Source organism: Streptomyces sp. NPDC003379, assembly GCF_053589195.1.
The window spans coordinates 1-55237 of sequence record NZ_JBSFRK010000022.1; the positions used below are offsets into that span (position 1 = coordinate 1).

At 71.0% G+C, this 55237-nt stretch carries 54 protein-coding genes and 1 pseudogene; 14 read left to right on the forward strand and 41 right to left on the reverse strand.

Going from position 1 to position 55237, the window contains the following annotated elements:
- Positions 1-75 precede the first annotated feature (75 nt).
- Entirely contained in the window at positions 76-303 is a 228-nt protein-coding gene (locus ACWDVB_RS22285; protein ID WP_451516914.1) for a CarD family transcriptional regulator, read from the reverse strand.
- A 498-nt stretch (positions 304-801) separates the two neighbouring features.
- Here ACWDVB_RS22285 and ACWDVB_RS22290 point away from each other — a divergent pair, with 498 nt between their 5' ends.
- Positions 802-1665 (forward strand): serine/threonine-protein kinase, encoded by an 864-nt coding sequence (locus tag ACWDVB_RS22290; protein WP_451516913.1) that lies wholly within the window; start codon positions 802-804, stop codon positions 1663-1665.
- A gap of 27 nt (positions 1666-1692) precedes the next feature.
- Here the strand turns inward: ACWDVB_RS22290 and ACWDVB_RS22295 are convergent, their stop codons facing one another.
- Positions 1693-3198, reverse strand: a complete 1506-nt coding sequence (locus ACWDVB_RS22295; RefSeq protein WP_451516912.1) for an alkaline phosphatase PhoX — start codon at positions 3196-3198, stop codon at positions 1693-1695.
- Between the two features lie 174 nt (positions 3199-3372).
- Positions 3373-4851, reverse strand: a complete 1479-nt coding sequence (locus tag ACWDVB_RS22300; protein WP_451516911.1) for a hypothetical protein — start codon at positions 4849-4851, stop codon at positions 3373-3375.
- 262 nt (positions 4852-5113) lie between these two features.
- On the opposite strand from ACWDVB_RS22300, the gene ACWDVB_RS22305 reads away from it, so the two are divergent.
- Positions 5114-6967, forward strand: coding sequence for an endonuclease/exonuclease/phosphatase family protein (locus tag ACWDVB_RS22305; protein ID WP_451516910.1), 1854 nt, complete (start codon positions 5114-5116; stop codon positions 6965-6967).
- A gap of 47 nt (positions 6968-7014) precedes the next feature.
- Here ACWDVB_RS22305 and ACWDVB_RS22310 read toward each other — a convergent pair whose 3' ends face one another.
- From ACWDVB_RS22310 to ACWDVB_RS22320, 3 genes are all read right to left on the reverse strand, one after another.
- Positions 7015-7743: an SRPBCC family protein gene (locus tag ACWDVB_RS22310; protein WP_451516909.1), complete on the reverse strand. Its 729-nt coding sequence runs from the start codon at positions 7741-7743 to the stop codon at positions 7015-7017.
- A gap of 77 nt (positions 7744-7820) precedes the next feature.
- Positions 7821-8579, reverse strand: coding sequence for an antibiotic biosynthesis monooxygenase (locus ACWDVB_RS22315; RefSeq protein WP_451516908.1), 759 nt, complete (start codon positions 8577-8579; stop codon positions 7821-7823).
- A 118-nt stretch (positions 8580-8697) separates the two neighbouring features.
- On the reverse strand, positions 8698-9489 hold the full coding sequence (locus ACWDVB_RS22320) for an SGNH/GDSL hydrolase family protein (protein WP_451516923.1): 792 nt from the start codon (positions 9487-9489) through the stop codon (positions 8698-8700).
- Between the two features lie 127 nt (positions 9490-9616).
- Here ACWDVB_RS22320 and ACWDVB_RS22325 point away from each other — a divergent pair, with 127 nt between their 5' ends.
- Positions 9617-10066, forward strand: a complete 450-nt coding sequence (locus ACWDVB_RS22325) for an N-acetyltransferase family protein (protein WP_451516922.1) — start codon at positions 9617-9619, stop codon at positions 10064-10066.
- A 73-nt stretch (positions 10067-10139) separates the two neighbouring features.
- Here ACWDVB_RS22325 and ACWDVB_RS22330 read toward each other — a convergent pair whose 3' ends face one another.
- Genes ACWDVB_RS22330 through ACWDVB_RS22350 form a run of 5 tightly spaced genes read right to left on the reverse strand, consistent with a single transcriptional unit; the run spans position 10140 to position 12879 of the window.
- A complete protein-coding gene (locus ACWDVB_RS22330; RefSeq protein ID WP_451516907.1) occupies positions 10140-10406 on the reverse strand; it encodes a DUF4235 domain-containing protein in 267 nt (88 codons plus the stop codon).
- The gene (locus tag ACWDVB_RS22335) at positions 10403-11578 is read right to left on the reverse strand and encodes a DUF3618 domain-containing protein (protein ID WP_451516906.1); all 1176 of its coding nucleotides are present in this window, start codon (positions 11576-11578) and stop codon (positions 10403-10405) included. The genes ACWDVB_RS22330 and ACWDVB_RS22335 overlap by 4 nt, the downstream gene beginning before the upstream one ends.
- Positions 11575-11997, reverse strand: coding sequence for a phage holin family protein (locus ACWDVB_RS22340; protein WP_451516905.1), 423 nt, complete (start codon positions 11995-11997; stop codon positions 11575-11577). The genes ACWDVB_RS22335 and ACWDVB_RS22340 overlap by 4 nt, the downstream gene beginning before the upstream one ends.
- 52 nt (positions 11998-12049) lie before the next feature.
- A complete protein-coding gene (locus ACWDVB_RS22345; protein WP_451516904.1) occupies positions 12050-12724 on the reverse strand; it encodes a hypothetical protein in 675 nt (224 codons plus the stop codon).
- Positions 12721-12879 (reverse strand): hypothetical protein, encoded by a 159-nt coding sequence (locus tag ACWDVB_RS22350; protein WP_451516903.1) that lies wholly within the window; start codon positions 12877-12879, stop codon positions 12721-12723. The genes ACWDVB_RS22345 and ACWDVB_RS22350 overlap by 4 nt, the downstream gene beginning before the upstream one ends.
- Before the next feature lie 220 nt (positions 12880-13099).
- Between ACWDVB_RS22350 and ACWDVB_RS22355 the strand changes: the two are divergent.
- Positions 13100-13604, forward strand: a pseudogene (locus tag ACWDVB_RS22355) (dihydrodipicolinate synthase family protein); the annotation flags it as partial.
- Here the strand turns inward: ACWDVB_RS22355 and ACWDVB_RS22360 are convergent.
- From ACWDVB_RS22360 to ACWDVB_RS22380, 5 genes are all read right to left on the reverse strand, one after another.
- A complete protein-coding gene (locus ACWDVB_RS22360; RefSeq protein WP_451516902.1) occupies positions 13588-14820 on the reverse strand; it encodes a WD40 repeat domain-containing protein in 1233 nt (410 codons plus the stop codon). The pseudogene ACWDVB_RS22355 and the gene ACWDVB_RS22360 overlap by 17 nt on opposite strands.
- Positions 14817-15398, reverse strand: a complete 582-nt coding sequence (locus ACWDVB_RS22365; protein ID WP_451516921.1) for a SigE family RNA polymerase sigma factor — start codon at positions 15396-15398, stop codon at positions 14817-14819. The genes ACWDVB_RS22360 and ACWDVB_RS22365 overlap by 4 nt, the downstream gene beginning before the upstream one ends.
- Positions 15399-15640: 242 nt before the next feature.
- Positions 15641-16630: a 2,3,4,5-tetrahydropyridine-2,6-dicarboxylate N-succinyltransferase gene (gene dapD / locus ACWDVB_RS22370; protein ID WP_451516901.1), complete on the reverse strand. Its 990-nt coding sequence runs from the start codon at positions 16628-16630 to the stop codon at positions 15641-15643.
- 9 nt (positions 16631-16639) lie between these two features.
- A complete protein-coding gene (locus ACWDVB_RS22375) occupies positions 16640-17248 on the reverse strand; it encodes a TetR/AcrR family transcriptional regulator (RefSeq protein WP_451516900.1) in 609 nt (202 codons plus the stop codon).
- On the reverse strand, positions 17248-17568 hold the full coding sequence (locus ACWDVB_RS22380; RefSeq protein ID WP_451516899.1) for a DMT family transporter: 321 nt from the start codon (positions 17566-17568) through the stop codon (positions 17248-17250). Before ACWDVB_RS22380 ends, ACWDVB_RS22375 begins: the two co-directional genes overlap by 1 nt.
- A gap of 142 nt (positions 17569-17710) precedes the next feature.
- On the opposite strand from ACWDVB_RS22380, the gene ACWDVB_RS22385 reads away from it, so the two are divergent.
- Positions 17711-18766, forward strand: a complete 1056-nt coding sequence (locus tag ACWDVB_RS22385) for a DUF7847 domain-containing protein (protein WP_451516898.1) — start codon at positions 17711-17713, stop codon at positions 18764-18766.
- Between the two features lie 52 nt (positions 18767-18818).
- Here ACWDVB_RS22385 and ACWDVB_RS22390 read toward each other — a convergent pair whose 3' ends face one another.
- The 8 genes from ACWDVB_RS22390 to ACWDVB_RS22425 form a co-directional block, all read right to left on the reverse strand.
- Positions 18819-19157 (reverse strand): metal-sulfur cluster assembly factor, encoded by a 339-nt coding sequence (locus ACWDVB_RS22390; RefSeq protein ID WP_030687191.1) that lies wholly within the window; start codon positions 19155-19157, stop codon positions 18819-18821.
- The gene (sufU, locus tag ACWDVB_RS22395) at positions 19154-19633 is read right to left on the reverse strand and encodes a Fe-S cluster assembly sulfur transfer protein SufU (RefSeq protein ID WP_451516897.1); all 480 of its coding nucleotides are present in this window, start codon (positions 19631-19633) and stop codon (positions 19154-19156) included. Before sufU ends, ACWDVB_RS22390 begins: the two co-directional genes overlap by 4 nt.
- A gap of 16 nt (positions 19634-19649) precedes the next feature.
- Positions 19650-20918, reverse strand: a complete 1269-nt coding sequence (locus ACWDVB_RS22400; protein ID WP_451516896.1) for a cysteine desulfurase — start codon at positions 20916-20918, stop codon at positions 19650-19652.
- Positions 20915-21679: a Fe-S cluster assembly ATPase SufC gene (gene sufC, locus ACWDVB_RS22405; RefSeq protein ID WP_451516895.1), complete on the reverse strand. Its 765-nt coding sequence runs from the start codon at positions 21677-21679 to the stop codon at positions 20915-20917. Before sufC ends, ACWDVB_RS22400 begins: the two co-directional genes overlap by 4 nt.
- Positions 21680-21686: 7 nt before the next feature.
- Positions 21687-22019, reverse strand: a complete 333-nt coding sequence (locus ACWDVB_RS22410; RefSeq protein WP_451516894.1) for a bifunctional 3-phenylpropionate/cinnamic acid dioxygenase ferredoxin subunit — start codon at positions 22017-22019, stop codon at positions 21687-21689.
- On the reverse strand, positions 22016-23197 hold the full coding sequence (gene sufD / locus ACWDVB_RS22415) for a Fe-S cluster assembly protein SufD (protein ID WP_451516893.1): 1182 nt from the start codon (positions 23195-23197) through the stop codon (positions 22016-22018). Before sufD ends, ACWDVB_RS22410 begins: the two co-directional genes overlap by 4 nt.
- Before the next feature lie 62 nt (positions 23198-23259).
- The gene (gene sufB, locus ACWDVB_RS22420; RefSeq protein WP_451516892.1) at positions 23260-24681 is read right to left on the reverse strand and encodes a Fe-S cluster assembly protein SufB; all 1422 of its coding nucleotides are present in this window, start codon (positions 24679-24681) and stop codon (positions 23260-23262) included.
- Positions 24678-25418 (reverse strand): helix-turn-helix transcriptional regulator, encoded by a 741-nt coding sequence (locus ACWDVB_RS22425; protein ID WP_451516891.1) that lies wholly within the window; start codon positions 25416-25418, stop codon positions 24678-24680. Before ACWDVB_RS22425 ends, sufB begins: the two co-directional genes overlap by 4 nt.
- 161 nt (positions 25419-25579) lie before the next feature.
- On the opposite strand from ACWDVB_RS22425, the gene ACWDVB_RS22430 reads away from it, so the two are divergent.
- From ACWDVB_RS22430 to ACWDVB_RS22445, 4 genes are all read left to right on the forward strand, one after another.
- Positions 25580-26422 carry an aminoglycoside N(3)-acetyltransferase gene (locus ACWDVB_RS22430; protein WP_451516890.1) on the forward strand — a complete coding sequence of 281 codons (843 nt, stop codon included), beginning with the start codon at positions 25580-25582 and terminating at the stop codon, positions 26420-26422.
- 11 nt (positions 26423-26433) lie between these two features.
- On the forward strand, positions 26434-27357 hold the full coding sequence (locus ACWDVB_RS22435; protein ID WP_451516889.1) for an ABC transporter ATP-binding protein: 924 nt from the start codon (positions 26434-26436) through the stop codon (positions 27355-27357).
- Positions 27354-28124 carry an ABC transporter permease gene (locus ACWDVB_RS22440; RefSeq protein ID WP_451516888.1) on the forward strand — a complete coding sequence of 257 codons (771 nt, stop codon included), beginning with the start codon at positions 27354-27356 and terminating at the stop codon, positions 28122-28124. The genes ACWDVB_RS22435 and ACWDVB_RS22440 overlap by 4 nt, the downstream gene beginning before the upstream one ends.
- Positions 28125-28201: 77 nt before the next feature.
- Positions 28202-29224 carry a COX15/CtaA family protein gene (locus ACWDVB_RS22445; protein ID WP_451516887.1) on the forward strand — a complete coding sequence of 341 codons (1023 nt, stop codon included), beginning with the start codon at positions 28202-28204 and terminating at the stop codon, positions 29222-29224.
- Here the strand turns inward: ACWDVB_RS22445 and ACWDVB_RS22450 are convergent.
- The 3 genes from ACWDVB_RS22450 to ACWDVB_RS22460 form a co-directional block, all read right to left on the reverse strand.
- Complete coding sequence (locus tag ACWDVB_RS22450; protein ID WP_451516886.1) at positions 29204-30301, reverse strand: amidohydrolase family protein; 1098 nt, start codon at positions 30299-30301, stop codon at positions 29204-29206. The two genes, ACWDVB_RS22445 and ACWDVB_RS22450, sit on opposite strands and share 21 nt — an antisense overlap.
- 67 nt (positions 30302-30368) lie before the next feature.
- The gene (locus ACWDVB_RS22455; protein ID WP_451516885.1) at positions 30369-30731 is read right to left on the reverse strand and encodes a hypothetical protein; all 363 of its coding nucleotides are present in this window, start codon (positions 30729-30731) and stop codon (positions 30369-30371) included.
- A gap of 98 nt (positions 30732-30829) precedes the next feature.
- Positions 30830-31783 (reverse strand): heme o synthase, encoded by a 954-nt coding sequence (locus ACWDVB_RS22460; RefSeq protein WP_451516920.1) that lies wholly within the window; start codon positions 31781-31783, stop codon positions 30830-30832.
- A 419-nt stretch (positions 31784-32202) separates the two neighbouring features.
- On the opposite strand from ACWDVB_RS22460, the gene tkt reads away from it, so the two are divergent.
- From tkt to pgl, 5 genes are read left to right on the forward strand one after another with little or no spacing between them, the layout of a single operon-like run.
- Positions 32203-34290 (forward strand): transketolase, encoded by a 2088-nt coding sequence (tkt, locus tag ACWDVB_RS22465; protein ID WP_451516884.1) that lies wholly within the window; start codon positions 32203-32205, stop codon positions 34288-34290.
- A gap of 34 nt (positions 34291-34324) precedes the next feature.
- Positions 34325-35443 (forward strand): transaldolase, encoded by a 1119-nt coding sequence (tal, locus tag ACWDVB_RS22470; protein ID WP_451516883.1) that lies wholly within the window; start codon positions 34325-34327, stop codon positions 35441-35443.
- A gap of 5 nt (positions 35444-35448) precedes the next feature.
- Positions 35449-36972, forward strand: coding sequence for a glucose-6-phosphate dehydrogenase (zwf, locus tag ACWDVB_RS22475; RefSeq protein WP_451516882.1), 1524 nt, complete (start codon positions 35449-35451; stop codon positions 36970-36972).
- Positions 36969-38093: a glucose-6-phosphate dehydrogenase assembly protein OpcA gene (opcA, locus tag ACWDVB_RS22480; protein ID WP_451516881.1), complete on the forward strand. Its 1125-nt coding sequence runs from the start codon at positions 36969-36971 to the stop codon at positions 38091-38093. The genes zwf and opcA overlap by 4 nt, the downstream gene beginning before the upstream one ends.
- Entirely contained in the window at positions 38090-38869 is a 780-nt protein-coding gene (pgl, locus tag ACWDVB_RS22485; protein ID WP_451516880.1) for a 6-phosphogluconolactonase, read from the forward strand. The genes opcA and pgl overlap by 4 nt, the downstream gene beginning before the upstream one ends.
- A gap of 45 nt (positions 38870-38914) precedes the next feature.
- On the opposite strand, the gene ACWDVB_RS22490 is transcribed toward pgl, so the two are convergent.
- From ACWDVB_RS22490 to ACWDVB_RS22555, 14 genes are all read right to left on the reverse strand, one after another.
- On the reverse strand, positions 38915-39196 hold the full coding sequence (locus ACWDVB_RS22490) for a DUF2087 domain-containing protein (protein WP_451516919.1): 282 nt from the start codon (positions 39194-39196) through the stop codon (positions 38915-38917).
- A gap of 294 nt (positions 39197-39490) precedes the next feature.
- A complete protein-coding gene (gene pgi / locus ACWDVB_RS22495; RefSeq protein WP_451516879.1) occupies positions 39491-41143 on the reverse strand; it encodes a glucose-6-phosphate isomerase in 1653 nt (550 codons plus the stop codon).
- Between the two features lie 171 nt (positions 41144-41314).
- On the reverse strand, positions 41315-41650 hold the full coding sequence (locus ACWDVB_RS22500) for an RNA polymerase-binding protein RbpA (protein WP_003957010.1): 336 nt from the start codon (positions 41648-41650) through the stop codon (positions 41315-41317).
- A 158-nt stretch (positions 41651-41808) separates the two neighbouring features.
- Entirely contained in the window at positions 41809-42039 is a 231-nt protein-coding gene (secG, locus tag ACWDVB_RS22505) for a preprotein translocase subunit SecG (RefSeq protein ID WP_030784160.1), read from the reverse strand.
- Positions 42040-42163: 124 nt separating this feature from the next.
- Positions 42164-42940 carry a triose-phosphate isomerase gene (gene tpiA / locus ACWDVB_RS22510; RefSeq protein ID WP_451516878.1) on the reverse strand — a complete coding sequence of 259 codons (777 nt, stop codon included), beginning with the start codon at positions 42938-42940 and terminating at the stop codon, positions 42164-42166.
- 6 nt (positions 42941-42946) lie between these two features.
- Positions 42947-44158 (reverse strand): phosphoglycerate kinase, encoded by a 1212-nt coding sequence (locus ACWDVB_RS22515; protein ID WP_451516877.1) that lies wholly within the window; start codon positions 44156-44158, stop codon positions 42947-42949.
- A gap of 102 nt (positions 44159-44260) precedes the next feature.
- The gene (gene gap, locus ACWDVB_RS22520; protein WP_451516876.1) at positions 44261-45271 is read right to left on the reverse strand and encodes a type I glyceraldehyde-3-phosphate dehydrogenase; all 1011 of its coding nucleotides are present in this window, start codon (positions 45269-45271) and stop codon (positions 44261-44263) included.
- A 190-nt stretch (positions 45272-45461) separates the two neighbouring features.
- The gene (locus ACWDVB_RS22525; protein WP_451516875.1) at positions 45462-48422 is read right to left on the reverse strand and encodes a M14 family zinc carboxypeptidase; all 2961 of its coding nucleotides are present in this window, start codon (positions 48420-48422) and stop codon (positions 45462-45464) included.
- Between the two features lie 203 nt (positions 48423-48625).
- The gene (gene whiA / locus ACWDVB_RS22530) at positions 48626-49615 is read right to left on the reverse strand and encodes a DNA-binding protein WhiA (protein WP_451516874.1); all 990 of its coding nucleotides are present in this window, start codon (positions 49613-49615) and stop codon (positions 48626-48628) included.
- A complete protein-coding gene (locus tag ACWDVB_RS22535; protein WP_451516873.1) occupies positions 49606-50628 on the reverse strand; it encodes a gluconeogenesis factor YvcK family protein in 1023 nt (340 codons plus the stop codon). Before ACWDVB_RS22535 ends, whiA begins: the two co-directional genes overlap by 10 nt.
- The gene (rapZ, locus tag ACWDVB_RS22540; protein ID WP_451516872.1) at positions 50625-51560 is read right to left on the reverse strand and encodes an RNase adapter RapZ; all 936 of its coding nucleotides are present in this window, start codon (positions 51558-51560) and stop codon (positions 50625-50627) included. Before rapZ ends, ACWDVB_RS22535 begins: the two co-directional genes overlap by 4 nt.
- On the reverse strand, positions 51557-53602 hold the full coding sequence (uvrC, locus tag ACWDVB_RS22545) for an excinuclease ABC subunit UvrC (RefSeq protein ID WP_451516871.1): 2046 nt from the start codon (positions 53600-53602) through the stop codon (positions 51557-51559). Before uvrC ends, rapZ begins: the two co-directional genes overlap by 4 nt.
- A gap of 140 nt (positions 53603-53742) precedes the next feature.
- Complete coding sequence (locus tag ACWDVB_RS22550) at positions 53743-54540, reverse strand: hypothetical protein (RefSeq protein WP_451516870.1); 798 nt, start codon at positions 54538-54540, stop codon at positions 53743-53745.
- A gap of 5 nt (positions 54541-54545) precedes the next feature.
- Positions 54546-55214: a papain-like cysteine protease family protein gene (locus ACWDVB_RS22555; protein WP_451516869.1), complete on the reverse strand. Its 669-nt coding sequence runs from the start codon at positions 55212-55214 to the stop codon at positions 54546-54548.
- Positions 55215-55237 lie beyond the last annotated feature (23 nt).

The window sequence follows — 55237 nt, forward strand, 5'->3', positions numbered from 1 at the left end:
CGACCGTGTCTCCCACGACCAGTACGGAGTCGGGAGGATAATCGGTGTCGAGGGAGAGGACGCGGTCGTCGGATGTCAGAGCTTGGCCAGCTTGGCGTAGGGACTCAGGAACCGTCCCTGACGGCCCGCGAAGTCGATGACGACCGCGTCCTCTCCCTCGACACCGATGATCCTCCCGAGTCCGTACTGGTCGTGGGAGACACGGTCGCCCACGGCGAACTGCTCTACGGGTGGGGCGGGCGCAGCGGGGACGTTGAAGGGACTGTTCGGCAGGTGGCGGCGCGAGCCGGCGGGCCTCGTCATATTCAAAGTATGCGCCCCCGGACGCCCTACGCACCATGCTCCGAGCTCACACCGCTTTCACATCGGTATGGAACAGACACACAGACCCCGGTGCGAGGCGGTGTGCCGCAAGGGCGCAGGCGACCCGAACGAGGTACGGCGTGACAGCCCGTACCTCGAAGGCCACTTATGGTGAAGATAAATTTCTTCATACCTCCCAGGGCCAGTCGGCGTCGCGGCCGATCAGCACCCGGTCGCGCGTCTTGCGGAAGCGGCGTACGCGGTGGTGTCCGTGCCGCCGAGGTCCCCGAAGCGGTCGAGCATCTTTCAGGACGGACTCCCTGTGCGGTATCTCACCCGTCCCCGCGGGCGGCGCGGCCGACGTCGCCGAAGGTCTTCGCTCTCCCGGTCTCCCGGTCCCCCGGCAGCCGCAACCGTACGATGCCTCACAGGCGTCGCACAGACCGTCGGATCGCCTGTCGCGTGAAGGGCCCGCCGGGGCCGCTGGAAGGAGCACCCGTGGAGCTCGGCGGGTACCGGATCGTTTCTCTGCTCAGCGAGGGCGGCATGGGCCGTGTCCACCTGGCGCGGTCGGCGTCCGGGCGGCCGGTCGCCGTCAGGACGGTCCACGCGCGCCTCGCGGCCGATCCGGAGTTCCGCGAGCGCTTCCGGCGCGAGGCGGCCGCCGCACGCGCCGTGACCGGGCCGTACTCGGCCGCCGTGCTCGACGCCGATCCGGACGCCGAGCAGCCGTGGCTGGCCGTCGAGTTCTGCGCGGGGCCCGGTCTGCCGGAGGCGGTGGCCGTGCACGGCCCGCTGGACGACGCCGACCTCGCCACGCTCGGCGCGGCGCTCGCCGAGGCCCTCGTGGGGGTGCACGCGGCGGGGGTCGTGCACCGTGACGTGAAGCCGTCCAACGTCATCGTCACCCGTGACGGCCCGAAGCTGCTCGACTTCGGCGTCGCCAAGCACGCGGCCGACGGGAGCCTCACCGCCGGCAGCGGGACCATCGGCTCGCCCGGCTTCATCGCCCCCGAGCAGCTGGCGCGGGACGGCCGGCCGGGGCCCGCGGCCGATGTGTTCGCGCTCGGCGCGGTCCTCGCGGTGGCGGCGACGGGGCGCGGCCCGTTCGGCTCGGGCCGCGCGCCCGAGGTCCTCCACCGCACGCTGCACGAGGAACCGGACCTGCTGGGCGTGCCGAACACCGCCTGGCTCGACTTCCTGAGCCGCTGCCTGACCCGCGCCCCGGCATCCCGCCCCACGGTCGCGGAGGCGCTGGCCTGGTGCCGGGCACGAGCGGCGGAGTCCCCGTGGTGGGAGAGGGAACCGGTCAGCGACCTGATCACCCGCCAGGAGGACGAGGTCGACCCTGCGCGACGGTGAGGGCCGTCAACACGCCGTAATGGCGGTTCAGCGCCGTTGGCGCTTCCACGGGCCGGTGATGGCCAGCAGGATGCCGGGCGTCTGGATGTTGGCGTACAGGGTCTTGCCGTCGGGCGAGAACGTGACGCCCGTGAACTCGCTGTACTCCGGTTCGCCCTTCGTGCCGGCGTTGAGTTCGTTGCGCGCGATGGGGTACGTACGTCCGTGCTCCGTCGCGCCGAAGAGGTGCTGGACGCCGTCGCCGTCCTCGGCGATGACCAGACCGCCGTACGGCGAGACGGTGATGTTGTCAGGGCCGTCGAGGGCGCCGTCCCTGCCCGGCTCACGGTCTATGCCGAGCAGCACCTTGAGGGTCAGGGTGCGGCGGCCGGGGTGGTAGAACCACACCTGCCCGTCGTGCTGTTCGGGGCTCTCGTCACGGGCGTAGGAGGACACGATGTAGACGCCGCCGTCGCCCCACCACATGCCTTCGAGCTTGCGGGCGCGCGTGATGTCGCCGTCGTCGAACTGCTCGCGCACCGGCACCGTCCGCGCGTCGCGGTCGGGGACCTCCACCCAGTCCACGCCGTACACCGTGCCGATCCGCGTGGCGCGGGAGAGGTCGTCGACGAAGCGGCCGCCGGAGTCGAAGCACTTGGGCGCCTTCAGGACGCCCGCGTCGTCGGCGAGGGTGCGCAGCCTGCCGCGGCCGTGTGCGAAGCCGTGCGGCGGGGTCCAGCGGTAGAGCAGGCCGTTGGGCCCGGAGGCGTCCTCGGTGAGGTAGAGGTGGCCGCGCCGGGGGTCGACGACGACGGCCTCGTGGGCGTACCGGCCGAGCGCCTTGATGGGCTTCGGAGCGCGGTTGGCGCGCCGGTCGTCGGGGCCTCCCCTGCTCGAACGCAGTTGAGAGCTTGCGGAAGGGTCGACCTCGAAGACGTAGCCGTGGTCCTTGGTCATGCCGTTCTGGCCGGCCTTGTCCTCGGTCTCCTCGCCGGTGAGCCAGGTGCCCCAGGGGGTACTGCCGCCCGCGCAGTTCGTGGCGGTGCCCGCGATGCCGACCCATTCGGTGACGTGTCCGTCGCGGCGGACCTCGACGACGGTGCAGCCGCCGGACGCGGCCGGGTCGTACACGAGGCCCTCGGTGAGCGGGACGGGATACTTCCACTTGGAGCGGGGGCCGCTCAGCTCGTGGTTGTTGACGAGGAGGGTGGCGCCGCGCGGACCCGCGAAGGCGGCGGTGCCGTCGTGGTTGGAGGGCGTGTACTCGCCGCTCTCCAGCTTGGTCCTGCCGCTGTACGTCAGGACGCGGTACGAGAATCCGGCGGGCAGGGCGAGCAGGCCCTCCGGATCGGGGATCAGCGGGCCGTAGCCGGGGGCGTGGTGTCCGTGGCCCCGCGCGTCCGCGTCCGGGGCCGCGTCCGCTCCGACCTCCTCGGTCTCGGAGGCGGCGAGGGCGCCGGGCGCGGTGGCGAGCGCGCCGACGCTGCCGGCCAGGGCGACCCCCGCCCCGGCGATCGCGGAGCGTCTGGTGAAGTCCCTGCGGGTGAGCGACATGGTTACTCCTGAGGCGCGAAGGCGGATGCGTACGACCGGGCTGCCGTCGGCGAAACCGTCCCGCCCGCGCCTGAACAGCGGTTGAACGCCGTTCGACGCCGAAGGGACCGCTTCCATGAACCTGCCCGTCCGGCGGCCGCGGCGGCCACCGGCCGCCGGACGGGCTCCCAACGGCTACAGCCCCTGCTGCGACCTCGCCTTGAAGGCCGCCTTGCGGGCCTCCTTCGCCACCTTCTTGTCGGGGTGCAGCCGGCCCATCGCGTCCAGGACGTCCGCCGTCGCCGGGTGCTCCACCCGCCACGCCGTGGCGAAGAAGCCGCTGTGCTGCTGCGCGAGACCCTCGACCAGGCCCTGCAGTTCGTCCGAGTTGCCCTCGGCGGCCAGCTGCGCGGCCAGCGTGTCGATGGTCAGCCAGAAGACGAGCGCCTCCGACGGCGCGGGCACGTCCGCGGCCCCCTGCTCGGCGAGCCACACCCGGGCGAGCCCCCCGAGCTCCGGGTCGTCGAGCACCTCCCGCAGCGCGGGCTCCGCCTCGGCGCCGGCCAGGGAGAGCGCCTGCTGGCAGCGGAGTCTGCGCAGCGGCGCGCCCTCGTCGCCGCCGCGCGCCGCGGCCAGCAACTCCCGTGCCGCGGCGAGCGGTTCGTGCCGGGCGAGCCACTGCTCGATCTCCGCCTGCGCGGCATGCTGGGGAAAGCCGGAGGTGCCCTCAAGGAGGACGTCCGCGCCCTTGTCCGCGAGCTCGCCGACGGCGGGCGCGTCGACGCCGGCCTCCAGCATGCGGGCGCGGACGCCGTACAGGCCCAGCGGGGTGAGCCTGACCATGCCGTAGCGGGTGACGTCCTCCTCGTCGACCGGCGCGGGCTCGTCCGTGTCCTGCATGCCGCCGGTGTCGCCGGTGTCGTCGATCTCGGCCATGAGGGCCTCGTCCACCGGCTGGTACTCGACCAGGCCGAGCGGTTCGAAGAGCCGGAACTGGTCGTCGAGCTTCATCATCGCGTCCGACACCTGCTCCAGGATGTCGTCCGTGGGCTCGCCCATGTCGTCGGGGACGATCATCGAGGCGGCGAGCGCGGGCAGCGGCACCGGGCCCTCACCGGCCGGGGCCTCGCCCACCGTGAGCAGGTAGAGGTTGCCGAGGACGCCGTCCAGGAAGTCGGCCTCGCCCTGGGGGTCCCAGCCGAGCTCGTCGAAATTGACCTCGCCGTTCTCCTCTAGGACGTCGAGGAGGTTCTCCATGTCCGGCACGGTGGCGTCCGCGTACACGGTGTCCAGGGCGCCGAGCCAGATGCCGAGGACGTCCTGCGGGCCACCGGAGGAGAGCAGCGTCAGCTCCTCGCCCTGGGCGACGGTGCCCTCCGAGCCCTCCTCCTCGCCGTCCGTGACCTCGACGAGGCCGGTGTCCACGGCGATCCGCCAGGCCTCACTGGCGTGCGCGGCCGCGTCGGGGTCGTCCGCCGCGAGGCCGAGCTCGGCGGCGGCCGCCGGGAGCTGGGCGTCGATGAGTTCGCCGCCCGCGCCGACCCGGGTCTCGGCTCCCGCCCAGCGGGCGAGCCGCACGGCGCGGGAGAGCAGCGGTGTGGCGAGCGCGGCCCGCGCGAGCTCCGCTTCGGAGTGCAGCAGCACCGGCGGCAGGGTGGCGGGGCTTACGGACATCGGCTGGTTCTCCTCCGGGAGGTAGGGGTCTCCCCTGCTCGTCGAGCGGAGTCGAGGGCTCGGGAAGGGTCGGGCAGGGCGCAAGCCTAGACGGATTTGGCACCATGCCGCCCGGTTCATGTCCCTGTCAGGAGACATACGGCACCTGAACACCCGTACAACCTTGACAACTGCCCTGGTCAAGCAAGAGATTGACGCGCGTAGAGCGCCTTGCGCGGCCCTGCACCGCCGCTCGTTCCCTCACCCTCATCCGGAGCCCCTCATGCCGCACATACCGACGCCCCGCATACCGAGATCGGCCGCCGTCGGCGCCGTCGTCGCCACCGCCCTCGCGGCCGGTCTGCTCGCCGCGTCCTCCTCCGCCGCCTCGGCCGACGCGGTCCGCGTCCACGACATCCAGGGCACCACCCGGATCTCGCCGCTGGCCGGACAGCAGGTCACCGACGTCTCCGGCATCGTCACGGGCGTCCGCGGCCACGGCTCCAAGGGCTTCTGGATCCAGGACGCGAAGGCCGACGCCGACCCGGCCACCAGCGAGGGCGTCTTCGTCTTCACCGGCTCGGCGGCACTCACCGTCAAGCCGGGGGACGCGGTCCGGGTCTCCGGGACGGTAGGGGAGTACGTCCCCGGAGGCGCCGCCTCCGGCAACCAGTCCCTCACTCAGATCACCAAGCCGACGGTGACCGTGGAGTCCTCCGGCAACGCGCTGCCCGCGCCGGTCCGGATCGGCGCCAAGTCGGTGCCCGCCCGCTACGCGCCCGCCGGTGACCCGGCGCAGGGCGGCAGCGTCAACGCGCTGCCGCTGAAGCCCCGTACGTACGCCCTGGACCTGTACGAGTCCCTGGAGGGCATGAACGTGGCGGTCGGCAGCTCGCGCGTGGTCGGCGCGACCGACCCGTACAACGAGCTGTGGGTGACGGTGAAGCCCCACGAGAACCGCAGCAAGCGCGGCGGCGCCGTCTACGGCTCCTACGGCGCGCAGAACGGCGGACGGCTCCAGATCCAGCAGCTCGCGCCGGTCTCCGAGCACCCCTTCCCGAAGGCGAACGTCGGCGACGTCCTGAGCGGCGGCGCCGAAGGCCCCCTGGACTTCAACCAGTTCGGCGGCTACACCCTCGTCGCCCGCGAGCTGGGTGACGTCCGCGACAAGGGGCTCGTACGGGAGAAGACGCGGCGGCAGGCCAAGGGGGAGCTCGCCGTGGCCACGTACAACGTCGAGAACCTCGACCCGACCGACCCGCAGACGAAGTTCGACGCGCTCGCCGGGGCCGTCGTGACGAACCTCGCCTCGCCCGACATCGTCGCCCTGGAGGAGATCCAGGACGACAACGGCGCGAAGAACGACGGCACGGTCGCCGCGGGCGCGACCCTGAAGAAGTTCACGGACGCGATCGTCGCCGCGGGCGGGCCGCGCTACGAGTGGCGCTCCATCGACCCGGTGAACAACAAGGACGGCGGCGAGCCCGGCGGCAACATCCGCCAGGTCTTCCTCTTCAACCCGGAGCGGGTCTCCTTCACCGAGCGCGCGGGCGGCGACGCCACGGCGGCCACCGAGGTCGTACGCGCGGGCAAGCGGGCCGCGCTGAGCCACTCCCCCGGCCGGATCGACCCGCAGAACGCGGCGTGGACCAACAGCCGCAAGCCGCTGGCCGGCGAGTTCGTCTTCCGCGGCCGCACGGTCTTCGTGATCGCCAACCACTTCGGATCCAAGGGCGGCGACGAGGGGCTCACCTCGCACCACCAGCCGCCGGTGCGCTCCTCTGAGACGCAGCGGCTGAAGCAGGCGCAGGCCGTGAACGGCTTCGTGAAGGACATCCGCGAGGTCCAGCGGAACGCGGACGTCGTGGTGCTCGGTGACATCAACGACTTCGAGTTCTCGGCGACCACCAAGGCACTGGAGGACGGCGGGGCGCTGCGCGCGGCCGTCAGGTCGCTGCCGAAGAGCGAGCGTTACTCGTACGTCTACCAGGGCAACTCGCAGGTCCTCGACCAGATCCTGACCAGCCCGGGGGTCGGCGACGCCGACGACTTCTCGTACGACAGCGTGCACATCAACGCGGAGTTCGCGGAGCAGAACAGCGATCACGACCCGCAGGTGCTGCGCTTCAAGCCGTAGGGCGGACGGGGTCCTGGCGGATCGGCTCACCCGTAGAGCGCATCGGCTCACCCATAGAGGTGATGCAGCCAGTCCTGCCAGGCCAGTTCGGTGCGTTTGGCGTCCGCGTGCGGGCCGAAGTCGTGCACGCGGACGCCCACCGGCGTGCCGAAAAGATTGCGGCCGAAGAAGCGGTGCAGGGTGTCGTCGGTCCGCAGGCCGATGAAGTACCGGCTGCGGAAGTCGATCACCGCGCTCAGCTCCTCGCCGGGTGCCTCCACGCGGATGCGGGCGCCCTCGGTCGCGTCGTCGGGCAGGCCGAGGGCGCGGGCGAGGCGGAGGAAGGCGTCCGGCGTCGCGGAGGTGCGCGGGCCGTTGAGGGCGGAGAAGACGGCGGCGCGGCCCGCGAAGTGCGCCATGTACTGGCGCAGGGTGTGCAGATGGAAGTCGGTGCGCTTCGCGGCGTCCTCGTACTGGTTGTTCCCGTCCTCGGTGAAGGTGCCGCTGTGGACGTAGCGCAGCCAGGAGCGGCGGCCGCCGGCGCGGGGCTCGATGGTGTGGTCGAGCAGGTCGAGGCTCTGTCCGGGCACGCCGTCCGGGTCCTCGACGCGTGCGGTGAGGCGGTGCGGCGGGTCCCAGCGGGTGACGGTGCCGCCGAAGGGGGCGGAACCGCCCTCGCGCGGCTCGTACTTCATGGGCCAGAGCCAGCCGCCCGTGCCGGTGGTGAGGGCGGCCCAGAGCTGCGCCGGGGAGCCCTCGACCTCGAACTCCCGGGCTATCTCGAACTCCTTCGGCATCGCTCCACCGTCCCGCCGACACCTGCCGCTGTCCAGGCGGGCGGAGCCGCCGGCGGGAGGGTGCCCGGAATTTACGCTCAGCTCGGTACGAAGCGGTACGCGAAGCGGTACCGGGCGACCGAGCCGCCGGGGGCGACACCGGGGAAGTCGCACACCCGCCGCCACTGGGGCGTCGGCGACCCCACCCCGTCGCCCGCCGCGGCGAGCGCGTCGATGTGGGCCTGCTCGCTCTCCCACTCCGCGTAGTTGACGACCCTCGTGCCGTCCGTGCTGACGTGGAAGTGCGCGGAGATCAGCCCCTTGTCGCCGGCCGGGTCGCTGTCCAGGGCCTCCAGTACGCCGTCCACCCAGGCGCGCTGGCGGTCCGCGTCGGGGCCGTCGAAGTCGACCCGTACGATCACGATCGCGCCGGGCTCCCGCGCCTCGCGGTCCTCGCTGTGGCCCTTGCCCTGGCCCTGGCCCTTGTCGGGGCTCCAGGCGCGGTACAGCCGCGTCTTGGAGAGGGCGAGGCGTTCGATGCCCGGCACGGCCGCGTCGATGGCGGCGTTGCGCGCGTCCCTGCCGTCGGGGCTCGCGAAGAAGTCCTGGTAGGCCTCCTCGTCGCGCCACTGGGAGTGGTGCAGGACCGTCGAGCCGTCGGAGCCCGCGTACACCGTGTACGACAGGAGGCCCTCGTGCGGCCACGGGCGGCTCTCCCAGGCCCGCGCGATGGCGTCGAGGGTGGCCCGCTGCCGCTCGGGCGAGCCGGTGCTCCAGGTGCTGAAGAAGGTGAGGCCCGCGTCGGGGCGGGCCGGGTCGGGGTGGCTGCCGGTGCTCAGGGTGGTGGTCGCAGACATGGCTGTCCGTCCGTCCTCTCGGTGCGTATCAGTACGTAGTGACGCCTGTACGTCGGTGTCGGGGCGGGCCCGGCACCGTGTACGCACCACCACGTTCCGACTTCAACCAAGGTTCAGGTCAAGCCGTTTCATGATCCGGCGCGCTCACCGCGCCGAGGACGGGGCGTTTGGGCTCCCGGCCGTCCCCCGACGAGCGCCCCCGCACCCGCCGCCACAGCCACGGCCCCATGAACCCCGCGAACCAGCGCGCCTCCGCCGTCACCTCACCCAGCACCGACGCGCGGGCCAGCGGCGGCAGCGTGGTCAGCCAGCTCTCGTGCCCCGGCAGGCCGAGGGCGTCCGCCATCCCCGCGGCGATCCTCGCGTGACCCAGCGGGCTGGCGTGCATACGGTCGGCGCTCCACAGCCGCGGGTCGGTGGTGATCCGGTGCGGGAAGGTGTCGAGCACGGTCACGCCGTGCCGGTCGGCGGCCGCCCTGATCCGGGCGTTCAGGTCCAGGACGCGGGGCAGCAGACGGCTCGCGAGCGGGGAGATCCGCCCGAGGTCCGGGAAGGTCACGGTGGCCACGTGGGCGCCCGCCGCGGTGAGCGCGGTGAACATCTCCTCGATGTCGGCGGCGACGCGCGCGGCGTCGAAGCCCGGCCGCACCAGGTCGTTCATGCCCGTCATGACGGTCACCAGATCCGGTTTCAGCGCGAGGGCGGGGCCCAGCTGCTCCGCCCTGATCCGTGATGTCGGCCGACCGCGCACGGCCAGGTTGGCGTAGGTGAGGTCCGGGTTCTCCGTGGCCAGGATCTCGGCGAGCCGGTCGGCCCAGCCGCGGTAGCCGTGCGCCTCGTCGCCGTCCCCGATGCCTTCGGTCTGGCTGTCGCCGATCGCGACGTAACGTGCGTACGGATGGTGCCGCATGGTGGTCATGCGCCGAGCTTCCTCCGGGGGCCCTGCCTCGTCAACGCGGCCTCTGCGGTGTCCTTCAGGTGGCCTCCGGGGCAGGCGGCAGGGGTGGCTGTGCGAGACTCCCGCCATGTCCACGCCCATGATCCTGCGTCCCGCCGCCCGTTCGGAACTGCCCGCCGTCCTCGCCCTGCTGGCCGACGAGGACACGTGCGTGGACCCGGCGGCGGTCGTGGTCGACGAGGCGTACGAGCGGGCGTTCGCGTCGATCGAGGAGGACGCGCGCAACGAACTGCTGGTCCTCGTCGACGAGGCGGAGGACGTCGTCCTGGGGTGCCTGCAGGTGACGTACATCCCGGGACTCGGCAAGCACGGCGCCGAGCGCGCGCTGATCGAGGCGGTCCGGGTGCGGGCCGACCGGCGCGGTGGCGGACTCGGGCGGCTGCTCATGGAGCGTGCCGTGGAGCGGGCACGCGCGCGTGGCTGCGCGCTGGTCCAGCTGACCAGCAACAAGCGGCGCGCGGACGCGCACCGCTTCTATGCCTCGCTGGGTTTCGCGCGCAGCCACGACGGTTTCAAGCTGCCTCTGTGAGCACGGGGGCCGGACGGCTCGGAGCGGGTGGCCGCCGCCGTCCGGTCGACGCCCCGGGCCCCGGGCCCCGGCCTCAGTCCGGCCAGCGGCCGGTCACCCGGCGTACGCCGACCGCGCCGCCGCGTTCCACCACTGCCCTGACCACGGCGAAGATCGCGCCCTGGAGCGCGGCCGCGGCGAGGATCTCACGCCAGGCACGTTCCTCGTCGTGGGCGTCCGGGGCGTCGTCCTCGCCCGCGACCGCCTTCCACGTCCGTTTGAACAGGGCCCCGGCGACGGCGCCGCCGAGCATGCCGAAGGCCATCCCGAGCGGCTTGTACAGCATCGTGGTCCCGCTCATCGGCGGCCACCTCCCTTACGGCGGCGCAGCGCCACGCAGGCGATCAGCGCGCCCGCGCCCGCCCCCGCCGCGATGAACGCCCGCGGGTGCCGGCCACCGGTCCGTACGACGTTGCTCGCGGCGGCCCGTACCGGCTCGGGCGTGCCGTCCTGCACACGCCGCGCGGCCTCGGCGACCCTCTCCTCGACCTGGACCACGGCCTGATGCTCCTCCGCCCGCGCCTTGGCACCGAGCACGGCCCCCTTGGCCAGGGCGGCACCCTCGACCGCCTTGCCCTTCGCGAGAGCGGCGCCTTCGACCGCCTTGCCCTTCGCCAGGGTCGCGCCTTCGACCGCCTTGCCCCCGGCCAGGGCGGCACCCTCGGTCACCTTGCTCTTCGCCAAAGCGGCGCCTTCGACCGCCTGGCCCTTCACCTGCGTGGCGCCTTCGACCGCCTTGCCCTTCGCCAGGGCCGCACCCTCGGCCGCCTTGCCCTTCGCCAGGGCGGCACCCTCGGTCACCTTGCTCTTCGCCAAAGCGGCGCCTTCGACCGCCTGGCCCTTCACCTGCGTGGCGCGCTCGACCGCCTTGCCCTTCGCCAGGGCCGCACCCTCGATCGCCTTGCCCTTCGCCAGGGCCGCACCCTCGATCGCCTTGCCCTTCGCCGATGCGGCGCCTTCGATCGCCTGACCCTTCGCCTGCGTGGCGCCCTCGACCGCCTTGCCCTTCACCCGGCTCGCGCCCTCGACCGCTTGGCCCTTCACCTGCGCCGCGCCCTCAACCGCCTGGCCCTTCACCTGCGCCGCGCCCTCGACCGCCTTGCCCTTCACCCGGCTCGCGCCTTCGACCGCCTGGCCCCTGGCCTGCGCCGCGGCCTCGACCGCCTTGCCCTTGGTCTGCCCAGCGCCCTCCGCGGTCACGTTCGCGTTCCTCGTGTGTCCCGTCTTGCCCGCCGCCTTGTCCTTCGCGCGTGTCGCCTGTTCCGTCACCTTGTCCTTCACCTGTGCCGCCGTCTCCCGTACCTGCCCCTTCACCTCTTCGGCCCGGTGGCGGGCGCGGGACTTCACGTCCGCCTTCGCCACCAGTTCCTCCACGGTCTCGCCCAACTGGCCGCGGGTCTCCTCGATCTGCCGGCGCAGTTCGTCCGGCCCCTTCACGCCCGTGTTCTTCGGATCCTTCGGCGTGTTCGTCATCGGTGCGCCCTTCCCTTGATCTCCTCGACGTCCGCCTTGACGCTGTCGATGGCCTCCTGCGGTACGGGCGGTACCGCGCGTGCCATCTGTCCGCGCCCCGCCGCGGCCAGCACCCCGGCCACGGCGAAGAGAACGCCGGTGACGACGAGGGCCGCGGCCCAGACGGGCAGGGCCAGTGAGAGCGCCGCGATCGCCGCGGCCGCCAGTGCCATGAGCCCGACGTAGAAGATCGCACCGGCCGCTCCGAGGAGCCCGCCACCGCGCCCCGCGCGCTTGCTCTTCGCGGCCATCTCCTGGCCGGCGAGCCGCATCTCCTGGCGTACGAGTTCCGAAAGCTGCGCGGTGGCCTGCTCGACGAGCTGTCCCACCGAGTGCTGCACGTGGTCGCGCGTCGGCCGCTCGTCCATGGTCCCGGTCACGGATGTCGCCTCCCTTCTGGCTGGGGCGCCCGGGTACCCGTGCCCGGCCGTGCTACCCCCGTTGATCCCCGGTCAGCCGGGCCAGCTCCGCCTGGAACCAGTCGAGGCGCGCCTGGAGGAGCGCCGCCTCGGCCATCAGCTCGGGCATGCCGAGCCCGGGGAGCCCGAGGAGCCCGCCCGGGGAGGTGGGCGGGGCGGCCGCGACGACCCTCAGCCCCTCCCCCGCGAGCCGCGCGAACTCCGGTACGGAGACAGCTTGCCGCCCGCCCCTGCACCGCCCGCACGCCGCCTCCAGCACCCGCCACCCCGGCCTGCCCCACCCGGCGTCGGCGAGGAGCGAGGCGGTGGCGCCGCAGTCGCAGGGCGGCACGGTCGCGCCCCGCACCCGCTGTCTGGCGTACCGGAAGCCGCGTTCGAAGCGGATGTACGCCCCGAGCACCGTCACTTCGAGGAGCACCGCCTTCCGGTGCTCGGCGGTGCACAGCAGCCCCTCGGCGGTGGCGCGGTCGTGCACGCAGTGGAAGCCGCAGTCGCAGCGGCGGTTCGGGGCGCTGTGCCGTCTGCCGTAGACGCAGCGGGCCTCGTCGAGCACGTGGTACGGCAGCCCCGCGCCGAGGGAGACGCCGGTGAAGGCGGCCCCGGTGCCGTCGTGGGACAGCACCGGGCGGGCGATCTTGTATCCGGTCGGCGGCTCCGTCGGGCGTTCCTCGGGGAGCCGCATCCTCATCGGGTGACCGCGGCCTCGACCGGCCGGGGCTCCGTCGCCGACTCCGGGGCCTTGGGGGCCGGGTCGGGTACGGACGTCTCGTACTCCCGCACCGACTCCTCCCGCCGCGGCTGCTCTTCGGCGATTCCGGTGGCGAGTGCCTTGCCGAGCCTCATGACGCCTCCTAGGGACCGACTGTCCCGCCATGGTGGCCCATACGGGGGCGAGTTGGCACCAGGGCCTGTCCCGTCCAGACGCGCCGATCCGCGCCGTGCCGCCCCGGACCTGCCCGGAAATCGCCCCTGTTCTCGTAGCGCTGCTGACCGTTACCTCGTAGGAAAATTAAGCAGAGCTTCAGCCAGCACCCACCAGGACTCCTCCCATGCCGCGCTGTGCGCCACCGAGAAGGCGTGCGCCCACGGCCTGTTGGTGCTCACGCCGCACTACAGCAAGCCCCCGCGGGACGCCGTAGAGGCGCACTTCCGCCCGGTCGCCGACGGCTGCGGGCTGCCGGTGCTGCTCTACGACATCCCGGGCCGCATCGGCACCTGGATCGAGCCGCCGACGCTTCTGCGCCTCGCGGACCACCCGGATCGTCGGGGTGACGGACTGCGCGTACGACATCCTCGGCAGCCGGCACGTCATCTCGCGGACGGGCCTCGCCTACTACGCGGGCTGCGACGAGTTCGCCCTGGCGCTGTACGCGGTGGGCGGCGCCGGATACATCAGCGCGGTCGCCAGCGCGCTACCCGCCCGGCTGCGCGCGGTGCTCGACGCGTTCGACGCGGGTGACCCGGCGGCCGCCCTGCCGCTGATCGAGCTGATGATGGCGTCGGGCCCGCCCGGCACGGTCACGGCGAAGGCGCTGCTCGGCCGCTCGCCGCCTACCGGTCCGCGAAGACCGGGGTCCAGCGCCCGGGGGAGTGTTCCTTCGGCGAGCGGTAGCCGCTGAGCGGGACGGTCTTCCGGCTCCCGACGGTGACGAGCACGAGCCGCTGTCGGTACTCGCTCGTGCCGGATGCGATGTCCCAGGCGATGAGCCGCTTCGAGTCGGCCCAGGCGAGGAGCTGCTGGCCCGGCACCTTGGCGACGCGCTTGCCGGTGGCGGGGTCGATGATCTCGGACGCGGTGGTCCTGGCACCGCCCGCGAAGTCGCCCCCGGCGAGCCTGCCGTCCGGCGAGAGCCCGGCCTCGTTGAACCAGCGCAGGTGCTTCTCCTTCTCGGGAGTGTTCCGCTTGCGGCCCTCGAAGTCGTAGTACTGCTGGTGCGGCGCCGAGGTGAGGCCCGAGTGGACCAGGGTGCCGTCCTGGCTGAAGGCGAAGTCCTCCCGGGTGTTGATGTCGGAGAGCCCGAAGGCGTCCTCCTTCGTCCTGACCTCGCTCCAGCCGGAGTCGCCCGACGCCACGTCGATGACGTGGAAGCCGGTCCTGCTCGGCGCGGCGGGACCGGGCTCCTCACGCTTGCCGTCGTTCATCGGCCGGTCCTTGTCACGCAGGTCCGGGCTCTTCGCGTAGGTCGTGGCGACGAGCTTCCTGCCGTCCGGCGAGAACGCGACGCCTCCGACCTTGTGGTCCACCGGAATCCAGCGCTCGACCTTGCCGGTGAGCAGGTTCAGCAGGCCGATCCGCCGGGCGGGCAGCCCGTGTTCGAGGACGGCGGCGGTGCGCATGCCGGGGGCGATGTCCAGCCACGCCCACCGGGCGTCCTTGCGGTAGGTGCCCGTCTTCTGGTCGAGCAGGTGGTAGGTGCGGGTGATGATCTCGTCGCCGTCCGGCTGCTCGACGCGCTCGCTCGTGCTGAACGCGGCGAGCGCCGTGCCGCCCACGGCGATCAGGTCGCGCGGCGGCGTCTGGCCGGGGTGCGCCACGATGTCGCCGCTCTTCAGCTCGCTGGCCGGACGCGTCTCCTGCCGCTCGGAGTCCTGGCCGAGCACCGGCACCGCCACCGCCACGACGACGGCCGTCACGGCGGCGAGGGAGGTGCCCGCGATCGTACGGTTCCTGCGGCGCCGCCGGGCGGCGAGCACCCGGTCGGCGAAGTCCCCCGGTAGGGGCGCGCCTTGGTCGGCCTGCTCCCGCAGCGACTCGCGCACCAGCTCTTCCACGTTCACGGTCATACCTCCATGGGCGAGAAGTCGGGGGACGCCTGCCGGGCCCCGCTGCCCGGCAGCTCCGGCCGGTCCGGGCGGTCCGGGCGGTCCAGTCGCGCCAGTTCGGGAGCGAGGCTCCGGAGCCGGGCGAGCGAGCGGTGCGTCGTGCTGCGCACGGTGCCGACGGAGCAGCCGAGGAGCTGGGCGACCTCCGCCTCGGGCAGGTCCTCGAAGTAGCGCAGGACCAGCACGGTCCGCTGGCGCGTGGTGAGCTTGGCGAGCGCCCCGCGCAGCACGATCCGCAGCTCGGCGGCGGACGTGCCGTCCCCGGCGGCGGCGCTCTCCGGCGGCTCGGCGACGGCCAGTTCGCGCCGCGGCCACTTCAGCCGCCACCGGCTCACCTGCTGGCGGTACAGGACGCGCCGTACGTACGCCTCCGGCTCGTCGATCCGCCGCCACCGCCCCGCCGCCTTGACGAGCGCGTTCTGCAGCAGGTCCTCCGCCGCGTGCCGGTCGCCGCCGCTGAGCAGTACGGCGGTCTTCAGCAGCGCCGATGATCTGGTCGCCACGAATTCCCGGAAACTCTCCTGCTCCTGGGCATCCATCGTCACCTTCGCTCCCTGGGGGGCCTGTTGCCCTCCCGCATGAGTGAGGACGGGTCCGGGCGCCCCCCGCTATGCCTGCTTTCCGAGAAACCGGAGAAAGAAAAAACGGCCACCCCGGAGGGTGGCCGCTTTGGGTGGAGCGAGTGGTTCAGCTCACGGTGGGCAAACCCGCCGCCTCGGGCTGCGCGTTGCACGGGCTCGGGCGCAGGCTCCCGCTCCCGCTCCCGGGAATGTCGCGTTGCTCAGTTGTGGCTGTGCAGGACCTCGTTCAGGCCGCCCCAGACCGCGTTGTTCGGGCGGGCCTCGACGGCGCCCGTGACCGAGTTGCGGCGGAAGAGGATGTTCGAGGCGCCGGAGAGTTCGCGGGCCTTGACGATCTGTCCGTCGGGCATGGTCACACGGGTGCCGGCGGTGACGTACAGGCCCGCCTCGACGACGCACTCGTCGCCCAGCGCGATGCCGACGCCCGCCTCGGCGCCGATCAGGCAGCGCTCACCGATGACGATGCGGACGTTGCCGCCGCCCGACAGGGTGCCCATCGTGGAGGCGCCGCCGCCGATGTCCGAGCCGTCGCCGACGACGACACCGGCGGAGACGCGGCCCTCGACCATGGAAGTGCCGAGCGTGCCCGCGTTGAAGTTCACGAAGCCCTCGTGCATGACCGTGGTGCCCTCGGCGAGGTGCGCGCCGAGCCGGACGCGGTCGGCGTCGGCGATGCGGACGCCCTTCGGCGCGACGTAGTCCGTCATGCGCGGGAACTTGTCGACGGACGTCACGGCGAGGTGCAGGCCCTCGGCGCGGGCGTTGAGCCGCACCTTCTCGACGTCGTCCACGGCGACCGGGCCGAGCGAGGTCCACGCGACGTTGGCGAGGAAGCCGAACTGGCCGTCCAGGTTCACGCCGTGCGGCTTGACCAGGCGGTGCGAGAGCAGGTGCAGGCGCAGGTAGACGTCGTGGGCGTCCAGCGGCTTGTCGTCGAGGGAGGCGATGACCGTACGTACGGCCACGGTCTCCACGCCACGGCGGGCGTCGGGGCCGATCGCCTTGGCGGCGCCCTCACCGAGCAGTTCCACGGCGCGCTCGGCGGTCAGCCGCTCGCTGCCTGCGGGGCCCGGCTCCACGACCAGCTCGGGCGCGGGGAACCAGGTGTCGAGAACGGTGCCGTCGGCGGCGACGGTGGCGAGGCCTGCGGCGATGGCGCCGGTGGTGCGGGATGCGTTCGTGTCGGTCATGGGTGAAACCTAACCGGAGCGGTGTCGCGCGGGCGAACCGGTCTCACGGTCCGGAGGCACGGCCCGGCCCGGCACGGCCCGGTCCGGCAGCAGCCGGCCGAGCATCTCGCGCGCGTACGCCTCGTCGTACGTGCCGCCGGTGAGCAGCACCTGGAGGCAGACGCCGTCCATCAGGGCGACGAGGGCGCGCGCGGTGACCGGATCGGTGCGCGGCGCGAGGACGCCGGCGAGGCCCTGGCACCACTCGGCGGCCACGGGCCGCAGCGCGGGCCTGCGCAGGGCGGCGAGGTACAGCTCGTACTCCAGCTCGACCCCCGTGCGCTCCCCGCCGAGCCACTCGCCGAGCAGCCGCGCCAGCTCCTCGGCGAGGTCGGCGCCGGGGTCCTCGAACGCGCCGCCGGCGGCCACGGCCTTGGCGAAGCCCTCGTTCGCCTGCCGCAACGCGGCGACCAGCAGTTCGTCGAGCGTCTTGAAGTGGTACGTCGTCGAACCGAGCGGCACGTCGGCCTCGGCGGCGGCCGAGCGGTGGCTGAGCCCGGCGATCCCCTTCGCGCCGACCACCCGGATCGCGGCGTCGATGATCCGCTGGCGGCGCTCGGGGTCGTAGCGACGGGGCATCAGTGGGCCCCGCCCAGATTGAGCACGACGACGCCCACGATCACGAGCGCGATGCCCGCGAGCTTGAGCGGACTGGTCGACTCCCCGAGGAACATCATGCCGATGGCGGCGACGGCCGCGGTGCCGATGCCCGCCCAGATCGCGTAGGCGGTGCCCACGGAGAGCGTCTTGAGTGTCTGCGCGAGGAGGGTGAAGGCGAGGAGATACCCCGCGACAGTGATCAGCGACGGCCACAGCCTGCTGAACCCCTCGCTGTACTTCATGGCCGTGGTTCCGGTGACTTCCGCCGCGATGGCCGCGGCCAGCAGTGCGTATCCCATAGGTACGAGTGTACATATCGATGCGTACGAGCGTCCGCAACGGCGCCGCCCGCGCGGCTTCCCCGGCCCCCGCACGGGCTAAGGTGACGCGATCACTGTGGGGGGACCACAGGGGCGCACGAGACGATGGAGCACAGAAGCGATGCCGGACACATCGGGGTGGGGACCCCTGCCGCCCCACCCCTACGACTGGCGGCAGAACCCGTGGGGCCCCCCGCCGCCCCCGCCGCCGAAGCCCGGCGTCATACCCCTCGCCCCGCTCGGCGTCGACCAGGTGCTCGGCGGCACCTTCGCCACGATGCGCCGCTACGCCAAGCCGCTGTTCGGCACGGCAGCCGCCGCGTACGGAGTGCTCGCCGCCGTGATGACGGGCGCGCTCCTGCTCGCGTACGCCGCCACCCGCGACGACTTCCGGGCCATGTACGAACCGGGCGCCACCTTCTCGTGGGAGCACGGACGACCGCTGCTGCTGGCCTTCGGCGCCGTCTGGGCGACGGGACTGCTGGGCAGCCTCGCCGTCAACTCCTTCATCCAGGCCGCCTGCGCGACGACCCTTCAGGAGGCGGTCCTGGGCCGCCGCACGACGTTCCGGGCGGTGTGGCGCAGGGCCTGGCCGCGTACGCCGTCCGTGGCGGCGGTGACGCTGGTGCTCGCCCTCATCCTGCTGCTGCCGGTCGCGGTGTTCGCCCTGCTCTTCGTCGCCTTCTTCGTGACGGTCCTGACCGATTCGACCGCCCCCTTCGGCCTGGTCTTCCTCCTCTTCCTGCTCGTGCTCCCGCTGTCGGCCTGGCTGTACGTCCTGTTCGCCTTCGCCCCGGCCGCGGCGGCCCTGGAGATGGCGGGCCCGCTGACGGCGCTGCGCCGCTCGGTACGTCTGGTGCGCGGCGCCTGGTGGCGCACGTTCGGCATCTCGCTGCTCGCCGGGGTGATCGTGGTGATCGTGTCCCTGGTGTTCCAGCTACCCCTGCAGTTCGCCGCGCCCGAGCCCCGCCCGATCGACCCGGACAGCTCGGCCTCCACCGTCTTCCTGCACCAACTGCGGTCCCAGTCCGGCCTGTACGCCCTGGCCGGACTGCTCGGCACACTCCTCACCCAGCTGACCGCCGTGGTCTTCCTCCCCCTGGTGACCGCCCTGCTCTACATGGACCGCCGCATCCGCAAGGAGGGCCTGGCCCAGGCCCTGCACACGGCGGCGTGAACACGACGAAGCCCCCCGGAGGATCCTCCGGGGGGCTTCGAGGCAGATCGGCTCAGACGTTGAACCCGAGCGCCCGCAGCTGCTCGCGCCCATCGTCCGTGATCTTGTCCGGGCCCCACGGCGGCATCCAGACCCAGTTGATCCGCAGCTCGTTGACGATGCCGTCCGTGGCGGACTTCGCCTGGTCCTCGATGACGTCGGTCAGCGGGCAGGCCGCGGACGTCAGCGTCATGTCGATCGTGGCGATGTTGGCGTCGTCGACGTGGATGCCGTAGATCAGGCCGAGGTTGACGACGTCGATGCCCAGCTCGGGGTCGACGACGTCGTACAGCGCCTCGCGGACCTCTTCCTCGGAAGCCGGCTTCGTGGTCAGGGTCTCGTTCTCGCTCATGCGGTCTTCCTCTCGGCGACAGCGGCGCCGTCGTCCTCTCCCAGCGCCTGGGCGGTCGCGTCCTTCCACGCCATCCAGCTCAGCAGAGCACACTTGACGCGCGCGGGGTACTTGGAGACCCCGGCGAACGCGACCGCGTCCTCCAGGACCTCCTCCATGGCGTCGTCGGGCTCCAGCCTGCCCTTGGACTGCATCAGCTCCAGGAAGACTTCCTGGATCTTCCGCCCCTCCGCGAGGTCCTTGCCGACCAGCAGGTCGTTCAGGACGGACGCGCTGGCCTGGCTGATGGAGCAGCCCTGGCCCTCGTACGACACGTCGGCGATCGTCGACCCGTCGTACTTCACGCGCAGGGTGATCTCGTCACCGCACGTCGGGTTGACATGGTGCACCTCGGCGTCGCCCTCGCGCAGACCACGCCCGTGCGGGTGCTTGTAGTGGTCCAGGATGACTTCCTGGTACATCGAATCCAGCTTCACGTTCCCAGCCAGCCCCTCAGCCGAAGAAGTTCCGTACGTGCTCCAGGCCGTCGACCAGAGCGTCGATCTCGCCGGGCGTGGAGTACAGATAGAACGACGCTCGCGTGGTCGCGGGAATTCCGTAGCGCAGGCAGACGGGGCGAGCGCAGTGGTGACCCACGCGGACCGCGATGCCTTCCTCGTCCAGGACCTGGCCCACGTCGTGCGGGTGGATGTCGCCGAGCGTGAAGGAGATCGCGGCGCCGCGGTCCTCGGCCGTCGTCGGACCGATGATCCTCAGGTCCGGGACTTCCAGGAGCCGCTTGACCGCGTACTCGGTGATCGCGTGCTCATGCGCGGCGATCTTGTCCATGCCGATCGAGGAGAGGTAGTCCACGGCCGCGCCGAGGCCCACGGCCTGGGAGACCGGGGGCGTGCCCGCCTCGAACTTGTGCGGCGCGGGAGCGTACGTCGACGAGTGCATCGACACCGTCTCGATCATCTCGCCGCCACCGAGGAACGGGGGCAGGTCCTCCAGGAGCTCCTGGCGTCCCCACAGCACGCCGATGCCCGTCGGGCCGCACATCTTGTGGCCGGTGAAGGCCACGAAGTCGGCCTGGAGCGCCTGCACGTCCAGCGGCATGTGCGGCGCGGCCTGCGAGGCGTCGATGAGGACGAGCGCGCCGACCTCCTGGGCGCGGCGCACGATCGCCTCGACCGGGTTGAGCGTGCCCAGGATGTTCGACACGAGCACGAAGGAGACGATCTTCGTCTTCTCCGTGATGACCTCGTCGATGTTGGACAGGTCGAGACGGCCGTCGTCGGTGAGGCCGAACCACTTCAGCTTCGCGCCCGTGCGCTGCGAGAGCAGCTGCCACGGCACGATGTTGGAGTGGTGCTCCATCTCCGTGATGACGATCTCGGTCTCGTGGTCCACGCGGTAGGGCTCGTCGGCCCAGCCGAGCATGTTCGCCACGAGGTTCAGCGACTCCGAGGCGTTCTTGGTGAAGATCACCTCGTTGCGGCTGGGCGCGTTGATGAACGCCGCGACCTTGTCACGGGCGCCTTCGTACAGCGCCGTGGCCTCCTCGGCGAGGACGTGCACGCCGCGGTGAACGTTGGCGTTGTGCTGCTCGTAGTACTCGTTCAGTACGTCGAGGACCTGGCGCGGCGTCTGGGACGTCGCCGCGTTGTCCAGGTACACGAGCTTCTTGCCGTCGTGGATCGTGCGATCCAGGATCGGGAAGTCCTTGCGGATCGCCTCGGTGTCGAGGAGGCCGGAAAGCCCCTGGTGGGCCACTGTCACGCGGATGCGCCACCCTTCGTGTAAGCCTCGTAGCCCTCGGCCTCGAGCTTGTCGGCCAGCTCCGCGCCGCCCGACTCGGCGATGCGGCCGTTCGCGAAGACGTGCACGAAGTCCGGCTTGATGTAGCGCAGGATGCGCGTGTAGTGCGTGATCAGGAGCGTGCCGACCTCGCCGGTCTCACGGACGCGGTTCACGCCGTCCGAGACCTGGCGCAGCGCGTCGACGTCCAGACCGGAGTCCGTCTCGTCGAGGATCGCGATCTTCGGCTTGAGGAGCTCCATCTGGAGGATCTCGTGGCGCTTCTTCTCACCGCCGGAGAAGCCCTCGTTCACGTTGCGCTCGGCGAAGGCCGGGTCCATCTGGAGCTGCTCCATCGCGGCCTTGACCTCCTTCACCCAGGTGCGCAGCTTGGGGGCCTCGCCGCGGATCGCCGTCGCCGACGTACGCAGGAAGTTGGAGACCGAGACGCCGGGGACCTCGACCGGGTACTGCATGGCGAGGAACATGCCGGCGCGGGCGCGCTCGTCGACGGACATCTCCAGGACGTCCTCGCCGTCGAGGGTCACGCTGCCCTGGGTGATCGTGTACTTGGGGTGACCGGCGACCGAGTAGGCGAGCGTCGACTTGCCGGAGCCGTTCGGGCCCATGATGGCGTGGGTCTCGCCCTGCTTCACGGTCAGGTCGACGCCCTTGAGGATCTCCTTGGTGGAGTTGTCGGCCTCGACGGTGACGTGCAGGTCCTTGATTTCAAGCGTTGCCATGGGTGCCTCAGGACTCCTGGGAGAGGGAGACGAGCACGTCGTCCCCTTCGATCTTTACGGGGTATACGGGGACGGGGCGCGTCGCGGGAAGGCCGGACGGCTTGCCGGTACGGAGGTCGAACGCGGAGCCGTGCAGCCAGCACTCGATCTGGCAGTCCTCCACCTCGCCCTCGGAGAGGGAGACGTTCGCGTGCGAGCAGATGTCGTTGATCGCGAACACCTCGCCCTCGGTGTGGACGACCGAGACCGGCGTGCCGTCGAGTTCCACCCGCTTGGGGGTGTCCTCCTCCAGCTCGCTCAGGCCGCAGGCCCGAACGAAGCGAGCACGGTCGGAACTCATGCGGCCGTCGCCTCCAGCTCCTCTTCGATCTTCGCGAGGAGGCGCTCCTCGACGTCCGGCAGACCGATCTGCTGGACCAGCTCGGCGAAGAAGCCGCGGACGACCAGGCGGCGCGCCTCGTCCTCCGGGATGCCGCGCGACTGGAGGTAGAAGAGCTGCTCGTCGTCGAAGCGGCCGGTCGCCGAGGCGTGGCCCGCGCCGACGATCTCGCCGGTCTCGATCTCCAGGTTCGGGACCGAGTCCACGCGGGCGCCGTCGGTCAGCACGAGGTTGCGGTTCATCTCGTACGTGTCCGTGCCCTCGGCGGCGGCCTCGATGAGGACGTCGCCGATCCACACCGCGTGGGCGTTGTCGCCCTGGAGCGCGCCCTTGTAGACGGCGTTCGACTTGCAGTGCGGGGTGTTGTGGTCGACCAGGAGGCGGTGCTCCTGGTGCTGGCCCGCGTCCGTGATGTAGAGGCCGAACAGCTCGGCCTCGCCGCCGGGGCCCGCGTAGTGGACGCGCGGGTGCAGGCGGACCAGGTCGCCGCCGAAGGTGACGACCACGGACTTGAAGGAGGCGTCGCGGCCGATCAGCGCGTTGTGCTGGGCGACGTGCACCGCCTTGTCGTCCCAGTCCTGGACGGAGACGACGGTGAGCTTGGCGCCGTCGCCGACGATGTAGTCGACGTTGGCGGCGAGCACGGCGTCACCGGTGTGGTCGATGACGACGAGGGCCTCGGCGAACGCGCCCAGCTCGATCACCTGGTGCGCGAAGGCGGTACCGCCCTCGCCGTGCACGCCGATGCGGATCGGCTCGGTGAGCACCGTCTCCTTGGGGACGGTCACGACCGAGGCCTTCTCGAAGGACGAGTAGGCCTGCGCGGCGACGCGGTCGACGGGCTTGCCCGCCTTGCCGACGCGCGCGTCGTCCCGGCCGACGGTCTCCTGGGTGACGCCCTCGGGGGCGCTCACCTCGACACGGATGCCGCCACTCGCCACCGCGGTGCCGTCGTGCAGCCCTCGCAGGCGCTCCAGCGGCGTGAACCGCCACTCCTCCTCGCGGCCATGGGGGACCGGGAAGTCCGCCACGTCGTAGGACGGGGGCGCGCTCATGCGGGTGGCGACGGTGGACTCGGCGGCCACCGCGATCGATCCGGCGGTGGTGGACCCCACCGGGATGTTCTGAGCCTCAGCCATGGCTGTCGTCGTGCTCTCTCTCTGCGTAAGAAGTCAGTCGCTGCGGGGAGACGCGGCCGGTCCTAACCGACCGAGCCCTCCATCTGCAGCTCGATCAGCCGGTTCAGCTCCAGGGCGTACTCCATCGGCAGCTCCTTGGCGATCGGCTCGACGAAGCCGCGGACGATCATCGCCATGGCCTCGAACTCCGTCATGCCGCGGCTCATCAGGTAGAAGAGCTGGTCGTCGGAGACCTTGGAGACCGTCGCCTCGTGCCCCATCGACACGTCGTCCTCGCGGACGTCGACGTAGGGGTAGGTGTCCGAGCGGGAGATCGTGTCGACGAGCAGCGCGTCACAGAGCACGTTCGACTTCGAGCCGTGAGCGCCCTCACCGATCTCGACGAGGCCGCGGTACGACGTACGACCGCCGCCGCGCGCCACCGACTTGGAGACGATGTTCGAGGATGTGTTCGGCGCCATGTGGACCATCTTGGAGCCGGCGTCCTGGTGCTGGCCCTCGCCCGCGAAGGCGATGGACAGGGTCTCGCCCTTGGCGTGCTCGCCCATGAGGTAGACGGCGGGGTACTTCATCGTGACCTTGGAGCCGATGTTGCCGTCGATCCACTCCATGGTCGCGCCCTCGTACGCCACGGCGCGCTTGGTGACCAGGTTGTAGACGTTGTTCGACCAGTTCTGGATCGTCGTGTAGCGGCAGCGGCCGCCCTTCTTCACGATGATCTCGACGACGGCGGAGTGCAGCGAGTCCGACTTGTAGATCGGCGCGGTGCAGCCCTCGACGTAGTGCACGTAGGCACCCTCGTCGACGATGATCAGGGTCCGCTCGAACTGGCCCATGTTCTCCGTGTTGATACGGAAGTAGGCCTGGAGCGGGATCTCGACCTGTACGCCCTTGGGGACGTAGATGAACGAGCCACCGGACCACACGGCGGTGTTCAGCGACGCGAACTTGTTGTCGCCGACGGGGATGACGGTCCCGAAGTACTCCTTGAAGAGCTCCGGGTGCTCCTTCAGCGCCGTGTCGGTGTCGAGGAAGATGACGCCCTGCTCCTCCAGGTCCTCGCGGATCTGGTGGTAGACGACCTCGGACTCGTACTGGGCCGCGACACCGGCGACGAGGCGCTGCTTCTCCGCCTCGGGGATGCCGAGCTTGTCGTACGTGTTCTTGATGTCCTCGGGCAGGTCCTCCCAGGACGCCGCCTGCTTCTCCGTGGAACGCACGAAGTACTTGATGTTGGCGAAGTCGATGCCGGAGAGGTCGGAGCCCCAGTTCGGCATGGGCTTCTTGTCGAAGAGCCGCAGGCCCTTGAGGCGGAGCTTCGTCATCCACTCCGGCTCGGACTTCTTGGCCGAGATGTCCCGGACGACGTCCTCGTTGATGCCGCGCTTGGCAGAGGCACCGGCGGCGTCGGAGTCGGCCCAGCCGTATTCGTAAGTGCCCAGACCATCGAGTTCGGGGTGGGCAGTCTCCGTGGGGAGCGTCATGCGGGGTTCCTCCCGGCCGTGCGTGCTGATGCTGGTGTGGTGGTCTGTGTGGTGGTACTGCCGCCGCTGCCACTGCGCGGGATGAACGTCGTACAGACGCCGTCCCCGTGGGCGATGGTGGCGAGGCGCTGCACATGTGTGCCGAGCAGCGCGGAGAAGAACTCCGTCTCCGCCTCGCACAGCTGCGGGAACTGCTCGGCGACATGGGCGACCGGGCAGTGGTGCTGGCAGAGCTGCTCGCCGACCGGCGCGCTGCGCGCCGTGGCAGCGTACCCGTCGGCGGTCAGTGCCTTGGCCAGAGCCTCGGTGCGCTGCTCGGGCGGCGCGGCGTCAATCGCCTTCTTGTATGTCTCGGCCTGGGCGGTGATCCTCGCCCGGGCGAACTCGACGACCGCCGCTTCGCCGTGGTGCTCGGTGATCCACCGGAGCGCGTCCGTGGCCAGCTTGTCGTACGACTGGTCGAAGGCGTCGCGCCCGCAGTCGGTGAGGGCGAAGACCTTCGCGGGGCGGCCCCGGGTCCTGGCGCCGTAGACGCGCTGTTCACGCGCCTCCACGACGTTCTCATGGGCGAGGGCGTCGAGATGCCTGCGGACGGCCGCCTGGGTGAGGCCGAGGCGCTTCGCGAGATCGGCGACGGTGGAGGGGCCGTGGTCCAGGATGGAGCGCGCGACCCGGTTGCGCGTCGAGCGCTCTCCGGTCGCGAGTTCCTCCTGCGGAGCCTCGCCAACGTTTTTCACAACGCCATTGTTGCGTAATTCCTCAGAGCCTGACAACCCGCGCCTTGATCACCGCGTGGTGCGCTGCATCACTTAGGCAAACCTAAGCTGACCTGCGAAAACGATCACTGATCGATCAAACCGGTGGCGCAGCCGACGCCTGTGGAGCAGACTCCTCAACCATGCCGACACCCCCTCCGACCGGCCCTTTATGCACGCGCGAGACGCTCGCGGACGGGCTCCGCGCCCTCGGTGTGCGACCCGGCGAGACCCTCCTCGCACACTCCTCGCTCAGCGCGCTCGGCTGGGTCAGCGGCAGCCAGGTCGCGGTCGTCCAAGCCCTCCTGGACGCGCTCGGCCCCGACGGCACGCTGGTGGTCCCCACCCAGTCCGGGGACAACTCCGACCCGGCCCAGTGGCGGAACCCCCCGGTCCCCGAGAGCTGGTGGCCGAAGCTGCGCGCCTCCCTCCCCGCGTACGACCCGCTGACCACGCCCACCTTCGGCGTCGGCGTCATCCCGGAGGCCGTGCGCACCTGGCCCGGCGCCCTGCGCAGCGCGCACCCGCAGACGTCGTTCGCGGCGCTGGGCCCTGCCGCCGCCCAGCTGATGGCCGGCCACGCCCGCGACTGCCGGCTCGGCGAGCGCAGCCCGCTGGCCCGCCTGGAGAAGGCGGGCGCCCGGGTCCTGCTCCTCGGCGTGGGCTTCGAGACCTGCACCGCCTTCCACCTGGCCGAGTACCGCGTCCCCGGCCCCGAGGTGGAGAACGCCTTCGCGGTGATGACGTCCCGCGGCCGCCGCTGGACGACGGTGCGTGAGCCCTCCATCAGCGACGACGGCTTCGGCGACCTCGGCGCGGCCTTCGAGAAGGAGATGTCGCAGAAGGACACCCCGGTCGTACGAGGCCTCGTGGGCGCCGCCGAGTCGCGCCTGTTCCCCTTGGCGGACGCCGTCGCGTACGCGGAACACTGGCTCGCGCACAACCGGCCGCGCCCCGCCGACCCGGCGCCTCCGGTCCGTCCCTAGACTGGCTCACCATGCGAAACGAGCCCGTCGTCCAGATCCGGAGTCTGGTCAAGCGGTACGGAAACAAGACCGCGGTCGACGGTCTCGACCTGACGGCCGGGGCGGGCATCACCGCCGTCCTCGGCCCCAACGGCGCCGGCAAGACCACCACCATCGAGACCTGCGAGGGCTACCGGAGGCCGGACTCCGGCACCGTCCGCGTCCTCGGCCTCGACCCGGTCCGCGAGGCCGCCGCGCTGCGGCCCCGTATCGGCGTGATGCTCCAGTCCGGCGGCGTGTACTCCGGCGCCCGCGCGGACGAGATGCTGCGCCACGTCGCCAAGCTGCACGCCCACCCGCTGGACGTCGACGCCCTCATCGAACGCCTGGGGCTCGCCGGCTGCGGCCGCACCACCTACCGGCGGCTCTCCGGCGGCCAGCAGCAGCGCCTCGCGCTCGCGATGGCCGTGGTCGGCAGGCCCGACCTGGTCTTCCTCGACGAGCCGACCGCGGGCCTCGACCCGCAGGCCCGCCGGGCCACCTGGGAGCTCGTCCGCGATCTGCGCCGCGACGGCGTCGCCGTCATCCTCACCACGCACCACATGGACGAGGCCGAACAGCTCGCCGACGACGTCGCGATCATCGACGCCGGCAAGGTCATCGCCCAGGGCAGCCCCGACGCCCTGTGCCGCGGCGGCGCCGAGAACACCCTGCGCTTCACCGGCCGCCCCGGCCTGGACGTCGCCTCGCTCCTCAAGGCGCTGCCCACGGACTCGGCCGCCGCCGAGCTGACCCCTGGCGCCTACCGCGTGAGCGGCACGGTCGACCCGCAGCTGCTCGCCACCGTCACCTCCTGGTGCGCCCAGCACGGGGTGATGCCCGACAGGATCTCGGTCGAACGCCACACCCTGGAAGACGTCTTCCTGGAACTCACGGGTAAGGAGCTGCGCGGATGAGCGCCGCCGGTATGTACACGCCGAAGCCGGGCGGCGCCCCGCTCCCCCGCATGATCGCCGCGCAGGCCGTGCTGGAGACGAGGATGCTGCTGCGCAACGGCGAGCAGCTGCTCCTCACGGTGGTGATCCCGACCCTGCTGCTCGTGCTGTTCAGCGCCGTCGACATCGTCGACACGGGCAAGGGCGAGGCCGTGGACTTCCTCGCGCCAGGCATCCTGGCGCTCGCCGTGATGTCGACGGCCTTCACCGGCCAGGCCATCGCGACCGGCTTCGAGCGGCGCTACGGCGTGCTCAAGCGGCTCGGCGCCTCGCCGCTGCCCCGCTGGGGCCTGATGGCGGCCAAGACGCTCTCCGTACTGGTCACCGAGGTCTTCCAGATCCTGCTGCTCACGGTCATCGCCTTCGCGCTCGGCTGGTCGCCGCACGGCAACCCCCTCTGGGTGCTCCTGCTCCTGGTGCTCGGCACGGCGGCCTTCTCCGGACTGGGCCTGCTGATGGCGGGCACCCTGAAGGCCGAGGCGACGCTGGCCGCCGCCAACCTCGTCTTCCTGCTGCTGCTCGTGGGCGGCGGCGTGATCGTGCCGCTGGACAAGTTCCCCGACGCGGCGCAGACGGTGCTCGGACTGCTGCCCATCGCGGCGCTCTCCGACGGGCTGCGCGACGTGCTGCGGCACGGCGCGGGCATGCCGTGGGCGGACCTCGGCATCCTCGCGGTGTGGGCGGTGCTGGGGCTCGGCGCGGCGGCGAAGTTCTTCCGCTGGGAGTAGCCGCCGGGGTGTGCTCGCGGGCACGGATTTCCCGCATACGTCCCCCTCGTGAAGCCGTGCACAAGCGGCCCCCTACGATGGGGCCCGTGCCAAACGTGACCCGAGCCGACGTCGCTCAAGCCGTGCGGAACCCGCTCGCCTTCATCGCCGAGCGCTGGACGCCCACCCAGCGGACCGTCCAGCGGGCGGCCTTCATCTCCCTCGCCATGACCGTCGTCATCGTGGTGACGGGCGGCGCCGTCCGGCTGACCGGCTCGGGCCTCGGCTGCCCGACCTGGCCCAAGTGCACGGAGGACTCCCTCACCGCGACCGGCGAGATGGGCTTCCACGGCGTCATCGAGTTCGGCAACCGCATGCTGACGTACGTGCTGTGCGCGGCGGTCGGCTGGGCGATCATCGCGGCGCGCTCGCAGAAGCCGATGCGGCGCAGCCTCACCCGGCTCGGCTGGACCCAGTTCTGGCTGGTCATGGGCAACGCCGTGCTCGGCGGGATCGTCGTACTCGTCGGCCTGAACCCGTACACGGTGGCCGCGCACTTCCTGCTCTCCTCCGCCCTGATCGCGGTCGCCGTCACCATGTGGCAGCGCAGCCGCGAGGGTGACGGCGAGCCGCGCCCGCTGGTCGGCAGGGCCGTGGCGCAGCTCGTCTGGTTCCTGGTGGCGGCCTCGGTGCTGCTGATCGCGGTCGGCACGGTCGTGACCGGCGCGGGCCCGCACGCGGGCGACTCCAGCGACGTGCCGCGGATGAACCTGGACCCGATCGGCCTGGACTGGGAGGGCGTCACCAAGCTGCACGCGGTCCTCGCCTGGATCGTGGTGACGCTGACGTTCGCCCTGTGGTTCGTCCTCAAGGCGGTCGACGCGCCGCGTGGCCCGCTGACCCGCACCCGCGACCTGTTCCTGATCCTCCTCGCCCAGGGCGCCATCGGCTACGTCCAGTACTTCACGGACCTGCCGGAGGTGCTGGTGGCCCTGCACATGTTCGGCTCGTGCCTGGTGTGGATCGCCGTGATGCGCGTACTGCTGTCCCTGCGGGAACGGCCGGGGGCCACGACCGACGTGCCCGCCCAGGCGGACGGCTCACAGCTCTCGGCCGTCTGACAGCCCGTACACGCGGCAGGCGTTGCCCGCCGCGATCATGCCCGCCACGCGCCGCGCGTCGGTGAGCGACCAGGCCCCCTCCGCGACCCAGGTGCCGAGGACGCGCCCGAGCGCCTCACGGAACAGGTGGGCCCCCACGACGTGCAGTTCGGGCAGGCCGTGCGCGCCGCTGGAGAACAGCAGCTTTCCGAAGGGCGCGAGTTCGAGGATCTCCGCGAGCACGGCCGCCGCCCGCGCCCCGGTGCGTACGAGCGCGGGGCCGAGGTCGGCGTACACATGCGGGAAGACGGCCGCGAGGTGCGCGGCGCCGCGGTGGTACGGATAGCCGTGCAGCAGCACCAGGTCGGTGCCGAGGCCCGCGGTGGCCCGCGCGAAGTCCGCGAAGTACGTCTGCGGGTCCCCGGCGCCCGCGTGCAGTTGCAGCGGCCGGCCGGAGGCCACCGCGACCCACAGCAGATGCCGCAGCAGCACGGGGTCGGTGAGCGCCCCGCCCACCTGGCGTCCCGCGAGCCAGCGCCCCACCGCGCCCCGCACCTCGCCGGGGCCCGGCGGCCGGGCCGCGAGGGCGAGCGGATGGCGCATCCCGGCGACCGAGGTGAAGGCGACGGCTTCCGCGGCCGCGGCGTGCACGGACTCGGCGAGGTTGGCGAGGAAGGAGTCGGCGGTGCCCGAGGTGTCGGCGACCTGCTCGGCGAGCAGCTCGAGGCGGACGATCTCGCGGGCCTGGGCGTCGCCGGTGGACGCCATCTCGCCTGGCCCCGTCAGGTCCCCCGGAAGCCCCGTGTCGACGAGGTACGTGGTGATGCCGCTGCCCCGCAGCAGCCGCCGCCCCGACTCCAGGACGCCGAGCTCGCGGCGCCGGGCCAGATAGCGGGCCGGCGGGCAGTGCGGTTCGAGGCCCAGCAGCGGCGGGCACCAGCGGCGCACCGCGAAGCCGGTCTGGGTGTCGAAGAGGGTGGTGCCGGGCGCGGGCGGTCCCTCGCCCCGGCCGAGGTGGGCCTCGAAGGTACCGAGGCCCAGCTCCGTACGGAGGACGCCATGGCAGTACTGGTCCACCAGGGACGGCGTTTCGATCATGCGGGCTCCCGCTGGACGGACCTTGCTCCTACGGTCCTAACGGGTGACCCGGGTGTCAGGTGTTGCCTCAGACGTCGTTCTTCGGTCCGCCGATCTGAATCCCGGCCATGCGCGTCCACTCGTAGGGCCCGGTCCTTACCTTCGCGGCGAACTCCCCGTCGAAGTCCTCGTGGACGGTGATCCCCGACTTCTCGACGGCGCTCAGCGCCACCGCGTGGCTGGGCGCCACCAGGTCGCCCCAGCCGCCGTCCTCGCCGACGAGGACGATGCGGGCGCCCTTCTGGCCGAGGTACGCGATCTGCCCCTCGGCGCCGCCGTGCGCCTGTGCGAAGGCGCCGATCTCCTTGGCGAGCCGAGCCGCGCGGCGCTCGGCCCTGGCGGCCTGCCTGCTGTCGTCCACCTGCTCGTCCACCTGCTGCGTGTCTGCCATGGGCAGGATGCTACCGACGGGTAGATCAACTGGCGACGGGCGGGTCGCGTGGCGTTCGACACCACGCGCCCCGCCCGTCGGCAAGACCTTGAAGAAGCTCAGCGGAGGAAGGGGTCCACCGCCACCGCGACGAAGAGCAGCGAGACGTAGGTGATGGACCAGTGGAAGAGCCGCATCTCCTTGAGCTTGCCGCCCATGACCTCCGCCTTGGCGCGGGTCTGGAGGCCGTGCGCCTCCCACAGCCACCAGCCGCCGGTCACCAGCGCCACCGCGGTGTAGAACCAGCCGGTGTAGCCGAGCGGCTGGAGGAGCAGGGAGACGGCGACCATGACCCAGCTGTAGAGGACGATCTGCCGGGCGACCACCTTGTTCGAGGCGATGACGGGCAGCATCGGCACGCCCACGCGCGCGTAGTCGTCCTTGACCTTCATGGAGAGCGGCCAGTAGTGCGGCGGCGTCCAGAAGAACATCACCAGGAAGAGGATGACCGGCGCCCACGAGAGGGAGTTCGTGACCGAGGACCAGCCGATGAGGACCGGCATGCAGCCCGCGATGCCGCCCCAGACGATGTTCTGCGAGGTGCGCCGCTTGAGGATCATCGTGTAGACGACCACATAGAAGAGGAGCGCGCCGAGCGAGAGCCAGGCGGAGAGCCAGTTCACGGCGAGGCCGAAGAGCAGCGTGGAGACGACGGCGAGGCCGATGCCGAAGACGAGGCACTCGCGGGGGCTCACCATGCCGGTGACCAGCGGCCGCTGCGACGTACGGTCCATGAGGGCGTCGATGTCGCGGTCGATGTACATGTTGAGCGCGTTGGCGCCGCCGGCGGAGAGGTAGCCGCCCAGGCAGGTCACGAAGACCAGCCACAGGTCGGGCACGCCCTGCTCGGCGAGGAACATCACCGGAACGGTGGTGATGAGGAGGAGTTCGATGATCCGCGGCTTGGTCAGCGCCACGAACGCCTTGACACGGGCCCCGAACGGCCGATGGCTCGGGCTAAGGTCCGTCCCGGAAACCCCCGCTGGACGGGATTCAACGGCCGTCACGCACACCCCTGACAGAGACATCCCAGCGAACCCACCGGCACCTTCAGAGATGAAGATCCGGTAAAGGCTCGCGCGTACCACGCCACTGTAGACGTTGCCCATACCTCGCCCATCGCGGGGGTGGGGTCGTGTTGAGCGTCCGGACGAGGGGTACCGCGAGATTGCCGGGTGGTCACCTGAAAGGTGTAAACGGCCCTTCGGGCGGTCACATGAGCGGCGCGGGACGCCCTTTGAGCGGACATATGAGCGGTTCCCTATTCACATGGCGAATCGCCGCGCATTCCTTTCAGGAGGCGGATCCCCTCTTGTCCCGGCAGTCTGGAATGACTCGAAAAAATGCACGTTCGGGCAACGGTAGGCTCGACAACGGCCGGTGTGATTCACATCGCCGGCATTCGACATGTGGAGAGGAGCCCTGACTCAGGGTGAGCACCAAGCCGACCACCACAGACCTCGAGTGGACCGAACTGGACCAGCGAGCTGTAGACACCGCTCGCGTCCTGGCCATGGATTCCGTACAGAAGGTCGGCAACGGCCATCCCGGTACGGCCATGAGCCTCGCGCCCGCCGCGTACACCCTCTTCCAGAAGGTGATGCGCCACGACCCGGCGGACGCGGAGTGGACCGGTCGCGACCGTTTCGTCCTCTCCGCGGGTCACTCGTCCCTGACCCTCTACATCCAGCTCTACCTGGCCGGTTTCGGCCTGGAGCTGGATGACCTGAAGGCGTTCCGCACCTGGGGCTCGAAGACGCCGGGCCACCCGGAGTACGGGCACACCACCGGCGTGGAGACGACGACGGGCCCGCTGGGCCAGGGCGTCGCCAACGCCGTGGGCATGGCGATGGCCGCCCGCTACGAGCGCGGTCTGTTCGACCCGGAGACCCCCGCGGGCGAGTCGCCGTTCGACCACCACGTCTTCTGTATCGCCGGTGACGGCTGCCTGGAGGAGGGCATCTCCGCGGAGGCGTCCTCGATGGCCGGGCACCAGAAGCTCGGCAACCTCGTGCTGCTGTGGGACGACAACCACATCTCGATCGAGGGCGACACGGCGACCGCGATCTCCGAGGACACCCTCAAGCGGTACGAGGCCTACGGCTGGCACGTCCAGCGCGTGGAGCCCAAGGAGAACGGCGACCTCGACCCGGCCGCCCTGTACGCCGCGCTCCAGGCCGCCAAGGCCGAGACCGAGCGTCCCTCCTTCATCGCGATGCGCTCGATCATCGCCTGGCCCGCCCCGCACGCGCAGAACACCGAGGCCGCGCACGGCTCGGCGCTCGGCGACGAGGAAGTGGCCGCCACCAAGCGCGTCCTCGGCTTCGACCCGGAGCAGACCTTCGAGGTCTCCGACGAAGTCATCACGCACACCCGCAAGGCGCTGGACCGCGGCCGCGAGGCCAAGGCCGAGTGGGAGAAGGGCTTCGCCGCCTGGCGCACCGCCAACGCCGAGCACGCCGCGACCTTCGACCGCGTCGCCGCGGGCGAGCTGCCCGAGGGCTGGGAGGAGAAGCTCCCGGTCTTCGAGACGGGCAAGGGCGTCGCCACGCGCGCCGCGTCCGGCAAGGTGCTGCAGGCCCTGGGCGCGGTCATCCCCGAGCTGTGGGGCGGCTCCGCCGACCTCGCGGGCTCGAACAACACGACGATCGACAAGACGTCGTCGTTCCTCCCCGCGGACAACCCGCTGCCGGAGGCCGACCCGTACGGCCGCACGATCCACTTCGGCATCCGCGAGCACTCCATGGCCGCGGAGATGAACGGCATCGCGCTGCACGGCAACACCCGCATCTACGGCGGCACCTTCCTGGTGTTCTCCGACTACATGCGCAACGCCGTACGCCTGTCCGCGCTGATGCACCTCCCGGTGACGTACGTGTGGACGCACGACTCCGTCGGCCTCGGCGAGGACGGACCGACGCACCAGCCGGTCGAGCACCTGGCCTCGCTGCGCGCCATCCCGGGCCTGAACGTCGTACGCCCGGCCGACGCCAACGAGACCGCCATCGCCTGGCGCGAGATCCTCAAGCGCTTCACCAAGGAGTTCGGCAAGGGCGCCCCGCACGGCCTCGCGCTGACCCGCCAGGGCGTGCCGACGTACGACCGCAACGAGGACGCCGCCAAGGGCGGGTACGTCCTGTTCGAGGCCGAGGGCGGCACGCCCGAGGTCATCCTGATCGGCACCGGCTCCGAGGTGCACCTCGCCGTGGAGGCCCGCGAGCAGCTGCAGGCCGCCGGGGTTCCGACGCGTGTCGTCTCGATGCCGTCGGTCGAGTGGTTCGACGAGCAGGACCAGGGGTACCGCGACAGCGTGCTGCCGCCGTCGGTGAAGGCGCGCGTGGCGGTCGAGGCGGGCATCGGCCTGACCTGGCACCGTTTCGTGGGCGACGCCGGACGCATCGTGTCGCTGGAGCACTTCGGTGCCTCGGCGGACGGCAAGGTGCTGTTCCGCGAGTTCGGATTCACCGCCGACGCGGTGGCCCAGGCGGCGCGGGAATCGATCTCCGCCGCTCAGCGCTGACGCCCGTACACGACGAAGTAGGAGATGTAATTCCATGACAGACGCACTCAAGCGCCTCTCCGAAGAAGGCGTCGCGATCTGGCTGGACGACCTGTCGCGCAAGCGGATCACGTCCGGCAACCTCGCCGAACTGATCGACCAGCAGCACGTCGTGGGCGTCACCACCAATCCGTCGATCTTCCAGAAGGCCATCTCGCAGGGCGACGGTTACGACCAGCAGCTCTCCGACCTCGCCGCCCGCGAGGTCACGGTCGAAGAGGCCATCCGGATGATCACGACGGCGGACGTCCGTGACGCCGCCGACATCCTGCGCCCGGTCTTCGACGCGACGGGCGGCCAGGACGGCCGCGTGTCCATCGAGGTCGACCCGCGCCTGGCGCACAACACCAAGGCCACGGTCGCCGAGGCCAAGCAGCTCGCGTGGCTGGTGGACCGTCCGAACACGCTCATCAAGATCCCGGCCACCGAGGCGGGCATCCCGGCGATCACCGAGGTCATCGGCCTCGGCATCAGCGTCAACGTCACGCTGATCTTCTCGCTGGAGCGCTACCGCAAGGTCATGGACGCGTTTCTGGCGGGCCTGGAGAAGGCCAAGGAGCGCGGCCTGGACCTCTCCACGATCCACTCGGTGGCGTCCTTCTTCGTGTCCCGCGTGGACACCGAGATCGACAAGCGCCTGGACGGCGTCGGCACGGACGAGGCCAAGTCCCTCAAGGGCAAGGCCGCGCTCGCCAACGCCCGTCTGGCGTACGAGGCGTACGAGGAGGTCTTCTCGTCCGACCGCTGGGCCGCGCTCGACAAGGCGCAGGCCAACAAGCAGCGTCCGCTGTGGGCCTCGACCGGCGTCAAGGACCCGGCGTACAAGGACACCCTGTACGTCGACGACCTGGTCGCGCCCAACACGGTGAACACGATGCCGGAGGCGACCCTGGAGGCCACCGCCGACCACGGTTCGATCACCGGCAACACCATCGCGGGCACCTACGACCAGGCGCGTGCCGAGATCGCCGCCGTGGAGAAGCTCGGCATCTCGTACAACGAGGTCGTGCAGCTGCTTGAGGACGAGGGCGTCGAGAAGTTCGAGGCCTCCTGGAACGACCTGCTCAAGTCGACCGAGGCCGAGCTGAAGCGCCTCGCTCCTTCGAAGGGCTGACCACTTTGTCAAGCAGCAATCCGCTGCGTGACGCCGCAGACCGACGGCTCCCGCGTATCGCGGGGCCGTCGGGCCTGGTCATCTTTGGCGTCACGGGCGATTTGTCCCGTAAAAAGCTGATGCCCGCTGTGTACGACCTCGCCAACCGAGGTCTGCTGCCGCCGGGCTTTTCTCTCATTGGTTTCGCCCGCCGCGACTGGGAGGACGAGGACTTCGCCCAGGTCGTCCACGACGCGGTCAAGCAGCACTCGCGTACGCCGTTCCGCGAGGAGGTCTGGCAGCAGCTCATCCAGGGGATGCGCTTCGTCCAGGGCAACTTCGACGACGACAAGGCGTTCGAGCAGCTCAAGGCCACCATCCAGGAGCTGGACAAGGCGCAGGGCACGGGCGGCAACTTCGCCTTCTACCTCTCGGTACCCCCCAAGTTCTTCCCGCAGGTCGTCCAGCAGCTGAAGAAGCACGAGCTGGCCGAGGCCCCCGAGGGCTCCTGGCGCCGCGCGGTCATCGAGAAGCCGTTCGGCCACGACCTGGCCTCCGCCCGGGACCTGAACGCCATCGTGCACGAGGTGTTCGACCCGGACCAGGTGTTCCGGATCGACCACTACCTCGGCAAGGAGACCGTCCAGAACATCCTGGCGCTCCGCTTCGCCAACCAGATGTTCGAGCCGATCTGGAACCGGTCGTACGTCGACCACATCCAGATCACGATGGCCGAGGACATCGGCATCGGCGGCCGCGCCGGCTACTACGACGGCATCGGCGCCGCCCGCGACGTCATCCAGAACCACCTGCTCCAGCTGATGGCGCTGACCGCGATGGAGGAGCCCGCCTCCTTCGACGCGAACGCGCTGGTCGCCGAGAAGGCGAAGGTGCTCGGCGCGGTGAAGCTGCCGAAGGACCTCGGCAAGGACACCGTCCGGGGTCAGTACGCGGCGGGCTGGCAGGGCGGCGAGAAAGCCGTCGGCTACCTCCAGGAAGACGGCATCGACCCCAAGTCGAAGACCGACACCTACGCGGCCATCAAGTTGCAGATCGACAACCGCCGCTGGGCGGGCGTCCCCTTCTACCTGCGCACCGGCAAGCGCCTCGGCCGCCGCGTCACCGAGATCGCGGTCGTCTTCCAGCGCGCTCCCCACTCCCCCTTCGACCACACCGCCACCGAGGAGCTCGGGCAGAACGCGATCGTCATCCGCGTCCAGCCCGACGAGGGCATCACGGTCCGGTTCGGCTCGAAGGTGCCCGGCACCTCCATGGAGATCCGGGACGTGTCGATGGACTTCGCGTACGGCGAGTCCTTCACGGAGTCCAGCCCGGAAGCGTACGAGCGGCTGATCCTGGACGTCCTGCTCGGCGACGCCAACCTCTTCCCGCGCACGGAGGAGGTCGAGCTGTCCTGGAACATCCTCGACCCGATCGAGGAGTACTGGGACAAGCACGGCAAGCCCGCGCAGTACCCGGCGGGCACCTGGGGCCCGACTGAGGCGGACGACATGCTCGCACGAGACGGACGGAGCTGGCGTCGGCCATGAAGATCGACCTCACGGACACCACGTCCAGCAAGATCAACAAGGCGCTCGTGCAGGGCCGCCGCGCGATCGGCACCCCGGCCGTCGGCATGGTCCTGACCCTCGTCATCGTCACCGACGAGGAGAACGCGTACGACTCCCTGAGGGCCGCCAACGACGCGTCCCGCGAGCACCCCTCGCGCACCCTCGTCGTCATCAAGCGCGCGGCCCGCTCGCCCCGTGACCGCACCACCTCGCGCCTGGACGCCGAGGTGCGGGTCGGCGTGGAGGCGGGCACCGGCGAGACGGTGGTCCTGCGGCTCTACGGCGAGGTCATCGGCCACGCCCAGTCGGTCGTCCTGCCGCTGCTGCTCCCCGACGCCCCCGTGGTCGTCTGGTGGCCGGTGAACGCCCCGCTCGACCCGGCCAACGACCCGCTCGGCGCCCTGGCCCAGCGCCGCGTCACGGACACCTACGCGGCCGAGCAGCCGATCCGCGAGCTGGCCGCCCGCGCCGACGCCTACCACCCCGGCGACACGGACCTGGCCTGGACCCGCATCACCCCGTGGCGCTCCATGCTGGCGGCCGCCCTGGACCAGGTCACGTGCAAGGTGACCTCGGTGCGGGTGGACGGCGAGGAGTTCAACCCGAGCTGCGAGCTGCTCGCCATGTGGCTCGCGGACCGGCTCGACGTGCCGGTCAAGCGCGCGGTGTCGGCGGGCCCGGGTCTGACCGGCGTACGTATGGAGACCGACTGCGGTCCCATCGTGCTCGACCGGGCCGACGGCTCGCTCGCCACGCTCTCCATCGAGGGACAGCCCGACCGCGCGGTGGCGCTCAAGCGGCGCGAGACGGCCGAGCTGATCGCGGAGGAGCTGCGCCGTCTGGACCCGGACGACACCTACGCGTCCTCGCTGAAGTACGGCGTGGAGCGGCTGGGTGAGCCGTTGAAGCCGTCGTCGGAGCCGATAGCGGCTTCCGGGGCCGCTTCGGAGGCCGCTCCGGAGGCCGCTCCGGAGGCCGAGGGGTCAGCCGACAAGGCCGAAGACGCGCAGGACACGCAGGAGGCGGCCGCGCCGAAGAAGGCACCGGCGAAGAAGTCCGCCACGAAGAAGGCCGCAGCGAAGAAGGTGGCTGCCCAGTGAGCAGGACCCCGCAGCTCGTCGTCCACCGCGACAAGGAACTGATGGCGCAGGCCGCGGCGGCCCGCCTCATCACGAAGGTCGTCGACGCGCAGGCCGCCCGCGGTCACGCGTCGGTGGTCCTCACCGGCGGACGCAACGGCAACGGCCTGCTGGCGGCGCTCGGTTCGTCCCCGGCCCGGGACGCGATCGACTGGTCGCGCCTCGACCTGTGGTGGGGCGACGAGCGCTTCCTGCCGGACGGCGACCCGGAGCGCAACTACACCCAGGCCCGTGAGGCGCTGCTCGACGCGGTGCCGCTCAATCCGGCCCGGGTGCATCCGATGCCCGCGTCGGACGGCCCGTACGAGGTCGACGCCGCCGCCGAGATCTACGCCGCCGAACTCGCCGCCGCGGCGGGCCCGGAGGACCACGGCCCGGTGCCTACCTTCGACGTCCTGATGCTCGGCGTCGGCCCGGACACGCACATCGCCTCGCTCTTCCCCGAGCTTCCGGCGGTGCGCGAGACGGAGCGCACGGTGGTCGGCGTGCACGGCGCGCCGAAGCCCCCGCCGACCCGTATCTCGCTCACGCTCCCGGCGATCCGGGCGGCGCGCGAGGTGTGGCTGCTCGCTGCGGGCGAGGACAAGGCGAAGGCCGCGGCCATCGCCCTGTCCGGCGCGGGCGAGGTGCAGGCCCCCGCGGCCGGCGCCCACGGCCGCGCGCGCACGCTGTGGCTGCTCGACGAGGCGGCGGCCTCGCAGCTCCCCCCGCAGCTGTACCCCCCGGCCGTGGCCTAGGCCGTACGCGACAAGGAGGGCCCCGCACCGGACGGTGCGGGGCCCTTACGCGTGGACCGCCACGCGGCGGTAGCTGCTGCCGTCCCGCTCGCGCACCAGGAGGCCGTCGGAGACGCAGTACCTGCGCAGCGCGGAGGAGTCCTCGTGCACGGTGCGGAACGCGTCGTTGATCTCGCGCTCGCTGTAGGCGCGGTCGGCGTCGAAGAGGGTGTCCGTGAGGTGGACGAGGAGTTCGTGGCGTACGACGGGGCGTACGGGAATGGCGGTCAGGCGGCCGTGCGCGAAGAAACCGGTGAGGCGGCGCGGCACGGTGGGATGGGCGTCCACCGGCGCGGGCGCCCGCCGGAAGACGGCCGGGTCGGCCCGCAGCGATCCGTCGGGCAGCCGCTCCACGAGCCCGTTGGCCAGCAGCCGCCCCAGGTGCTTGCGGGTAGCGGGCGAGTCGGCCTCGCGCGGCGGCAGGTCGTCGAGGACGATGCGCGCGTACAGCCGCAGTCTCTCGGGGTCGGCGAGCGCGGCGAGCAGCTGGTCCATGACGGGGTCCCTCCCGGCGGGTGACAGAGCCGAAGCAGTGTCACCCGCCGGGCGGGGCGCCCGCATCCGATTAACGATCCGTGCGGCTCAACGGCCGCGCAGGTCCCGGTACTTGGCGACGAGGGCCACGGTCGAGCCGTCCAGGCCCGGCACCTCGGCGCCCTCGGTCAGGGCGGGCTCGACGCGCTTGGCGAGGACCTTGCCGAGCTCGACGCCCCACTGGTCGAAGGAGTCGATGTTCCACACGGCGCCCTGGACGAACACCTTGTGTTCGTAGAGCGCGATGAGCTGGCCGAGGACGGAGGGCGTCAGTTCCTTGGCGAGGATCGTCGTCGTCGGGTGGTCGCCCTTGAACGTCTTGTGCGGGACGAGCTCCTCGGGCACACCCTCGGCGCGCACCTCGTCGGGCGTCTTGCCGAACGCCAACGCCTGGGTCTGCGCGAAGAAGTTGGCCATCAGCAGGTCGTGCTGGGCGGCCAGACCGGGTGCCAGGTCGGCGACCGGCTCGGCGAAGCCGATGAAGTCCGCCGGGATCAACTTCGTGCCCTGGTGGATGAGTTGGTAGTAGGCGTGCTGGCCGTTGGTGCCGGGCGTGCCCCAGACGACCGGGCCGGTCTGCCAGTCGACCTGCCTGCCGTCACGGTCCACGGACTTGCCGTTGGACTCCATATCCAGCTGCTGGAGGTAGGCGGTGAACTTGGAGAGGTAGTGCGAGTACGGCAGTACGGCATGCGACTGCGCGTCGTGGAAGTTGCCGTACCAGACGCCCAACAGGCCGAGCAGCAGCGGCACATTGGACTCGGGCGGCGCGGCGCGGAAGTGCTTGTCGACGAGGTGGAAGCCGTCGAGCATCTCGCGGAAGCGGTCGGGCCCGACGGCGATCATCAGGGAGAGGCCGATGGCGGAGTCGAAGGAGTAGCGGCCGCCGACCCAGTCCCAGAACTCGAACATGTTCGCCGTGTCGATGCCGAACTCCGACACCTTCTCGGCGTTGGTCGACAGGGCCACGAAGTGCTTGGCCACGGCGTCCTGACCGGCCTTCAGCTCCGTGAGCAGCCAGTCGCGCGCGGAGGTGGCGTTGGTGATCGTCTCGATGGTGGTGAACGTCTTCGAGGCGATGATGAACAGCGTCTCGGCCGGGTCGAGGTCGCGGACGGCCTCGTGCAGGTCCGCGCCGTCCACGTTCGACACGAAGCGGACGGTGAGGTCGCGGTCGGTGAAGGAGCGCAGCGCCTCATACGCCATCGCGGGGCCGAGGTCGGAGCCGCCGATGCCGACGTTGACGACATTGCGGATGCGCTTGCCGGTGTGGCCGGTCCACTCGCCCGTACGGACCTTCTCCGCGAAGACCGCCATCTTGTCGAGGACGGCGTGGACCTTCGGCACCACGTTCTCGCCGTCGACCCTGATGACGGCGTCCTTCGGGGCGCGCAGCGCGGTGTGCAGGACCGCGCGGTCCTCGGTGGTGTTGATCCTCGCGCCGCGGAACATGGCGTCCCGCAGCCCGAACACGTCGGTCGCGGCGGCCAGCTCACGCAGCAGCCGCAGCGTCTCGTCGGTGACGAGGTGCTTGGAGTAGTCGATGTACAGGTCACCGACCTGGAGGGTGTACGCCGTGCCGCGCGTCGGGTCCGCGGCGAACAGCTCGCGCAGCCGCACCTCCCCGAGCTGCTCGCGGTGGTCGGCGAGCGCCGTCCACTCGGGTGTCCTGTTGAGCCTGCCGCGGCTTTCTGCGTTCATCTCGGACTTCAGCCTTCTCTCGTACCCGCGTACGTACATACCTGTCCCGCTGCGCTTTCCAACCTAATGGATCAGCGGGCGGTATGAGATGTCTGCGGCCATCTGTCCGCACACGTACCGGCAGAAGAAACCGGCCGGACACCTTTTCGGTGCCCGGCCGGTCGCCAAGTCCTAGATCTCGCCCCGCAGTTTGGCGAGCGCCTCCGCGAGAATCGCCTCGCCGTCCGCGTCGCTGCGCCGCTCGCGCACATACGCCAGATGCGTCTTGTACGGCTCGGTGCGCGGCGGGTCCGGCGGGTTGTCCCGGTCCTGACCGGCCGGGAAGCCGCAGCGGGGACAGTCCCACGTATCGGGGACCTGCGCGTCGCTGGCGAAGCTCGGCTGCGTCTCGTGCCCGTTGGAGCACCAGAAGGAGATGCGCAGTCGCGGCGCGGACTCACCGCGCTCGGCCTCGCCCATCGGCCCCGCCCCGACCCGACTTCCTCGGATCGCGTTGCCACTTGCCACGGTCGTAACTCCCTGCGTGATGGTGCTGCTGCGGGCGCCTCAGTTTACGTAAGGCCCAACGCGCGTCCAGTGCGGGGAGTTACACCCCGCCCCGGACGCAAGCCCCATGATAAGCCGCGCACACGAGCTCGCACCGGACAAGCGACCAGTGCCTGGCGTCAGTTGTTCGCCTTCATCAGCAGGCCCAGCGCGACAATGCACGCGAACCACAGCAGACCGACCACGACCGTGATGCGGTCGAGGTTGCGCTCCGCGACGGAGGAGCCGCCGACGGAGGACTGCATGCCGCCGCCGAACATGTCGGAGAGACCGCCGCCCTTGCCCTTGTGCATCAGCACCAGCAGCATCATCAGAGCGCTGAAGACGATCAGGGCGATCGAGAACCCCATAACCACGGCTGGACCAACTTCCTCGGATCTGAATCGACTCTGTATCGACGACGGGGGCCGGAGCCTCGGTGAACGAGGCCGCCCGGCCCCCGCAAGGGTACGACGTATTGCCGCTAGCGCATACTCACTGGTCGCGGAAGCGGACGATCTTGACGAACTCCTCCGCGTCGAGCGCGGCGCCGCCCACAAGGGCACCGTCGACGTCAGGCTGGGCCATGATCGCGGCGACGTTCCCGGACTTCACGGAGCCGCCGTACTGGATGCGCACCTTGTCGGCGAGCTCCTGCGAGTACAGCTCGGCGAGGCGGCCGCGGATCGCGCCGCAGACCTCCTGCGCGTCCTCGGGGGTCGCGACCTCGCCGGTGCCGATCGCCCAGACGGGCTCGTAGGCGATCACGATGGACTCGGCCTGCTCGGCCGGGACGTCCTTGAGGCCGCCGTCGAGCTGGTTCAGCGTGTACTGGACCTGCTGGCCGGCCTTGCGGATGTCCAGGCCCTCGCCGACGCAGAGGATCGGGGTCAGGCCGTGCTTGAACGCGGCCTTCACCTTGGCGTTGCAGATCTGGTCGGTCTCGTTGTGGTACTGACGGCGCTCGGAGTGGCCCACGGCGACGTAGGCGCACTTCAGCTTGGCCAGCATCGGGCCCGAGATCTCGCCGGTGTAGGCGCCGGAGTCGTGCGCCGAGATGTCCTGGGCGCCGTACTTGATCTGCAGCTTGTCGCCGTCGACCAGGGTCTGCACGGAGCGCAGGTCGGTGAAGGGCGGCAGGACGGCGACCTCGCAGGCCTCGTAGTCCTTGTCCGCGAGGGCGAAGGCCAGCTTCTGGACGTGGGCGATGGCCTCGAGGTGGTTGAGGTTCATCTTCCAGTTGCCCGCCATCAGCGGGGTACGCGTAGTCATCAGGTGTCAGTTCTCCAGTGCCGCGAGGCCGGGGAGCGTCTTGCCCTCGAGGTATTCGAGGGAGGCGCCGCCACCGGTGGAAATGTGGCCGAATGCGTCCTCGTCGAAGCCCAGGGTCCGCACGGCGGCGGCGCTGTCGCCCCCGCCGACGACCGTGAAGGCCGAGGTGTCGAGGAGCGCCTGGGCTACCGCCTTGGTGCCCTCGGCGTAGTCGGGGTGCTCGAAGACGCCCATCGGGCCGTTCCAGAAGATGGTGGCCGCGTCGGCGAGCTTCGAGGCGTAGAGCTTACGGGTCTCGGGGCCGATGTCGAGACCCTCCTGGTCGGACGGGATGGCGTCCGCGGCGACCGTCGCGGGGTTGGACGGGGCCTTGGTCTTCAGGTCGGGGAAGGTCGGCGAGATGAGCACGTCGACGGGGAGGACGAACTCGACGCCCTTCTCCTCGGCGCGCTTCAGGTACCCCTTGACCGCCGGGATCTGGTCCTCCTGGAGGAGGGAGATGCCGACCTCGTGGCCCTGCGCCTTGAGGAAGGTGTACGCCATGCCGCCGCCGATGAGGATGCGGTCGGCCTTCTCCAGGAGGTGGTCGATCACGCCGAGCTTGTCGGAGACCTTGGCGCCGCCGAGGACCACGGCGTAGGGCCGCTTGACGTCGTCGGTGAGCTTCTTCAGGACGCCGACCTCGGTGGCGATGAGGTAGCCGGCGTAGTGCGGCAGCTTCGCCGGCAGGTCGTACACGGAGGCGTGCTTGCGGTGCACGGCGCCGAAGCCGTCCCCCACGTACACATCCGCGAGGGCGGCGAGCTGATCGGCGAACTCGCCGCGCTCGGCGTCGTCCTTGCTGGTCTCGCCCGCGTTGAAGCGGAGGTTCTCGATGACGGCGACCTGGCCGGGCTCCAGCCCGTCCACCGCGTCGTGCGCTGCGGGGCCCACGGTGTCCTGCGCGAACGCGACGGGCGCGCCCAGGAGTTCCCCGAGCCGCTCGGCGGCGGGGAGCAGCGAGAAGGCCGGGTCCGGGGCGCCCTTGGGGCGGCCCAGGTGCGAGGCCACGACGACCTTGGCGCCCGCGTCGGCGAGGGCCTTGACGGTCGGCAGGACGGCGCGGATGCGGCCGTCGTCGGTGATGGTGCCGTCGGCGAGCGGCACATTGAGGTCGGCGCGGACGAATACCCGCTTGCCGTTGACCCCTTCGGCGAGAAGTGCGTCGATCGTCTTCACTACTGGACTCCTTGGGAGGGCTGTGACGTGCGACAGGGCCCGTCCGGCGCGGCATCGCGCGGGACGAACCCTGTGCTCACATCGAGGTGCCTGCTCTGGATATTAGAGCTGACCGCCGACGAAGACCGTGAGGTCGACCAGACGGTTGGAGTAGCCCCACTCGTTGTCGTACCAGCCGAGGATCTTCACCGACGTACCCTCCTGGACCATGGTCATCAGGGAGTCGAAGGTGCAGGAGGCCGGGTCGCTGACGATGTCCGAGGACACGATCGGGTCCTCGGTGTAGTACAGGTAACCCTTGAGGTCGCCGTCCTCGGACGCCTTCTTGAACGCGGCGTTGACCTCGTCCTTGGTGACCTCGCGGGAGACCTCGACGACCAGGTCGGTGGCGGAGCCGGTCGGGACCGGGACGCGCATCGAGACGCCGTCGAGCTTGCCCTTGAGCTGCGGCAGGACCAGGGCGGTGGCCTTGGCGGCGCCCGTCGTGGTCGGGATGATGTTCTCGGCGGCGGCACGCGCGCGGCGCAGGTCCTTGTGCGGGAAGTCAAGGATGCGCTGGTCGTTGGTGTACGCGTGGATGGTGGTCATCAGGCCCTTGACGACACCGAAGTTCTCGTCGAGGACCTTCGCCATCGGCGCCACACAGTTGGTGGTGCAGGAGGCGTTGGAGATGACGTGGTGGTTCGCCGGGTCGTACTTGTCCTGGTTGACGCCCATCACGATGGTGATGTCCTCGTCCTTGGCCGGAGCCGAGATGAGGACCTTCTTGGCACCGCCGGTGATGTGCTTCTCGGCGTCGGCCTTCTTCGTGAAGATGCCCGTGGACTCGATCACGATGTCGACGCCGAGGTCGCCCCACGGGATGTCGGCGGGGTTGCGCTCGGACAGCACCTTGATGGTGCGGCCGTCGACGGTGATGGTGTCCTCGGTGTGCGACACCTCGGCCTTGAGGCGGCCCAGGATGGTGTCGTACTTCAGAAGGTGCGCGGTGGTCGCGGTGTCACCCAGGTCGTTGACAGCCACGACTTCGATGTCCGCACCCTGCTCGAGCAGCGCGCGGAAGTAGTTGCGACCGATGCGGCCAAAGCCGTTGATGCCTACGCGGATCGTCACGAAACCGATCTCCTCGTTGGTACGCCGGTTTTAGACGCCGGCGAGTTGTATGGGATGTCCCCGACCGCCTCCGACCCTACCTCTCTGAAGGCCCTGAGGTGACATCGAGAGGGGCCGCAAGCGGCACAAAAGGCCCGTACCCCGGAGTAGGGGTACGGGCCACCGGGACCTTGGTCCCGATTACGCTGTGTCAGCTGCGCAGATGTGCCAGGGAGGCGCCCATAAGAGCGGCCCTTCCGGCCTTTCCGGGGATGTGCTCGAAGCCGAAGCCGAGGAGCACGCTGTCACGCGCTGTGACCGCCGCGTGGGGTCGGTAGAGCTCCCCGGTCCGCGCCCAGTCGCCTGTGATAGTGGGGCTTCCGGCCGGGGTCGCGCCGACGGTCCAGGAGCCGAGTGAGGTCTCGAATCCCTCGGTCTCCTTGACGTCGCCGCCGACGACCAGTTGCGCGTTGTCGGCGAAGAGGCCGCGCCCGCCGCTGGAGGGGTCGGTGACGGCGCTGAGGGAGACCTCGACCTTCTTGCCCGCGTAGGCGCTCAGGTCGAAGGCGACGGGCTGCCAGCCGTCGGAGGAGCCCGTGAAGCTGTTCCAGGAGCCGCTGGTGCCGGTCGCCGTGCAGCCGGCCGCCCCCTGTGTCAGGTAGTGGCGCAGGAAGGGGTGGCCGTTGAGGAAGAACCCGGCGGCGCACTCGGCGGGCACGGTGGCCCGGGAGTTGCCGTTCCGGTCGGGCAGCGTCGTCCAGTCGTCGCTGCCCGGGGTGTGCGCTTCGAGCAGCCCGTGGTCGTAGCCGCTCTCCAGGTTCCAGTTGAGGGCGAGCCGCAGCTCGGGCCCGTCGGCGGCCGAGACGCCGGTCAGGTCGAGGGTGCGGGTGAGCCGCTTGTAGTCCCGGTCGGCGTGGGTGGCCGACGCCATGCCCTGGCCCGCGAAGGGTGCGTACGGGTTGGTGAGGCCGGGGTAGGAGCCCGCCGCCGCGCTCTTGAACTGCGGGAACTGCTGGGGCGGCAGGTTGTCCGAGGTGACGGTGAAGCGACCCGCCTTGTCGAGCGGGTTGCCTTCGGCGGCGCCGAGCGGGGTGTCCACTCCCTTGAGCGCGCCGCTGCCCGCGAAGCTCTTGACGCCGGGTGCGGAGAGACGTTCGTACGCGCCGAGGTAGTACTGCGCGAAGTCGTCGGTGAGTGCCTCCCCCAGGTCGACGTCTCCGCCGGCCCGCTCGCCGGACTCGATGAGCTTGCCGCCCTCGTTGAGGTAGGCCCGCAGGGCGAGTTGGGTGGGTGCGCCGGGGACGGGGCCGCCGGTGTGGTGCACGACCGCGGAGAAGTGCGACAGGACGCCGAGCGGATGCGGTACGCCCTGCTTGGCGACGTCCCAGACGGCGGCGGAGCGCCCGTTGGCCTTCAGGGCGTCGACGTACTTCTGGGTCTGGGTGGCCGGGGCGCCCTCCTCGGCGACGACCAGCGTGCTCGCCCTCGGGCGTTCGGCGACGGTGTACGTGAAGTGCTCGCTGTGCGTGCGGCCCTTCTTGGTGCGGCCGGTGAACCACACCTCCACCTTGTCGCCCACGCGCGCGTCCTCGATCTCCGCGCGGTACTGGTCGAAGTGGAGGTTGTCCTCACCGCCGTAGGTCTCGCCGCCCTTCCATGCCTCGAGGTCCTCATCGTGCGTACGGCCGCCGTTGACGCGGTACTTGAGCTCCTTGTCGCGCACGGACTTGCGGGCGGTCACGGCGACTTCCTGGTCGCCTCCGCGCGCGTACGAGGTGGAGAAGGCGTCCGGGGTGAAGTCCGGGGCCACGACACCGCTGACGGAGACCGGCTGGTCGGGGTGGAGAGCGGTCTCGGCGACGGCGAGCGCGTAGGGGACGTTCTTCGCGAACTCCTGCTGGATCAGCTTCTCGTCGTCGGGGAAGGTGAAGATGGAGGCGCAGTCCTGCGGCCGCCAGGCGTCGTCGGGGTCGATGTTCGAGACGGTCTGGCAGGTGGACATCTCCGGCGTGAACATCGACATGCCGTTGACGTTGCCCGCGTGGCCGTCGGACTCGCCGTTGGTGGTGTAGAGCTCGGAGGAGACCTGCGGGCGGTAGCCGGGGATCGCGGGCTTCTCGGGCGTGCCCGCGAGCGCTTTGTAGAGGACGTCGTCGGGGGTCGGTGTGGCGACCTGCCAGCCCACTCCGTAGAGGATCAGTTCGGCCGCCGAGTGGTAGTTGATGCCGTACTCGAAGCCGATGCGCTTCTGGAAGCGGTCGAGCGCCTTGGTCTCGGGCTCGGACATCGGCCCCGTGCCGCGGTAGGTCTCCGACGAGGGCTTCGGGGACGAGCCCTCGTTGTCGTACCCCCACTTGTAGGCGAAGTTACGGTTGAGGTCGACGCCGTCGCCGGGCGCGATCCTGCCGTCGCCGTCGATGTCGCGGAGGTTCTTGCGCCACTGGCGCTCGCCGTCGGCGGCGTGCGTGAAGTCGTAGCCGTCGGGGTTGGCGGAGAGTACGAACCACAGCTCGGTGGAGTCCACGAGCTTGGTGATCCGCTTGTCCTTGCCGTAGTTGTCGAGGTAGTGGTGCAGCAGGCGGCGGGTCATCTCGGGGGTGATCCACTCGCGCGCGTGCTGGTTGGACAGGTAGAGCGTGGCCGGCTTGGAGCCGTCCTTGGACTTCTTGGCGTTCTTGGAGAGCTTCAGGGCGAGGATGTCCTTGCCCTGGACGGTCTTGCCGATGGAGACGACCTTGGTGAGGCCGGGGTGGGCCTGCCCGGTCCTGACGATCTCCTCCTTGAGCCCGCCCTTTCCGCTGTACGGGCGGTAGACGCCGTCACCCGCGGCCTCGACCCTCTTCCGGGCGGCCGGGGAGATCTTGTGCTCGCTCAACTCGATGCCCTGGCGTTCGACCGCCTTGGCCTGACCCTCGGTCAGATACAGCTCGACACGGCCGGTGCCGTGCTCGGGCGCCTGCCCGGCGAGTTCGTGGGCGTCCTGGCCCGCCTCGATGAGGATCGGTATCTGCTTCTTGGTGACGTCGGCCTGGTAGACGTTCACGGCCGCCGGGTCGTCGGCGGCCGGGGTTTTCGCGGGCCCGCTCGCCTGGGCGTGCGGTGCGGCGGCCAGACCGCCGATGAGCAGTGCGCTCGCGGCGAGGATCGATCTCGCGCTCGCTCTTCGTCTCATGAGCCCCCCTTGCTGTCGTCCGGCACAGATGTGCCGGATGCCAGGCTCGTGACAGTGCATGATCATGTCAATACAGCGGGTGAGGGTGCGCGCGACGGGCATGCGAAAGCCGCCGGTGCCCTGTGGGGCGCCGGCGGCTCGTGGGGCGTGCGGGACGGTCGGACTGCGGTGTTGTCGCTAGACCGCCATGGTGTCGTTGTCCGCTACACCGCCATGTTGTCCGCGAGCTCCTCGGTCAGATTGGACTCCGTGCCCGGGATGCCCAGGTCCTGGGCACGCTTGTCGGCCATGGCGAGCAGACGGCGGATGCGGCCCGCCACGGCGTCCTTGGTCAGCGGCGGGTCGGCGAGCGCGCCCAGCTCCTCCAGGGACGCCTGCTTGTGCTCCATGCGCAGCCGTCCGGCCGCCGCGAGGTGCTCCGGGACCTCCTCGCCGAGGATCTCCAGGGCGCGCTGCACGCGGGCGCCGGCGGCGACGGCCGCGCGGGCCGAGCGGCGCAGGTTCGCGTCGTCGAAGTTGGCCAGGCGGTTGGCGGTGGCGCGCACCTCGCGCCGCATCCGCCGCTCCTCCCAGGCGAGCACCGACTCGTGTGCCCCGAGGCGGGTGAGGAGCGCGCCGATCGCGTCTCCGTCGCGTACGACGACACGGTCCACGCCCCGCACCTCGCGCGCCTTGCCCGCGATCTGCAGCCTGCGCGCGGCGCCGACGAGGGCGAGCGCGGCCTCCGGACCGGGGCAGGTCACCTCCAGGGAGGACGAGCGGCCGGGCTCGGTGAGCGAGCCGTGCGCGAGGAACGCCCCGCGCCAGGCCGCCTCGGCGTCGCAGGTGGCCCCCGAGACCACCTGCGGCGGCAGACCCCGGATCGGACGGCCGCGGCCGTCCACGAGGCCCGTCTGGCGGGCCAGCTGATCGCCGCCGGCGACCACCCGTACGACGTAACGCGAGCCGCGCCGCAGGCCGCCGGGGGCCATCACGATCAGCTCCGAGCTGTGCCCGAAGATCTCCAGGATGTCCCGCTTCAGGCGGCGGGCCGCCATCGCGGTGTCCAGCTCCGCCTCGATCACGATGCGGCCGCTCACCAGGTGAAGGCCGCCCGCGAACCGCAGGATCGCCGAGACCTCCGCCTTCCTGCAGCAGGTCCGGGTGACGGGTAGCCGGGAGATCTCGTCCTTCACCGCTGCCGTCATCGCCATGGGCCGATCCTTCCATGCATCCGAAAAATACGGTCGTACGCGGCTGCCAGGAGCTCCGGATCGTGCCTCGGAGTCCCGTCGGGCCGGGCCACCGGCGCCAGCTCGACCGTGGCACCGAGCCGCTTCGCGGCATCGGTCAGTGACTCACGGTCGGGCACGGCGGCCTCGTCGGCCAGCACCACGTCCAGGGCGAGTTTAGGGGCGTGTCGGGCCAAAACCTCCAAATGACGCTGCGGAGAGAAGCCATCGGTTTCTCCCGGTTGCGGCGCGAGGTTGAGCGGGAGGACCTTGCGGGCCTTCGTCTCGGTGAGCGCGTCGAGCAGTTCGGGAACCAGCAGGTGCGGGATCACCGACGAGAACCAGGAGCCCGGGCCGAGCACCACCCAGTCCGCGTCGAGGACGGCGGCGACCGCCTCGGGGACGGCCGGCGGGTCGTGCGGCACGACGTGCACGGACTGGACCTCGCCCGGGGTGAGGGCCACCGTGGCCTGGCCGCGGACGGTGTCCACGTCGTCGGGGCGGCCCGGGTCGTGGCCCTTGACCAGGGCCTGGAGCTCCAGCGGCACGGCGGACATGGGCAGCACCCGGCCCTGCGCGCCGAGCAGGCGGCCCACCAGGTCCAGGGCCTGGACGTGGTCGCCGAGCTGCTCCCACAGGGCGACGATCAGCAGATTGCCGACCGCGTGCTCGTGCAGGTCGCCGCGGGACTGGAAGCGGTGCTGGATGACGCGGGCCCAGGTCTGGCCCCAGTCGTCGTCGCCGCAGAGCGCGGCGAGCGCCTTGCGCAGGTCGCCGGGCGGCAGTACTCCCAGCTCGTCACGGAGGCGGCCGCTGGAGCCGCCGTCGTCGGCGACGGTGACGACGGCGGTGAGGTCACCGGCGCCGGTGATGCGGCGCAGCGCGGCGAGCGAGGCGGACAGGCCCATGCCCCCGCCGAGCGCGACCACCTTCGGCTGGTTGCCCCGCTTGCGGCCCAGCCGGGTCAGGCGGACGGTCCGGCGGCTCTGCTTCACTCGCGCCCCATGTCCCGGTGGACGATGACGGTCTCCACACCCTCGGACGCCAGGCGCGCCCCGAGCTTCTCCGACATGGCCACCGAGCGGTGCTTGCCGCCCGTGCAGCCGACCGCGATCGTCACGTAGCGCTTGCCCTCGCGGCGGTAGCCCGCGGCGATGAGCTGGAGCATTTCCGCGTACCGGTCGAGGAACTCCTTGGCGCCGGGCTGGTTGAAGACGTACGCCGCCACCTCCTCGTTGAGGCCGGTGTACTGGCGCAGCTCCGGGACCCAGTGGGGGTTGGGCAGGAAGCGCATGTCCACGACCAGGTCGGCGTCGACCGGCAGGCCGTACTTGAAGCCGAAGGACATGACGGTGGCCCGCAGCTCGGGCTCCTCCTCGCCCGCGAACGAGGCGTCCATCTTGGCGCGCAGCTCGTGCACGTTCAGGCTGGAGGTGTCGATGACCAGGTCGGCGTCGCCGCGCAGCTCGCGCAGCAGGTCGCGCTCGGCCGCGATGCCGTCGACGATGCGGCCGTCGCCCTGCAGCGGATGCGGGCGGCGGACCGACTCGAAGCGGCGGACCAGGGCGTCGTCGGAGGACTCCAGGAAGACGATGCGCCGCGTGACGTTCTTGGACTCCAGCTCGGCGAGGGACTCGCGGAGGTTGTCGAAGAAGCGCCGGCCGCGCACGTCGACGACGACCGCGATGCGCGCGACGTTGCCCTGCGAGCGGGCGCCGAGCTCCACCATGGTGGGAATCAGCGCGGGCGGCAGGTTGTCGACCACGAACCAGCCGAGGTCCTCCAGGCACTTGGCGGCCGTACTGCGTCCGGCGCCCGACATGCCGGAGATGATCACCAGCTCTGGGATCGCCGCGTCGGGGACCCCTGGCGTCTCGATGGGCGTGCCCGCACTCACTTGCTCTCCACCTTCGTCGTGCTCGCTCATGTCTCCTGCCCCCGTCGTTCCTCTGAGGTGCCCGCGGTCACGGGCTCCTCGTCTTCCATGATCTCTCCCGTCGCCATGTTCACGGCGGGTGCGGCGGGTGCCGCCCGGGCGAAGGCCACCACGATGGCCTCGGCCGTCTTGCGGCCTATGCCCGGAACCTCGCAGATCTGGTCGATTGTCGCGGATCGGAGCCTCTTCACCGAACCGAAGTGTTTGATCAGTGTCCGTTTGCGGGCGTCGCCGAGGCCCGGCACGTCGTCCAGCGGGCCCGCCTTGAAGCGCTTGGCCCGCTTGGCGCGCTGGTAGGTGATGGCGAAGCGGTGCGCCTCGTCACGTACGCGCTGGAGGAGATAGAGCCCCTCGCTGGTGCGCGGCAGGATGACCGGGTCCTCCTCGGTGGGGACCCAGACCTCCTCCAGGCGCTTGGCCAGACCGCAGACCGCGATGTCATCGATGCCCAGCTCGTCCAGGGCCCGCTTGGCGGCCGCGACCTGCGGCCGGCCGCCGTCCACGACGACGAGCTGCGGGGGGTACGCGAACCGCTTGGGCCGCCCGTCCTCCTCGGTCAGGCCGCTCGCGGGAACCTCGCCGTTCGCCTCGCCGGTGTCCGCGGCGTCCTCCGGGGACCACTCCCCCGTGCGCTCCTTGTCGGCGATGTAGCGCTTGAAGCGGCGGGTGATCACCTCATGCATGGAGCGGACGTCGTCCTGCCCCTCGAAGCCCTTGATCTGGAAGCGGCGGTACTCGCTCTTCCGGGCGAGGCCGTCCTCGAAGACGACCATCGACGCCACGACGTCGTCGCCCTGGAGATGCGAGATGTCGTAGCACTCGATGCGCAGCGGCGCGCTGTCCAGCTCCAGGGCGGCGGCGATCTCCTCCAGGGCGCGGGAGCGGGTGGTGAGGTCGGAGGCGCGCTTGGTCTTGTGCAGGACCAGCGACTGCTGGGCGTTCCGCGCGACCGTCTCCATCAGGGCCTTCTTGTCGCCGCGCTGCGGGATGCGCAGCGAGACGCCCGCGCCGCGGCGCTCGGTCAGCCACTCCTGGACCGGCTCCACGGGGTCGGGCAGCGCGGGGACCAGCACCTCCTTGGGCACCGCGTCGCCGCTCTCCTCTCCGTAGAGCTGCTGGAGCGCGTGCTCGACGAGGTCGCCGCTGGTGACGGCCTCCACTTTGTCGGTGACCCAGCCGCGCTGGCCGCGCACGCGTCCGCCCCGGACGTGGAAGATCTGGACGGCGGCCTCCAGCTCGTCCTCGGCGAGGGCGATGAGGTCCGCGTCGGTGGCGTCGGCGAGGACGACGGCGCTCTTCTCCATCGCCTTCTTGAGGGCGTCGATGTCGTCGCGCAGGCGGGCCGCGCGCTCGTACTCCATCTCCTCGGCCGCGTCCGCCATCTGGCGCTCCAGGCGGCGGATGTACGTGCCCGTGCGGCCCGCCATGAAGTCGCAGAAGTCCTCGGCCAGTTCGCGGTGGACCTCGGGTGTGACGCGCTCCACGCAGGGCGCCGAGCACTTGCCGATGTAGCCGAGCAGGCAGGGGCGGCCGGTGCGAGTGGCGTTCTTGAAGACGCCCGCGGAGCACGTGCGGACCGGGAAGGCGCGCAGGAGGAGGTCGACGGTGTCGCGGATCGCCCACGCGTGGCCGTACGGGCCGAAGTAGCGCACGCCCTTCTTCTTCTGGCCGCGCATCACCTGCACGCGCGGGAACTGCTCGTTCATCGTCACCGCGAGGTAGGGGTAGCTCTTGTCGTCGCGGTACTTGACGTTGAACCGGGGGTCGAACTCCTTGATCCAGGTGTACTCCAGCTGCAGCGCCTCGACCTCGGTGGTCACCACCGTCCACTCGACGGAGGCGGCGGTCGTCACCATGGAGCGGGTGCGGGGGTGCAGATTCGCCAGGTCCTGGAAGTAGCTGGCCAGGCGCTGGCGCAGGCTCTTGGCCTTCCCGACGTAGATCACCCGGCGGTGCTCGTCGCGGAATTTGTAGACCCCCGGGGCGTCGGGGATCTGTCCCGGCTTGGGGCGGTAGCTGGAAGGGTCGGCCATGTCGGACAGCCTACTGGCGTGCGCTGACAGTCCGGGTGGGCGTAGGGATCGGCGTACGACTCGGCACACGGAACGGCGGCGCGGTGTACGACTCGGCACACGGAACGGCGGCCGGCGTCCCGGCCGCCGTTCCCCCGGGGTCAGCCCCGCTGCCGGGTGGCGCGGCGCCGGGCGAGCGCCGCCCCGGAGATGCCGAGGGCGACCAGGGCGCCCGCGCCGGCCAGCGAGGAGGCGACCGTGGCCGGGCCCTCTTCGTCGGAGGGCTGCCCGGGCTCGGGTGCGTCGTAGCCGCCCGCCTTGCCCGACTTCTCGTACGCGGAACCGGGCAGCTTGTCGCCGTACGCCTTCTGGACGCGCTTGCGGTAGGCGGCGAGCGAGGTGCCGTCGGCGCCCACGGCGCGCACCGCGTCCTTGTCGAGCGGCAGCACGCGCGCGTGGCCCCGCACGTACCAGGCGTTGATCTGCGGCTCGTGGAAGACGGTGCCTCCGGGGAGCTTGTCGGCGCCCACGCGCGCGTAGTGGGTCTCGTCGTCGCCTGTGGCGATGTTCACGACCTGCCACGAACCGCCCCGCTCGACGGTCCAGAGGGAGGCCTCCTGGCCGTCGGAGGAGACCGCCTTGCTGGCGAGGAACTCCAGGCGGGCGACCGGAGCGCCCTTCTTGCCCGCGACGAACTCCGGGGAGAGGTAGTACACGGGCACGGCCCCGCCCTCGACGCGCGGGTCGGCCGCGGCCTTGCTGACCGCGCCTTCCCGGGAGAAGAAGCGGGAGAGGGTGTCCAGGGTCTTCGGCGCCTTCGCCGCCTTGTGCGCGGCGGCGCGGGAGGCCGCGGAGGGGGCCGCGGGACCGGAGTCGGCGGAGGCGGCCGGGGCCGCCAGGCCCAGGAGCAGGGTGACGGCCGAACCGGCGAGCGCGGCCTTGGCCAGGTGGCGGGTCATCGCTCTCACGCCCCTATCCGGTAGAGCGAGTGGGTCCAGGAGAAGGTGTTGTTGTCGACGTACCAGGCGTGCGAGGCCCAGTTGTAGCGGTCGCTGGAGGGCCAGGGGTCGCCCCAGTAGACCCAGCTGTTGGCGTCGTCGTAGCCGTAGAGGACGTGCATGTGGCCGCCGCCGTTGGACCACTGGATGCGGGTCTCGACCGGGCGGCCCGCGTTGATCTCGGACTGCACGGTGGAGTAGCGGAGCCAGCCGGTGACGTACGAGCCGGGGTTGACGCCCGCCCAGCGCAGGCCGCTCTGCACATTGCCGAGCGTGGCCTGGTTGTTGGGGCACTCGGTGTTCTGGTTGCGCCCGAAGGCGGCGTTGCAGAACTGGTTCTGGCTGTAGTTGCGGCCCAAGAAGGCCGCGATGGTGTTGCCGCCCGCGGCCCAGCACCAGTTGGTCTTCTGCTGCGCCTGCATGGTGATGTTCAGGCGCTTGGCGGCGAGGACGGACGGGCCGGCGGCGGATGTGCCGCTCGCCTCGAGGGCGGTGGGCGCGGCGGACGTGACGGGGGCGGGGGCGGGAGCCGCCGTGGCCGTGGGCGCGGCGAGAAGTGCCGCGGCGACGACGGCGAGGGCGGACAGACGTCTGCGTCTGCCTGTGCCGCTGCTCTTGCTGATCGGTGGGCGCATCGCGTTCCTCCCGAGCGGGATGT

What these genes read in the sequence shown, in the direction of transcription:
- ACWDVB_RS22360 (WP_451516902.1), bottom strand. Translation starts at nt 14,820, where the DNA reads ATGACCGTGAACGTGGAAGAGCTGGTGCGCGAGTCGCTGCGGGAGCAG.
- ACWDVB_RS22375 (WP_451516900.1), bottom strand. Translation starts at nt 17,248, where the DNA reads ATGCCCCGTCGCTACGACCCCGAGCGCCGCCAGCGGATCATCGACGCC.
- ACWDVB_RS22550 (WP_451516870.1), bottom strand. Translation starts at nt 54,540, where the DNA reads ATGACCCGCCACCTGGCCAAGGCCGCGCTCGCCGGTTCGGCCGTCACC.
- ACWDVB_RS22555 (WP_451516869.1), bottom strand. Translation starts at nt 55,214, where the DNA reads ATGCGCCCACCGATCAGCAAGAGCAGCGGCACAGGCAGACGCAGACGT.
- ACWDVB_RS22365 (WP_451516921.1), bottom strand. Translation starts at nt 15,398, where the DNA reads ATGGATGCCCAGGAGCAGGAGAGTTTCCGGGAATTCGTGGCGACCAGA.
- ACWDVB_RS22445 (WP_451516887.1), top strand. Translation starts at nt 28,202, where the DNA reads ATGGGGCCCGTGCCAAACGTGACCCGAGCCGACGTCGCTCAAGCCGTG.
- ACWDVB_RS22380 (WP_451516899.1), bottom strand. Translation starts at nt 17,568, where the DNA reads ATGGGATACGCACTGCTGGCCGCGGCCATCGCGGCGGAAGTCACCGGA.
- ACWDVB_RS22325 (WP_451516922.1), top strand. Translation starts at nt 9,617, where the DNA reads ATGATCCTGCGTCCCGCCGCCCGTTCGGAACTGCCCGCCGTCCTCGCC.
- ACWDVB_RS22335 (WP_451516906.1), bottom strand. Translation starts at nt 11,578, where the DNA reads ATGACGAACACGCCGAAGGATCCGAAGAACACGGGCGTGAAGGGGCCG.
- ACWDVB_RS22385 (WP_451516898.1), top strand. Translation starts at nt 17,711, where the DNA reads ATGCCGGACACATCGGGGTGGGGACCCCTGCCGCCCCACCCCTACGAC.
- ACWDVB_RS22295 (WP_451516912.1), bottom strand. Translation starts at nt 3,198, where the DNA reads ATGTCGCTCACCCGCAGGGACTTCACCAGACGCTCCGCGATCGCCGGG.
- ACWDVB_RS22330 (WP_451516907.1), bottom strand. Translation starts at nt 10,406, where the DNA reads ATGAGCGGGACCACGATGCTGTACAAGCCGCTCGGGATGGCCTTCGGC.
- ACWDVB_RS22440 (WP_451516888.1), top strand. Translation starts at nt 27,354, where the DNA reads ATGAGCGCCGCCGGTATGTACACGCCGAAGCCGGGCGGCGCCCCGCTC.
- ACWDVB_RS22455 (WP_451516885.1), bottom strand. Translation starts at nt 30,731, where the DNA reads ATGGCAGACACGCAGCAGGTGGACGAGCAGGTGGACGACAGCAGGCAG.
- ACWDVB_RS22300 (WP_451516911.1), bottom strand. Translation starts at nt 4,851, where the DNA reads ATGTCCGTAAGCCCCGCCACCCTGCCGCCGGTGCTGCTGCACTCCGAA.
- whiA (WP_451516874.1), bottom strand. Translation starts at nt 49,615, where the DNA reads ATGGCGATGACGGCAGCGGTGAAGGACGAGATCTCCCGGCTACCCGTC.
- ACWDVB_RS22315 (WP_451516908.1), bottom strand. Translation starts at nt 8,579, where the DNA reads ATGTCTGCGACCACCACCCTGAGCACCGGCAGCCACCCCGACCCGGCC.
- ACWDVB_RS22390 (WP_030687191.1), bottom strand. Translation starts at nt 19,157, where the DNA reads ATGAGCGAGAACGAGACCCTGACCACGAAGCCGGCTTCCGAGGAAGAG.
- ACWDVB_RS22410 (WP_451516894.1), bottom strand. Translation starts at nt 22,019, where the DNA reads ATGAGTTCCGACCGTGCTCGCTTCGTTCGGGCCTGCGGCCTGAGCGAG.
- pgi (WP_451516879.1), bottom strand. Translation starts at nt 41,143, where the DNA reads ATGAACGCAGAAAGCCGCGGCAGGCTCAACAGGACACCCGAGTGGACG.
- ACWDVB_RS22285 (WP_451516914.1), bottom strand. Translation starts at nt 303, where the DNA reads ATGACGAGGCCCGCCGGCTCGCGCCGCCACCTGCCGAACAGTCCCTTC.
- ACWDVB_RS22435 (WP_451516889.1), top strand. Translation starts at nt 26,434, where the DNA reads ATGCGAAACGAGCCCGTCGTCCAGATCCGGAGTCTGGTCAAGCGGTAC.
- ACWDVB_RS22450 (WP_451516886.1), bottom strand. Translation starts at nt 30,301, where the DNA reads ATGATCGAAACGCCGTCCCTGGTGGACCAGTACTGCCATGGCGTCCTC.
- tpiA (WP_451516878.1), bottom strand. Translation starts at nt 42,940, where the DNA reads ATGACTACGCGTACCCCGCTGATGGCGGGCAACTGGAAGATGAACCTC.
- rapZ (WP_451516872.1), bottom strand. Translation starts at nt 51,560, where the DNA reads ATGAGCGAGCACGACGAAGGTGGAGAGCAAGTGAGTGCGGGCACGCCC.
- tal (WP_451516883.1), top strand. Translation starts at nt 34,325, where the DNA reads ATGACAGACGCACTCAAGCGCCTCTCCGAAGAAGGCGTCGCGATCTGG.
- dapD (WP_451516901.1), bottom strand. Translation starts at nt 16,630, where the DNA reads ATGACCGACACGAACGCATCCCGCACCACCGGCGCCATCGCCGCAGGC.
- ACWDVB_RS22350 (WP_451516903.1), bottom strand. Translation starts at nt 12,879, where the DNA reads ATGAGGCTCGGCAAGGCACTCGCCACCGGAATCGCCGAAGAGCAGCCG.
- ACWDVB_RS22525 (WP_451516875.1), bottom strand. Translation starts at nt 48,422, where the DNA reads ATGAGACGAAGAGCGAGCGCGAGATCGATCCTCGCCGCGAGCGCACTG.
- ACWDVB_RS22320 (WP_451516923.1), bottom strand. Translation starts at nt 9,489, where the DNA reads ATGCGGCACCATCCGTACGCACGTTACGTCGCGATCGGCGACAGCCAG.
- secG (WP_030784160.1), bottom strand. Translation starts at nt 42,039, where the DNA reads ATGGGGTTCTCGATCGCCCTGATCGTCTTCAGCGCTCTGATGATGCTG.
- ACWDVB_RS22430 (WP_451516890.1), top strand. Translation starts at nt 25,580, where the DNA reads ATGCCGACACCCCCTCCGACCGGCCCTTTATGCACGCGCGAGACGCTC.
- opcA (WP_451516881.1), top strand. Translation starts at nt 36,969, where the DNA reads ATGAAGATCGACCTCACGGACACCACGTCCAGCAAGATCAACAAGGCG.
- ACWDVB_RS22310 (WP_451516909.1), bottom strand. Translation starts at nt 7,743, where the DNA reads ATGCCGAAGGAGTTCGAGATAGCCCGGGAGTTCGAGGTCGAGGGCTCC.
- uvrC (WP_451516871.1), bottom strand. Translation starts at nt 53,602, where the DNA reads ATGGCCGACCCTTCCAGCTACCGCCCCAAGCCGGGACAGATCCCCGAC.
- sufB (WP_451516892.1), bottom strand. Translation starts at nt 24,681, where the DNA reads ATGACGCTCCCCACGGAGACTGCCCACCCCGAACTCGATGGTCTGGGC.
- ACWDVB_RS22305 (WP_451516910.1), top strand. Translation starts at nt 5,114, where the DNA reads ATGCCGCACATACCGACGCCCCGCATACCGAGATCGGCCGCCGTCGGC.
- sufD (WP_451516893.1), bottom strand. Translation starts at nt 23,197, where the DNA reads ATGGCTGAGGCTCAGAACATCCCGGTGGGGTCCACCACCGCCGGATCG.
- ACWDVB_RS22345 (WP_451516904.1), bottom strand. Translation starts at nt 12,724, where the DNA reads ATGAGGATGCGGCTCCCCGAGGAACGCCCGACGGAGCCGCCGACCGGA.
- sufC (WP_451516895.1), bottom strand. Translation starts at nt 21,679, where the DNA reads ATGGCAACGCTTGAAATCAAGGACCTGCACGTCACCGTCGAGGCCGAC.